The following is a 56761-nucleotide window of genomic DNA, read 5'->3' on the forward strand; positions in this document are numbered from 1 at the left end:
CCGTTGGCCCCCCCGGTTACTGCTCCCCCGTTACTTGCTTCCCCCCAACCTTCAGGCGACGAGCTCCCCGAAGGCGCTTTCCTCGTCACGGCCGAAGCTGAGGACCTCGTCCTCACGCAGGCGGCGGAGTGACCGCCAGATGCTGGACTTCACCGTGCCGACACTGATGTCGAGGATCTCGGCGATCTCCGGGTCCGTGCGGCCCTCGTAGTAGCGCAGGACCAGCATGGTGCGCTGGAGTTCCGGCAGCCGGGCGAGCGCCTGCCACAGGACCGCGCGCAGCTCCGTGCCGCGCATCGCGTCCGTGTCGCCGGGCGTCTCCGGCAGTTCCTCGGTCGGGTACTCGTTCAGCTTGCGGCGGCGCCACGCGCTGATGTGCAGGTTGGTCATGGTGCGGCGGAGGTAGCCCCCGACCGCGGCCTTGTCACTGATCCGGTCCCACGCCCGGTACGTCGAGAACAGCGCGCTCTGCAGCAGGTCCTCGGCCTCGAAGCGGTCGCCGGTGAGGTGGTAGGCGGTTGCGTACAGGGAGGCGCGGCGCTCCTGGACGTAGGCGGTGAACTCCGCCTCCGACAGCGAACGACGCTCCCCCGTGTCCTCCCTGTACGCGCTTCCCCCGTGTGCTTCCCCCGTGAAACCGTCAACCACCGTCATGTAGGCGGTGTGCTGACGCCCGGTGCCGCGAGCGCACCCCCGCCCTCCCCCACGCTCGACTACGCTCGCGCGGGAGGGACCCCCATCGGCACCGGACTTCTCGGAACCCCGGCCCCCGTTCACGTCGTGCAGACGCGTGATCACTGCGCTCGTGCCGTTGCCGTGCAGCGTGTTCATCTCGCGCCCCCCGTCGTGGACTTCCGGTGTTTCGCCTTGCTTCCTTGCCTGTGCCGAGAAGCTTGCCCGGGCCACTTCATGGCCGTGTCCGCCGACTGTCACAGACCTGTCACAGGGCCCCCCTCGGATGCCGCTCCCAGGCGTGGCACAGTCCCCACACAGACAAGAGAGTTACCGGCGCGTAGAAATACAGGTTGGGCCCGGAGAAATACAGGTGTCGCAGCCCCACCCCGCCATGGGCCAGAATGACCCCCGTGCCTTCCCTGTTGCTGATCGAGGACGACGACGCCATCCGTACGGCCCTGGAGCTGTCTCTGACGCGCCAGGGTCACCGGGTTGCCACTGCTGCCACCGGCGAGGACGGCCTGAAACTGCTGCGTGAGCAGCGGCCGGATCTGATCGTGCTGGACGTGATGCTGCCCGGCATCGACGGGTTCGAGGTGTGCCGGCGCATCCGGCGCACCGACCAGCTGCCGATCATTCTGCTGACCGCGCGCAGTGACGACATCGACGTGGTCGTCGGGCTGGAGTCCGGTGCCGACGACTATGTCGTCAAGCCGGTTCAGGGGCGGGTCCTGGACGCCCGGATCCGGGCCGTGCTGCGGCGCGGCGAGCGGGAGTCCAACGACTCGGCCGCGTTCGGTTCGCTGGTCATCGACCGGGCGGCCATGACCGTGACCAAGAACGGCGAGGACCTCCAGCTCACGCCGACCGAGCTCAGGCTGCTGCTCGAACTGAGCCGGCGGCCCGGACAGGCCCTGTCGCGGCAGCAGTTGCTGCGGCTGGTGTGGGAGCACGACTACCTCGGCGACTCCCGACTGGTGGACGCCTGTGTGCAGCGGCTGCGCGCCAAGGTCGAGGACGTGCCGTCCTCCCCGACCCTGATCCGTACCGTGCGGGGCGTGGGTTACCGGCTGGACACTCCTCAGTGACCGAAGCGCAAGGGGGCGTTCGCGGCTGGGCCGCGGCTCGTAAGGGAACCTGGTCACGGCTGCGGTTCACCAGCCTGCGCCTCAGGCTGGTCGTCGTGTTCGCTCTGGTGGCGCTGACCGCCGCCGTGTCCGCGTCCGGCATCGCCTACTGGCTCAACCGTGAGGCGGTGCTCACCCGCACCCAGGACGCGGTGCTGCGCGACTTCGAGCAGGAGATGCAGAACCGGGCGGGCGCGCTGCCCGAGAACCCCACTCAGGACGAACTGCAGCACACGGCGGGCCAGATGGCGAACAGCAGCCAGCGCTTCAGCGTGCTGCTGGTCGCCGCCGACGAGAGCGGCACGACGGTGTACGGCAACTCCGGCGCCCTGAACGGCTTCTCGCTCCAGGACGTGCCCGCCTCCCTGCGCAAGGCGGTGAACAAGGAGCAGCAGGTCAACTCGACCAACAAGTACGCGTACCACCTGTACTGGCAGCGGATAGTCAGCGACGGCACGCCGTATCTGGTGGCCGGCACGAAGGTGATCGGCGGCGGGCCGACCGGCTACATGCTCAAGTCGCTGGAGCCGGAGGCCAAGGACCTCAACTCGCTTGCCTGGTCGCTCGGTATCGCCACCGGCCTGGCGCTGATCGGCTCGGCGCTGCTCGCGCAGGCCGCCGCCACGACCGTACTGAAGCCGGTGCACCGGCTGGGTGTCGCCGCCCGGCGGCTCGGGGAGGGGAAGCTGGACACGCGCCTGCGGGTGTCCGGGACGGACGAACTCGCCGATCTGTCGCGGACGTTCAACAACGCGGCCGAGGCGCTCGAGAAACGGGTGGACGACATGGCCGCGCGGGAGGACGCGTCCCGGCGGTTCGTGGCGGACATGTCGCACGAGCTGCGTACGCCGCTGACCGCCATCACCGCCGTCACGGAGGTGCTGGAGGAGGAGCTGGAGTCGGGCGGCATCGATCCCATGGTCGATCCGGCGGTACGGCTCGTGGTCAGCGAGACACGGCGGCTCAACGACCTCGTCGAGAACCTCATGGAGGTCACCCGTTTCGATGCGGGTACGGCGCGGCTGGTCGTCGACGACGTGGACGTCGTCGACCAGATCACCGCCTGCATCGACGCGCGGGCCTGGCTGGACGCGGTGGAGCTGGACGCCGAGCGCGGCATCCACGCCCGTCTCGACCCGCGCCGCCTGGACGTCATTCTGGCGAACCTGGTCGGCAACGCGCTCAAGCACGGGGGGTCGCCGGTGCGGGTCGCCGTGCGGGCGGCCGACGAGGAGGTCGTCATCGAGGTGCGGGACCACGGGCCGGGCATCCCCGAGGACGTCCTGCCGCACGTCTTCGACCGGTTCTACAAGGCCAGCGCCTCCCGGCCGCGTTCCGAGGGCAGCGGCCTGGGCCTGTCCATCGCCCTGGAGAACGCCCACATCCACGGCGGCGAGATCACGGCCGCCAACTCCGCCGAGGGCGGCGCGGTGTTCACCCTGCGGCTGCCGCGGGACTCGTACCCGCTCACGGAGGAAGCCGACGAAGGTGAGAAGGGCAAGGGGGACGCCTGATGAACGTACGACGTCTGCTGGTGCTCCCCGTGTTCGCGCTGCTCCTCGCCGGATGCGGCATCCGGGCCACCGAAGTGCCGACCGACTTCGGTCCCGCACCCTCCCGGGTGCGCTGCTCCCTCTCCGAGCCGGACATCTCGACGCAGGCCTCGCGCGGGCTGCCCGTGCAGGTGTTCCTGCTGTGCGGTTCGTCGCTGGTTGCCGTCGACCGGACCGTGCGCGTGCCGGACGGTACGGCGGACTCCGCGCGGCGCGTGCTGGTCGCGCAGGGGCTGCTGGACGAGCTCGCCGCGACGCCGTCGGCCGCCGAGAAGGAGGCCGGCTACACGACCGACGTGCGCGGCGGCATGACGGTGACCGGACCGCGCCCCAAGGACCCCGGGGACGCCCTGCGCCTGAGCACCCCGCCCGACGACCTCACCTCGTACTCCCTCGCCCAGCTCGTCTGCACCTTCTCCGACTCGGCGGCGGCGGAGGGCGACGGCTCCGTCATCCTCGGCGGCCCCGGCAGCGAGACCGTGCGCCGCTACGAGTGCACGGACGAGGTCCGCTCCCGCCCCGGCAGCAAGGAGCCGCCGCGGAGCGAGGTCGCGGGCGGGTGACGCCGGCGAGCGAGACGCGCCGCGGAGGCGAACCGAGCCCCGGAAGAGGGGCGTGTGGCGCAAGCCTCATGCACGTACCTCTGGGTACCCCGGAACCGATCGTGCCGGAGGCCGCGTCTAGGGGGGCGTGCAGCGTCAAGGCTCCATCGGCGGCAGTGCCGCGATTCGCATCCGTGTGACGGGAGGTGTCCTCCTCGTCGCACACCTCGTGTTCGTCGCCTGGTTCACGCTGCGTCCGCTGGACGTCCCCTGGGTGATGCCTCCCAACCTGCATCCGCTGGCCGGTATCCGGGCGGATGCCGCGCTCGGCTGGCAGGAGGGCGCCCGGCGCATCGCGGAGGGGCTGGCGCTGCTGGCCCCGCTGGGCGTGCTGCTCCCGATGGCGCACGGCAGGCTCACCGTCTCTCCGCTCGCCTCCCTGCTCCGTACGATGGCCGCCGGCGCCCTGATCTCGCTGGGCATCGAACTGCTCCAGACCGGCGTGCCCGGACAGGTCGTCGACATCGACTCACTGCTCCTGAACACGGCGGGCGTCGCCCTCGCGCACGCGGCGCTCGTGCCCGCGGCCCGCGCCTGGCTCCGTCGCAGGACCGAGCGCGTACGCGGTCGCTTGGTCCGCCAGGAGGACGCTCCTCAGGGTCGGACCCCGACGATTCCCAGGGTCGGGGTCGCACCGTAGAGCGACGCTTTGTCCTCTTCCTGTCCGTACCGTGGTTGTCAGATGAGGCAGCCGACAGGGCCGCCTCCGCCAGACGCTCACGAAGGAGCAGCCATGTCCCGCCTTGCCCGCCCCACCGACGGCCGCATGATCGGCGGAGTGTGTGCCGCGCTGGCACGGCGCTTCGGCACCTCCGCCACGACGATGCGAGTGATCTTCCTCGTGTCCTGCCTGCTGCCGGGCCCGCAGTTCCTGCTCTACATCGCGCTGTGGATCCTGTTCCCCTCCGAGGACAAGGCCTCGCGCACGGCCTGGTAGGCGCACGTACGCCGGTGGGGCGCACCCCGTGTCCGAGGGGTGCGCCCCACCGGCGCGTACGGAGGCGGTGCGGGTCAGCCGAGCGGGGTCCCGTTCACCGGCAGGCCCTGGGTGGGCAGCCCGGCGCCACCGGCCGGCAGGCCGCCGAGCAGACCGGCGACCGGCGCGGTCGGGCGCTCGGCGAGCACCTTCTGTGCGACCGGGTGCGCTTCGGCCAGGCTCGTGGTGAGCGCCGGCCGCGCCTGGGACAGCGCCTCACCGGCCCCCGGCAGCGACTCGGTGATCTTCTCCGCCGGCAGCGTCTGGGTGACGCCGCCCAGCGCCTCGGTGGGGTCCTGAACGTCCGGGGCGGCGTTCGCGGCGCCCGCACCGGCGGCGGCGAAGGCGGCACCGAGAGCGGCGACACCGAGGGTCTTGGCAGCAGACTGCTTCATGAAAATGCGTCCTTGAATGGAATGAGGATGTGAGCGGTCCACGACCGTAAACACGCCGAGCCACCCGCCGCAAACATCGAAATGCGGACGGATTGTGAATGTCCGCCCGCATTCCCGTTCCCCGGATTCCGCCGGATCAGCCCTCCGTGTCCACAGAACCGCTGGTGGAGGCGGTCTGCTGGAACAGCCATTCGGACTTCAGCTCGGCATATCCGGGCTTGACGACGTCATTGATCATCGCGAGTCGTTCGTCGAAAGGAATGAACGCTGATTTCATCGCATTGACAGAGAACCACTGCATGTCGTCGAGCGTGTAACCGAACGCCTCGACAAGGTGCTCGAATTCTCGGCTCATGCTGGTGCCGGACATCAGGCGGTTGTCCGTGTTCACGGTCGCCCGGAAGTGCAGCCGGCGCAGCAGCCCGATCGGGTGCTCGGCATAGGAGGCCGCGGCTCCGGTCTGAAGGTTGGAGCTGGGGCACAGCTCGAGCGGGATGCGCTTGTCCCGTACGTAGGAGGCGAGCCGGCCGAGCTTCACCGAACCGTCCTGGTGGACCTGGATGTCGTCGATGATGCGCACGCCGTGGCCGAGCCGGTCGGCCCCGCACCACTGGAGGGCCTGCCAGATGGACGGCAGTCCGAAGGCCTCGCCGGCGTGGATGGTGAAGTGGTTGTTCTCCCGCTTGAGGTACTCGAAGGCGTCGAGGTGCCTGGTGGGCGGGAACCCGGCCTCGGCGCCCGCGATGTCGAAGCCGACGACGCCCAGGTCCCGGTACCGGTTGGCGAGTTCGGCGATCTCCAGGGAGCGGGCCGCGTGCCGCATGGCGGTGAGCAGGGCGCCGACGCGGATGCGGTGACCGCTCGCCCTGGCGCGCCGTTCCCCTTCCCGGAAGCCCTCGTTGACGGCCTCGACGACCTCTTCGAGACTCAGGCCGTCGGCCAGGTGCTGTTCGGGGGCGTACCGCACCTCCGCGTACACGACCCCGTCCTCGGCGAGGTCCTCGGCGCACTCGGCGGCGACCCGGACGAGCGCGTCCCGGGTCTGCATCACGCCGACGGTGTGCGAGAAGGTCTCCAAGTACCGTTCCAGGGAACCGGAGTCGGCGGCCTCGCGGAACCAGACGCCGAGCTTGTCGGGGTCGGTCTCCGGGAGTTGGGAGTACCCGGTCTCCCGGGCGAGGTCGACGATCGTGCCGGGGCGCAGCCCGCCGTCGAGGTGGTCGTGCAGCAGGACCTTGGGCGCCCGGCGGATCTGGTCCGAGCTCGGGGTGGTCCCCTTCGGGGCAGTCTGGCTCGTCATTTCCGCACTCTAACGCCTACGCGCGTAGATCGCTCGTTGTACGAAATCGTCGATACGTAATGGTGACCGCACGTACTGGTGGCGTACACCCACGCTTCTGACACTGTTCTGTCATGGCACAGCAAGCGACGCCGGTTCGCACGGCCCGGCTGGGACGGGCACTGGGGACGGAGCCGACGGCGGTGAGCGGGGTGGTACTGCTGCTCCCCGGCGGCGACGAGGTCTCCAGCCGCAGGCCCTCACCGATGATGGCGACCGCGTCCGTACGGGCGCTGGGACGGCGCCTGGCCCGCGCCGGCCGCGAGGAGGGCCTGACCGCCCACGTCGTCCACTACCGCTATCGCGGCTGGAACGGCAGCGAGGCCCATCTGGCCCACGACGCCTCCTGGGCGGTCGACGAGACCGTACGGCGCTACGGCGACGTCCCCGTCTGCCTCACCGGCATCGACATGGGCGGCCGCGCGGCGCTGCGCGCGAGCGGGCACGAGGCGGTCAACTCCGTGGTGGCGCTCGCCCCTTGGCTGCCCGAGGAGGACGTGGCCGCGCCGCCCGAACCGGTGAAGCAGCTCGTCGGACGCAGGGTGCTGATCGTGCACGGCACGAATGACGCACGTACGGATCCGGAGCTGTCGTTCCGGCTGGCGGCGCGGGCGAAGAAGGCCAACCGGGACGTGTGCCGGTTCGAAGTGCACTCCGACGGACACGGGTTGCACCAGCACCGGGACGAAGTCCACGCGCTGGCCGAGGACTTCGTGATGGGCACGCTGTTCGGGCGGGCGTTGTCCCGGCCGGTGCGGGATGCGCTGGCGGCGCCGCCGCCGTTGGGGTTGCGGATGCCGCTTGCCTCCGGCTTCGGGCGGTCCAGGCGGTAGAGCTCGGGACTTGATGCCGTGTTCGGGGTGCGGGTTGTCCGTGGCCGGCCGCACCCCGTGGCCGAGCCGCTGTGTCACAGCCTCGCGCCCCTCAGGTGGGCAGCAGGTTGCCCCGTTTCGAGAGCAGGAACCGTTTGAAGGCTGCTACCGGGGGTGTGTCCGGGTGGCCGTCGAGCCACGCCACGCCGATTTCCCTTGCCGCCCTGGGGGCGGTCACCGTCAGTTCCACAACTCCCGGGCGGGGGAAGACGGGCGGGGGCAGCAGGGCCACCCCGAGGCCTGCCGCGACCAGGCCTCGCAGCGTTTCCGCCTCCTCGCCCTCGAAGGCCACCCGGGGTTTGAAGCCGGCCTCCTGGCAGAGGTCGTCGGTGATGCGGCGCAGGCCGTAGCCGGGTTCGAGGGTGACGAAGGTTTCGTCGGCGGCCTCGGCGAGGCGGATGCGGCGGCGGGCGGCGAGGCGGTGGTCGGCCGGGACGACCAGGCGGAGTTTCTGTTCGTCGAGGCGGCGGGACACGAGGTCGGGGGCGTCCGGCACGGGCGAGGTGAGGCACAGGTCCAGCTCGCCCGCGCGCAGCCGCTCGATCATCGCCTCGCCGTAGTTCTGGACGAGGCTGAAGCGGACCCGGGGATGGTCGGCGCGGAAGGCCTGCAGCAGGCCCGGCACGGTCTCGGCGCCCATGGTGTGCAGGAAGCCGAACGCGACCTTGCCGGTGGCGGGGTCGGCGTCGGCGCGGACCTCCTCGGCGGCGCGCTCGACCTCGGCGAGGGCGCGTTCGACGGAGCCGAGGAAGGTGCGGCCGGCGGGAGTGAGGGAGACCGTGCGGCCGCGGCGGGCGAACAGGTCGACGCCCAGATCCTGTTCGAGCCGGACCATGGCCCGCGACAGGGTGGACTGCGGGACCTGCATCTCCTGGGCGGCGCGGGTGACGTGCTCGGTGCGGGCGACGCCGGCGAAGTAGGCCAGGCGCGGGGCCAGCAACATCACCATGTCTTCTGTGTCACCGGATGGTGACAGGCGCGTCTGTGACCTCTGCTGATGCTCCATGGGAACGATTATGACGATTCCATGCATTGGACGGATGACCGGGAGCGTACGTAACTTCGAAGCATGTCTCCCGCCAGTACCGGGGCGTCCACCATCGTGGGCGCCGCAGCCTCTGCCCCAGTCGTCGACTCCCGCATGACCCCGGGCGGTCCCGGTTACCGCCGGATGAGCTTCGCCCTCTTCCTCGCCGGTGTCGCGACCTTCGCCCTCCTCTACTCCACACAGGCCCTGCTGCCGCTGATCTCCGGCGACTTCGGCGTGGCGGCGAGCGAGGCGAGCTGGACGGTGGCGGCCGCGACCGGCGGACTGGCGGTGTTCGTCCTGCCGATGAGCGCCCTGTCGGAACGCTTCGGGCGCCGTACGGTGATGACGGCCTCGCTGGCGGTCGCGGTGACCGTCGGGCTGCTGGTCCCCTTCGCGCCCTCGCTGACCGCGCTGGTAGCGCTGCGGGCGGTACAGGGTGCCGCGCTGGCCGGGCTGCCCGCCTCGGCGACGGCCTACCTCGCGGAGGAGGTCACCCCGAAGGCGCTGGTCACCGCGATCGGCCTGTTCGTCGCGGGCAACAGCGTCGGCGGGATGAGCGGCCGGGTCATCACCGGCTGGGTCGCGCAGGAGTGGGGCTGGCGGGTCGCCCTCGGCGTGATCGGTGCGATCGCGGTGGGCTGCGCGGTGGCCTTCCGGCTGCTGCTGCCCGCCCCGAAGCACTTCGCGCCGGGCTCGCTGCGGCCGCGGGTGCTGGCCCACACGGTTCGCGACCACCTCTCCGACCCGCTGCTGCGCCGGCTGTACGCGATCGGCGCGCTGTTCATGACGGTGTTCGGCGGCGTCTACACGGTGATCGGGTACCGGCTGACCGAGGCCCCCTTCGGGCTGCCCCAGGGCGTCATCGGCTCGGTCTTCCTGGTCTACCTGGTGGGTACGGTGTCGGCGTCGACGGCCGGACGGCTGGTGGGCCGCCTGGGCCGCCGGGGTGCGCTGTACGCGGCGGGCGGTACGACGGCCGCGGGTCTGCTGCTGTCCCTGGCCGACTCCCTCCCCCTGGTCCTCCTCGGCCTGGTCCTGATCACCGCGGGCTTCTTCGCGGGGCACGCGGTCGCCTCGTCGGCGGTCAGCAAGACGGCGACGAAGGGACGGGCGCAGGCGTCGGCCCTCTACCAGTCGGCCTACTACGTCGGCTCCAGCGCGGGCAGCACGGTCGGTGCGGTCGCGTTCCACGCGGGCGGCTGGGCCGGGACGGTGGGCGTCGGGGTCCTTGCGGTGCTCGGCGTCGTGACCATCACGGTGTTCGGGTCGCGGGCGGCGCGGGTCACCGCGCGGCGGAGCCCTGTGCCGGTCCACTGACGTTTCCCGTCCCTGGGGCTGCGCCCCCAGACCCCCGCTTCGGCCTGAACGGCCTCGTCCTCAAACGCCGGACAGGCTGATTTCAGCCCCTCCGGCGTTTGAGGAGCGGGGTCCGGGGCGGAGCCCCGGATGGACGGGAAAGGGTAGGGGCGGCGGGGGCGAGACCTATTGACCTGCACGTTCACCCACTCGGCACGCCATTGTCAGTGCCCTGCGATAGCTTCAAACGTGCTGGGCGCAAAGACGCGTGCGGACAGGGACGGCCACAGGGGCGGGTGGACGATGAGCGACACGGCGACGACGGATCTCGACGTCAGGCTGGAGAAACACCGGACGGAGCTGACGGGGTACTGCTACCGCATGCTCGGCTCGTCCTTCGAGGCCGAGGACGCGGTGCAGGACACGATGGTCCGGGCCTGGCGGAGCTACGAGAAGTTCGAGGGCCGCTCCAGCCTCCGCTCCTGGCTGTACCGCATCGCGACGAACGTCTGCCTGGACATGCTGACGGCCGGCAACAAGCGGGCGCGGCCGATGGACCTCACGGATTCCACCCCCCTCGCCCAGGCCGCCCTCTCCCCCCGCCCGGACAACACCTGGCTGGAGCCGATGCCGGACTCGCGCGTGCTGCCCACGACCGACGACCCGGCGGAGGCGGCCGTGGCCAAGGAGTCCGTACGGCTCGCCTTCATGGCCGCACTGCAGCAGCTCCCGGCCAAGCAGCGCGCGGTGCTGATCCTGCGCGAGGTGCTGGCATGGAAGGCGAGCGAGGTAGCCGAACTGCTCGACACCTCGGTCGCGTCGGTCAACAGTGCGCTGCAGCGGGCCCGGGCGACGCTCGCCGAGCGGGAACAGCGCGGCGCCGACGCGGCCGTATCTGACCCGTTGGACGAAGAGCAGCAGAAGCTGCTCGACCGATATGTGGCGGCGTTCGAGGGCTATGACATGACGGCTCTGACGGCGCTGCTGCACGAGGACGCCGCCATGACGATGCCGCCGTTCGACCTGTGGCTGACCGGCCCGTCGGACATCACCGGCTTCATGACGACGCTCGGCGCCCCCTGCGCGGGCTCACGTCTGGTGCCCGTCCAGGTCAATGGTCTGCCCGGGTTCGCCCAGTACAAGCCGGACCCGGAAAAGGGCGGCTTCACTCCGTGGGCGGTGCAGGTCCTGGAGATCTCAGACGGCCGGATCACCGGGTTCCACTGCTTCCTCGACACACAGCGCTGGTTCCCGCTGTTCGGGCTGCCCCTCCATCTCGAAGCGGAGACCGACCAGGTCGAGGAGGGCGTGTAGGCCCGGGTCGGCATCCCGCAGCCGGATCCGGCCTCCGGCCCGCCGGGCGGCGAGCTCGAGCCGCGCCAGCAGGTCGACGGTGCCGAGCCCCGGCGGCCCGAGCCCTCCTGCATCGCACACCACGACCCCGGCACCCCCGGCCTCCAGCAGCGCCCGCACGTCGTCGCACAGGCCGGTCACCTCGTCCCTGGTGACGGGGCCGTTCAGCACGAGTACAGCGGGTGTCATGGCGTCCACGAGCGGTAGACCGGCGGGGCGGGCGTAACTCATCGCGGCCGGCGTCCTCCCCTGCGGTCCGCCGACCGGGATCCACATTGACCCGCCGTCCCCCTTCCCCGAAGGGTTGCCTGCATGCCCCACGTATCGACACCGCCCTGGATACCGCACGCCCTCCCCATCTCTGAGGAGGCTCCGTGCAGGGAGTGCTGACGGGCTTCGCGGTGATCGCCGTCGTCATCGGTGTCGGCTATGCGATCGGGCGGGGCCGGATTGCAGCCCTTGCAGGCGCATCCGGACCGAGCCGGCGCCGGGACCCTGGAATCATCGCGGTACTCGGTGCGTTCGTCCTCAACGGCGCGCTGCTTGGCTCGTGGGCGCCTCGGGTGCCCGCGCTGGCCGCGCAGATCGGTGCGGACGAGGGTGCGCTGGGGCTGTCCCTGCTCGGTGCCAGCGTAGGTATGATCGCCGCTTCGATTCTCGCCGGTCGGCTGTGCGCGGCGTTCGGCGCGCGCGTCGTGATGACGGTGTCCGGCGTTGCCGGGTCCGCAATGCTTCCGGCTCTGGGACTGGCGAGGTCGCCCGCGACGCTCGGCCTGCTGCTGATCGCACTCGGCGCAATGGTCGGCGTGATGGACGTGGCGATGAACGTGTCCGGCGTGACAGCGACCCGGCGGACCGGCCGGGCGATCATGCCGCTGTTCCACGCGGCCTTCAGTTTCGGCACTCTGGCCGGTTCGGTCGGCGCTGCGGTCGCGGCCGGACAAGGGTTGGCACCGAGCCGTCATTTTGTCATCGTCGCGGTGATCTGCGGCGGTGTCACCGTCGGCATCGCCCGCTGGATTCCCGTCGAGGAACTACTGAGGGCGCCCGCAGAGAGCGGGCGCGCCGGGCGGGCACCGTTCAGGCGACCGGCGCTGTGGCTGCTCGGCGGCGTGGCACTGTGTGCCTCGATAGCCGAAGGAGCGGCCGCGGACTGGTCAGCGCTGTTCGGTGTGCAGGAGCGTGGTCTCAGCGAGGCCACCGGCGCCCTGATCTACTCGTGCTTCTCGATCACCATGGCGTGCACCCGCTTGTGCGGTGAGGCGATCCAGCGTCGTTGGGGCGCACCACGGATGCTCATCGGGGGCGCGGCGATCGGTGGGCTGGGGCTGGCCACCGCGGTCATGGCGCCGTCGCCGGCGCTCACCTTCGCCGGCTTCGCCGTCGCTGGTGTCGGTTTGGCGTACGCGTCTCCCGTCGTCATGGAGTTGAGTGGCGCGGCCGGGCGACGGGCCGATGGGGGCGGTGGTGAGCGCGAGGTTGCGTTTGCGACAACCATTGCCTACAGCGGGTTCTTGCTCGGCCCTCCGATGGTGGGCGGGGTCGCCGAGCTGACCAGCCTGCCGGTCGCGCTCGGCGCTGTCGCGGTGCTCGTGTGGTTGATCGGCCCGCTGACTCTGGCCGCGGGTGCTTTCCGGCGCAGGGAGTTGTCGTCGGCCGAGGAGTCAGCGGCGAACCCCGCCCGGGGCACAGCGATCCGGCGCAAAAGGGGCTGATCCCGCCGCCACGGTCGTGGGTGCGGGGGTTCGTCAGGGCTGCGGGGTGCCCGGATCTCGGACAACCCGACCTTTGAAGGAGCCGTCCTGAACGGGCATGTCCTGGAACACCGGCCAGTCCGGATGCCGCTTGCGTCCCGGATGCCGGGCCCGACGCTCGACCTTGGGCAGCAGTGGCTCGATCACCACCCACAGCTCGCCATCGACTTCCCATGGCTTCGGCGGCCACTTGGATGCACCGAGGTAACGATCACTCCGCTGATCTGGGGTTTTTGCGCTGGTTGGCATTGAAGCGCGCTTTCTTCTGACGATTCCCACACGTGTTCATGTCACACCATTTGCGGGTGCGACTTTGGCTGGTGTCGAAGAAGGCGGCTTGGCAGGTTGGTGATGCGCACAAGGCCAATTTTCCGTCTCGTTCGCCCGCGATGATGCTGATCGCGTCGGCGGCGATCACGCTGAGGGCATCTTCCACGCAGGAAGCCGAGTTGAGCCGCCATCGCCGCTTACCCTCGGGCGTCAGGATCGCCGCGGCCCGCCCCTGAGCGCTGCAGTCATTGATGACTTGGACAGCAGACGCGGGGAGAGCGTCCTGGATCGCGGCCGCTGTCGCGGCGGCATGAATCGACTCCCTCAGTTCCCGAGCGAGGTCGAGCTGGGCAGTGGTGCAGGAGTCCACGGCGAGGCCGTTCACTGCCAGCCAGTCGATGAGTCGGTGCGGCGTGGGAATGCGCTCCACAGCGTTGCCATGACGCTCCGACAGAGTCCCCGTGAAGCTGGTCGCCAGCACGGTACCGAGGCGGAAGTCAGGGAACCCAGCACGCATGGAACCACCTTAGCTGGTTGCACGTCGACAGGAAGGCACGGTAGAACCGTCTTAGCCGGTTCGCGATGGTTCGCAGCCGGTTCCACGACGGTCAGGAGGTCTCATGCCCCGTCCAACCAGCGAGGTGCAAGCATTCGAAGCCCACGCAACCGACGCCGACCTCGACGATCTGCGCGCGCGACTGGCCGCGGCGCGACTACCGGAGGCTGAGACGGTCTATCGCGCCGCGCCCGACCCTCGCCGATGGGAACAGGGCGTTCCTCTCGCCGACCTCGTCGATGTCGTGAACTACTGGCGCACCGGGTACAACTGGCGGTCGTTCGAAGAGCGCCTCAACGGGATCGGCCAGTTCCGCACGACCATTGATGATCTGGGAATCCACTTCCTGCACCGTCGATCCGCGCGCGCAGACGCCACTCCTCTGATCTTGACGCACGGCTGGCCAGGCAGCATTGCCGAGTTCATCGATGTGGTGGACGAGCTGGCAGATCCGAAGGATGCAGACGCGCCGGCGTTCCACGTCGTGGTCCCGTCGCTACCGGGCTTTGGTTACAGCGACAAGCCGGCCACCACCGGGTGGGGCACCGAAAAGATCGCGGCCGCGTGGGTGGAACTGATGGGAAGGCTCGGCTACAGCAAGTTCGCAGCCCACGGCGGCGACTGGGGAGGGAATATCACCACGGTTCTCGGCGGCAGGTTCCCGGCGCACGTTCTCGGCATCCACACCTTGTTCGCGGAGGCGCCGCCCGGGTTGACAACGGACGGGCTGACGGCGGCCGAGCGCAAGTGGACCGAGGAAACCCGCGATTTCTGGCGCCACCGCGCGGCGTACGCGAAGCAGCAGGCGACCCGACCGCAGACCATCGGCTACTCGCTCGTCGACTCACCCGTCGGGCTTCTTGCCTGGATCCTTGACAAGTTCGCCGAGTGGTCGGACACCGAAGACAGCCCGTTCGAGATGATTTCCATAGACAGGGTTCTTGACGACGTCACCCTGTATTGGCTGACGCGGACCGGCGCATCGTCGGCCCGCATCTACTACGAAAGCCACAACTCGCTGGACCCCGAACTTCGGGTCGACGTCCCGTCAGCAATCAGTATGTATCCCCGCGACATCGAGAAGTGTCCGCGCCCCTGGGCACGGGAGCGGTACCGACAGATCGTCCGATGGAGGTCGCCCGAAATCGGGGGACATTTCCCGTCGCTGGAGGTTCCCGAGTATTTCGTCAAAGATCTGCAAGAGGGCCTCGCGGCAGTGCTGGCCGCTGATCGGTGAACGCGGCTCGGCGATGAGTGCAGGCAAAGGCGGCTCAGTGGGCTTCTGAGCCTCCCTGAGAGCTTCCGTGGGCACACCGAGTGCTACAAGCGAGGGACGTCAGCCATTCACGGGGCGTGCGCTTGCCTGTCTCCCATCGGCTGCTCGACCTGGTCGTGACGTCGGCGCTCCCGGCGGCGCAGAACCTGTACACGTACGCGTCCAGTCATGGCGTGGGTGAGCGGCTGGCGCGGGACTCGATCATGGTGTCGACGGTGCTGTCGGTGCCGGTGCTCGTGGTCGTCGCTGCTCTGCTCGGCTGAACCGGAACAGGGCCGAGAGGGCCGGGGCCTTCGACAGCCCCGGGTCGCAGCGACTCGGGCCACCCTCCCGGCCACCCGGCCCCGGCCCCCTCCCTCGCGTCAGGCAATCCGCTCCAGCACCACCGGCGACGCAGTGAAGGCCGTCCCCGCCGCCGCGATGTCGTACGAACCCTCCACCGACTCGAGGGCGTACTCGAAGCGCTCGGGCGTGTCCGTGTAGAGGGTCAGCAGGGGCTGGCCCTCCGTCACCGTGTCGCCGGGCTTGGCATGCATCTCCACGCCCGCGCCCGCCTGCACGGGGTCCTCCTTGCGGGCGCGGCCGGCGCCCAGGCGCCAGGCGGCGACGCCGATGTCGTAGGCGTCGAGGCGGGTCAGGACACCCGAGGACGGGGCCTTGATCACGTGCTGCTCGCGCGCCACCGGCAGCTCCGCGTCCGGGTCGCCGCCCTGGGCCGCGATCATGCGGCGCCAGACATCCATGGCGGAGCCGTCGGCCAACGCCTTGGCCGGGTCGGCGTCCTTCACGCCGGCCGCGTCGAGCATCTCGCGGGCCAGGGCCAGCGTCAGCTCCACCACGTCCGCGGGGCCGCCGCCCGCCAGGACCTCCACCGACTCGCGGACCTCCAGGGCGTTGCCCGCCGTCAGGCCCAGGGGCGTGGACATGTCGGTGAGCAGCGCGACCGTCTTCACGCCGTGGTCCGTGCCCAGGCCCACCATCGTGGAGGCCAGCTCCCGGGCGTCCTCGATCGTCTTCATGAAGGCGCCGGTGCCGACCTTCACGTCCAGGACCAGGGAACCCGTGCCCTCGGCGATCTTCTTCGACATGATCGAGGAGGCGATCAGCGGGATCGCCTCGACCGTGCCGGTCACGTCACGCAGGGCGTACAGCTTCTTGTCCGCCGGGGCCAGGCCGTCGCCCGCCGCGCAGATCACCGCGCCCGTCCCGTCGAGTACGGACAGCATCTCCTCGTTCGAGAGCAGCGCCCGCCAGCCCGGGATCGACTCCAGTTTGTCCAGCGTGCCGCCGGTGTGGCCGAGGCCGCGGCCCGACAGCTGGGGTACGGCTGCGCCGCAGGCCGCCACGAGCGGGGCCAGGGGCAGCGTGATCTTGTCGCCGACGCCGCCCGTCGAGTGCTTGTCCGCCGTGGGGCGGGACAGGGACGAGAAGTCCATGCGCTCGCCCGAGGCGATCATCGCGGCCGTCCAGCGGGCGATCTCCCGGCGGTTCATGCCGTTGAGCAGGATGGCCATCGCGAGCGCGGACATCTGCTCGTCGGCGACCTCCCCGCGGGTGTACGCGTCGATGACCCAGTCGATCTGCGCGTCGCTGAGCTCACCGCGGTCCCGCTTGGTGCGGATGACGGAGATGACGTCCATGGCCATGGCTTGGCCTTCCTTCCGAAAAGCATTCAGAAACGGCGCGGCCCCCCGAGTGGCCCGAAGCGAGCAACTCAAAGGGGCCGCACGGGAGTTACTTGGCGAGATGCCCCGGCCCGAAGGCCTGCGGCAGCATCTGGGACAGCGGCACGATGCCCGCCGGGGTCTCCAGGATCAGGTCGGGGCCGCCGAACTCGTACAGCAGTTGGCGACAGCGGCCGCACGGGACGAGGATCTCGCCCCTGCCGTCCACGCAGGTGAAGTGCGTGAGACGACCGCCGCCCGTGTTCTGCAGCTCCGACACCAGTCCGCACTCGGCGCACAGGCCGAGGCCGTAGGAGGCGTTCTCGACGTTGCAGCCGGAGACCGTACGCCCGTCGTCGACCAGGGCCGCCACGCCGACCGGGTAGCCCGAGTACGGGGCGTACGCCCGCGACATGGCGTCCCGCGCCACCGCACGCAGCTTCTCCCAGTCGACGTCGGTCACGTGCCCTGTCCCTTCCGGTACGGCATGCCGTCCGCCTTCGGCATCCTGAGGCGCTGGGCCGACAGGGCGAGAACGACGAGCGTGATGACGTACGGCGTGGCCGAGACGACCTGGTTCGGGACCTCGTTGGTGCCCAGATACCAGGCGAGCACCAGGCCGCCGACGACGAGGGTGATCGCCGCCTGGATCCACTTCTTGCGGACCGCCGCCCAGATCGCGCCGATGATCAGCAGCATCGCGCCGAGCAGCAGCAGGGCGTGCACGTTCTCGGAACCGCCGCGCAGGTTGAGGCTGTCGGTGTAGCCGAACAGGCCCGCGCCGATGGCGAGTCCGCCCGGCATCCAGTTGCCGAAGATCATCGCGGCGAGACCGATGTAGCCGCGGCCGCTGGTCTGGCCCTCCAGGTAGAAGGGGTTGGCGACGATGGAGAGGAAGGCACCGCCGAGCCCGGCCAGACCGCCGGAGATGATCACGGCGAGGTACTTGTACTTGTAGACGTTCACGCCGAGCGACTCGGCCGCGACCGGGTTCTCGCCGCAGGACCGCAGCCGCAGGCCGAACGCGGTGCGCCACAGGATCCACCAGGTGCCGGGGATCAGCGCGACGGCGACCAGGGTCAGCCAGGACACGTTGGTGATCAGACCGCCGAGCAGGCCGGCGACGTCGGAGATGAAGAACCAGCCCTTGGCGTTGAGGTCGGTCAGCGCGTCCGACAGTCCCGGCACCGTGAAGTTGCCGAGGGAGTCCACCGGCGGGGACTGCTTTGCCGAGCCGCCCGTGTGGCCCTCGAAGGCGAGCGGGGCGAGGTAGCGGGTGGCGCCCAGGGCGAGGATGTTGATGGCCACACCGGAGACGATGTGGTTGACGTTGAAGGAGACGGTGACGATCGCGTGCAGCAGACCGCCGATCGCGCCGCCGAGGATGCCGACCAGGACGCCCGTCCACGGGCCCCACTGGAAGCCGGCCCAGGCACCGAACCAGGTGCCGAGGATCATCATGCCCTCGAGGCCGATGTTGACGACGCCCGCGCGTTCGGCCCACAGACCACCGAGGCCGGCGAGGCCGATGGGGACGGCGAGTTGGAGCGCGGTGGACATCTGGCTGACGTTGGTGATGCCGTCGGCGCCGGTGATGATGCGGACGATCGAGGTCAGCGCCAGGGCGCCGGCGATGACCAGCAGCAGGACGGGCCACGACATCCGGCGCCCTGTCGGCGCCGCGGGCTGCAGCGTGGGCTGGTTGAGGTCGGTCACGGTGGTCATCGGCCCGCCACCTCCTTCTTGACGTTGTTGTCGGCGGCGCCGAGGACGTTTCCGGCGGCCAGCTCCGCGCCGACCTGGCGCTGCTGGCGGCGCAGGCCCCACTCGCGTACGGCCTCGTAGGAGACGACGACCGAGAGCACGATCAGGCCCTGCATGATGACCGCGATCTCCTTGTCGTAGTCGTGGAAGTCCAGCTCGGGCGAGGCCTTGTCGAGCCAGGCCCACAGCAGGGCCGCGAAGGCGATACCGGTGGGGTTGTTACGGCCGAGCAGGGCGATGCCGATGCCGAGGAAGCCGATGCCGGTGGGGAAGTTGAGGTTGTAGGTGTGCGAGTCGCCGAGCAGGATCGGCAGGCCCGCGAGACCCGCGAGACCGCCGGAGATCAGCATCGCGGTCAGCACCATGCGCTTGGGGTCGACACCGCTGGCCGCCGCCGCGGACTCCGAGGCGCCGGAGGCACGCAGGTCGAAGCCGAACCGGGTGCGGTTGAGGACGACCCAGTAGCCGATGCCGAGCAGCGCGGCGAGGACCACCAGGCCGTAGATCTCGCCGGCCGCGCCCATGTCGATGCCGGGCACCCAGCCCGACTCGTGCATCTCGCCGGTGGTGTTGTTGTTGCCGACCTTGACGCCGAAGACGTTCGGAAGCCACAGGTAGGCGATCACGGAGACCGCGATCGCGTTGAGCATGATCGTCGCGACGACCTCGCTGACTCCGCGGGTGACCTTGAGGACACCGGCGATGCCGGACCAGAAGGCGCCGGTGAGGATCGCGGTGAGGAGCAGCAGCGGGATCTGCAGGACGGCCGGCAGGTTCGCGTGGGCGCCGACGATCGCGGCCATCATGGCGGCGAGCTGGTACTGGCCGTCGACGCCGATGTTGAACAGGTTCATCCGGAAGCCGATGGCCACCGCGAGGGCCGCGATGTAGTACATCGACGCCTGGTTGATGATGCGGACCTGGACGTCGGAGAACGAGGCCTGCTCGAACATGATCGAGAAGGGCTCTACCGGGTTCTTGCCGGAGGCGATCAGCACGATCGCGCTCAGCACGAAGGCCACGGCGAGCGCGATGACCGGTCCGGCCACCGCGAGGAGCACGCGCTCCTTGTCGAACTTCTTCATCAGCGGGCCTCGTCTTCCGGAGACTCGGGAGACTTACGGAGGTCGGGAGTCTCGGGGGTGTCTGCCGGGTCCTCGGGGGTCTCTGCCGGGGTCTCGGGGGTCTCTGCCGGGGTCTCGGGGGTCTCTTCGTGTTCGAGGTGACCGGTGACGGCACCGGTCATGGCCGAGCCGAGCTCCTCCGGGGTGATGGTGGCCGGGTCGGCGTCGGCGACCAGCTTGCCGTTGTAGATCACGCGGAGGGTGTCGGACAGGCCGATCAGCTCGTCGAGGTCGGCGGAGATCAGCAGTACGGCCAGGCCCTCGCGGCGGGCCTCGCGGATGTGGTCCCAGATCGCGGCCTGCGCGCCGACGTCCACACCGCGGGTGGGATGGGCGGCGATCAGGAAGCGCGGCTTGTGGCTCATCTCGCGGCCGACGATCAGCTTCTGCTGGTTGCCGCCGGACAGGGAGGCGGCGGTCACGTCGATGCCGGGGGTGCGGACGTCGTAGTCCGCGACGATCCGGCGGGTGTCCTGCTGGGCGGCCTTCGGGTCCAGCCAGACGCCCTTGGCGTTGGGCTTCTCGGTGACATGGCCGAGGATGCGGTTCTCCCAGAGGGGGGCCTCCAGGAGCAGGCCGTGGCGGTGGCGGTCCTCGGGGATGTAGCCGATGCCGTGCTCGCGGCGCTTGCGGGTGGGCCAGGCGGTCATCTCCTCGTCGATCAGCGTGATCGTGCCGGAGTCGGCGCCCTTGAGGCCGATGAGCGCGTCGACCAGTTCGGTCTGGCCGTTGCCCTCGACGCCGGCGATGCCCAGGATCTCGCCCGCGTGGATGGTGAAGCTGATGTCGTCGAGGAGGGCCTTGCCGCCGAACGCCTCCAGGCGCAGCTTGTCGACGGTGATGACCGGGCGGTCGGTGACCGTGGACTCGGCGGTCTCCGGGGTGGGCAGCTCGCTGCCGACCATCATCTCGGCGAGCTGGCGCGGGCTGGTCTCGGAGGGGATCGCGGTGCCGACGGTCGTGCCGCGGCGGATGACGGTGATCTCGTCGGCGACGGAGAGGACCTCGCCCAGCTTGTGGGAGATGAAGATGACCGCCAGGCCCTCGGACTTGAGCTCGCGGAGGTTGTCGAAGAGCGCGTCCACCTCCTGCGGCACGAGTACGGCAGTCGGCTCGTCCAGGATCAGCGTGCGGGCGCCGCGGTAGAGGACCTTGAGGATCTCCACGCGCTGGCGGGCGGCGACACCGAGTTCCTCGACCAGGACGTCGGGGCGCACGCCCAGGCCGTAGCGCTCGGAGAGCTCCTTGATCTTGCGGCGGGCCTTGCCGCCGATGCCGTACAGCTTCTCGCTGCCCAGCACCACGTTCTCGAGCACCGTGAGATTGTCGGCCAGCATGAAGTGCTGGTGGACCATGCCGATGCCGCGGGCGATGGCGTCGGCCGGCGACGAGAAGGCGACCTGCCGGCCCTCGATCGCGATGGTGCCCTCGTCCGGCTTCTGCATGCCGTAGAGGATCTTCATCAGCGTCGACTTGCCGGCGCCGTTCTCACCGACGAGTCCGTGGACGGTGCCCTTGCGGACGGTGAGATGGATGTCGTGGTTGGCCACGACGCCCGGGAAACGCTTGGTGATCCCGGCGAGTTCGACGGCGGTCACTTGACCGTTGACCGCCGCGTCGGCCGGAGGGCTGCTGGACGCGTTGATGGCGCACTCTCCTGGGGACGGGGGTCGTCTACGCGCGTAGCGCCCCTACGGCATCGAAAGGGGCCCGACGTCCGTGACAACGGGGTACGGGGAGACAGCCTCCCCGTACCCCGTTGAGCGGACGTAACCCCGCGGTTACACGCTGCTCAGGGTGTTGCTGTTCAGCTGCTCTTGACCTTGATCTCGCCGCTGATGATCTTCTCCTTGGCCGTCTTGATGGCGTCCTGCAGCTCGGTGTTGTCCGCGAACTTCGGGTTGGAGTTCGACAGGCCGACCTCGCCGGTCTTCAGATCGCCCCTGACGATACCGGTCCCGGGCTTGCCGTCCTCGACCGACTTCGCCAGGTTGTACACCGCCTTGGCTACGTCCTTCATCGCCGAGGTCAGGATGGAGTCCTTGTACTTCGCGAGGGCTTCCTGCTTGTACTGGTCGGAGTCGACGCCGATCGCCCAGATCTTGTTGGCTGCGGCGGCCTCGATCACGCCCTGGCCGGACAGACCGGCGGCCGCGTAGACGACGTCGGCCTTCTTCTCTATCTGGCCCTCGGCGGCCGTCTTGCCCTTGTCGGGGCTGGAGAAGCCGCCCTCGTCCGCGGTCTGCGTCAGGTACTGCGAGATGACCTTGACCTTGGAGTCGGTGTCCTTGACGCCCTGCGCGAAGCCCGCCTGGAACTTGTGGATCAGCGGGATGTCCACACCGCCCACGAAGCCCACGACGTTCGTCTTGGTGCTCTTGGCCGCGGCGACACCGGCGAGGTACGAGGCCTCCTCCTCGGAGAAGACCAGGTCCGCCACGTTGTTCGCCTCGACCGTGGAGTCGTCCACGATGCCGAAGGTGGTGTCCGGGAACTTGGCCGCGGCCTCCTTGACGGCCGGCGCGTACGCGTAGCCGATGCCTATGACCGGGTCGTACCCCTGCTTGGCCAGCGACTCGAGACGCTGCTGCTTGTCGGCGTCGGTCTCGCCCTCGGTGGGCTCGAGGTCCGCGGTCTGATAGGAGAACTCCTTCTTCGCCTCCTCCAGGCCCGCGTACGCCGCGTCGTTGAAGGACTGGTCGCCCTTGCCGCCGACGTCGTACGCGATGGCCAGACCCTTGTCGCCCTTCGACTCCGAGGACGAGCTCGAGCTCGAGGTCGAGGTGCCGCCACAGGCGGAGAGGGCGAGGGCCAGAGAGGCGGTCGCTGCGCCTGCGACCGTGATCCGGGAAATCCGGCGCATGTGTGGTGCTCCTGTCGTATAGCGGGTCCGGGGAAGTGCGGGTGCGTTCCCGCGTCGTTCGGTGCGTGCTCTCGGCGTCCGCTTCCCCGGGGTCGCCCAGCGTCGGACGGTTCGGCTTCGGCGCTGGCTTCGCCGCAGATTAACGCGCGTAGACCTGCCTGAAAACCCCTTCTGTCCACCTTGTTATCCGGCCGTGCCCAACGCACCCGGCCCCTGACTCACAGGATTGCCGCCCGCAAACGGAGGGTGGCGGTGGGTGACCTGTACGCGACACGCCGAAGCGGGCGGGGACTCAGGAGTCCACGCCCGCTTCACACCGATCCGACCGCGTTCGCCCGTTCGGGCGGAACTACGCGGAACTACTCGGTCTTGACCTTGATGGTGCCGTTGTTGATCTCTTCCTTGGCCTTGGCCACCGCGTCGGAGAGGCCCGCGATCTTCGCGAACTCCGGGTTGCTCTCGGACAGGCCGACGCCGTTCACCTTCAGGTCGAAGGTCTGGGTGCCGGTCAGCGGCTTGCCGTCCTTGACGGACTTGGCCAGGGCGTACACCGCGCCGCCGACGTCCTTGAGGGCGGAGGTGAGGATGGAGCCCTTGTACGACGCCAGGGCCGCCTGCTTGTACTGGTCGGAGTCGACACCGATCGCCCAGACCTTCGCCTTGGCGGCGGCCTCGATCACGCCCTGCCCGGACAGACCGGCAGCCGCGTAGAGAACGTCGGCCTTCTTCTCGATCTGGCCCTCGGCGGCGGCCTTGCCCTTGTCGGGGCTGGAGAAGCCGCCCTCCTCCGCGGTCTGCGTCAGGTACTGCGAGATGACCTTGACCTTGGAGTTGGTGTCCGTGACGCCCTGCTTGTAGCCGGCCTCGAACTTGTGGATCAGCGGGATGTCCACGCCGCCCACGAAACCGACGGTGTTGGTCTTGGTGGCCTTGGCCGCGGCGACACCGGCGAGGTAGGAGGCCTGCTCCTCGGCGAAGACGAGGGACGCGACGTTCTTGGCCTCGACCACGGAGTCGACGATGCCGAAGGTGGTCTTCGGGTACTTCGCGGCCGCGGCCTCCATGGCGGGGCCGTAGACGAATCCGATGCCGATGACCGGGTTGTACCCCTGCTTGGCCAGCGACTCCAGACGCTGCTGCTTGTCGGCGTCGGTCTCGCCCTCGGTGGGCTCGACGTCGGCGGTCTTGTAGCCGAACTCCTTCTGCGCCTTCTCCAGACCGGAGAACGCGGCGTCGTTGAAGGACTGGTCGCCCTTGCCGCCGATGTCGTACGCGATGGCGAGACCGAGGTCGCTCGTGGTCTCGCTGTCGCTGCCGCCCTCGTCAGTGCTGGTGCCGCCACAGGCGGATGCGGCGAGCGCGAGCGACGCGACCCCCACCGCGACACGGGTCAGTTTGGATATCCGACGCATCTCGAAGTTCCCCATTCTCCAAAGCCCCGCAGTGGGTGCTGAGTTCGGCGCAGAGTAACGCGCGTAGACACTCCTGGGAACGGGGTTTCGTGTGGCCGTTATCCATTCGTGCCGATGGCCGGTTACGTCCCTGTGAACCACCGGATCGAATGGGGTGCCTTGGGACACCGCACCCTCAAGTCCCGTGACTCTCTGTGTCTCCGGGGTGCCTTCAGCGTGATGACGCACCTGTTTGAGCGCCACGCGCCCAGATTCCCTCCGCCCCGCCCGGGCCGCAACCTGAACGGGGCTTCCGGGGAGAGGGGCTAGATGGCGCCGTCCATCAGTGCGGCGGCGGTGAACAGTTCCACGCCCACCGTGATCGCCGACTCGTCGGCGTCGAAGTCGCCCTGGTGGAGGTCGCGCACCGTGCGCTCGCCGGGGGTGCGGACGCCGAGGCGGGCCATGGCGCCGGGGACGTGCTGGAGGTACCAGGAGAAGTCCTCGCCGCCCAGGCTCTGCTCGGTGCTCTCGACCGAGTCGACGCCCCGGCGGGCGATCATGGCGTCCCGGACCAGCTCGGTGACGTCGGGGTCGTTGACGACCGGCGGGACTCCGCGCACGTAGTTGATCTCCGACTTGGCGCGGTGCAGGTTGGCGACCTCGTCGATCGCGGCGACCACGATGTCGGGCGCCTGCCGCCACGCGTCGATGTCCAGGCACCGCACGGTCCCGGAGAGCTCGGCGTGCTGCGGGATCACGTTCGGGGCGTGGCCCGACTCGATCCGGCCCCAGGTCACGGCGAGCCCGGCACGGGTGTCGACGCGGCGGGCGACGAGTGCGGGCACGTCGGTGACGACGCGGGCGGCGGCCGTCACGAGGTCGGTCGTCAGATGGGGCCGTGCGGTGTGGCCACCGGGCCCGTCGAGGGAGATCTCCAGCCGGTCGCAGGCGGAGGTGATGGCGCCCTGCCGCAGCCCGATCCGTCCGGCGTCGACGCGCGGGTCGCAGTGCACGGCGATCATCCGCCCGACACCTTCGAGCACCCCGCAGTCGATGGCGTCGGCGGCGCCGCCGGGCAGCACCTCCTCGGCGGGCTGGAAGATCAGCCGCACGGGCCGGGGCAGCCGCCCCTGCCGGTGCAGGTCGGCGAGGACGAGCCCGGCGCCCAGCACCACGGTGGTGTGCACGTCGTGACCGCAGGCGTGCGCGCGGTCGGGCACGGTGGAGCGGTACGGGCACTCGGCCTTCGTGTCCGGGATGGGCAGCCCGTCGATGTCGGCGCGCAGGGCGAGCATGGGCCGCCCCTCGTCCCACTCGCCGATGTCACAGACAAGCCCGGTGCCGACGGCGAGCACACGCGGCTTCAGGCCGGCCCTCTCGAGCCGCTCCTTGATCGCCGCGGTGGTGCGGAACTCCTGGTTGCCGAGCTCGGGGTGCATGTGCAGGTCGCGGCGGAAGGCGACGAGTTCGGCACGGAGCGCCTCGGGCAGCACACCGGGAAGCAGGGCTTCCCCGGCAGGATCGGCCTCGGACTCTAGGGACGTCAATTGCTTCACCCTCTGAAGGGTAGGACGCCCGGACGGTCAACTGACCCTCGATCAACAAAAGATCAACCCGTGAGAGGGAAGAAAATCTGATCGCCGGACGCATATGTACCGTTCGGGGTGGGTACACTCGGCCGAATTTTCGGCCGGGTGGGCTTCCGTAGAGCACCACCCCTCTCTCCACGGATACCACGCCGGGCGAAGAAGAGGCCGATCTGTTCATCTTTCGGGACCGTGTCGGCAGGGAAGCGGGCCGAAATCCCGGAATCATCACCATCGGACGACGGTTGCGCGACGCTGCGTACACGCAACGCACCGCGCGGGCACCCTGCACCCATGACGACCACCCTGGCGACGGCTCCCGGGCAGGCCTGCGGCTGCGGCGAGGACCAGATCCCCTGGCTGCTGGCGAAACTCGGCCTGCTCGGCACGGTGGGCCTGGCCCTGGCCCTGCTCGCCCTGATGATCCTGCTGGGCTGGCTGCTGTCGACGACGGTGTGGCTGTTCCGCCGAAGGAGGGAACGGGCGCGGGACGCGGCCGCGGACTCCACGCCCGCCGAGCCCCCGCCGGGTCCGTTGGGCGGCTTCACCTGGAGGGCCGGGGACTCCTGACCCGGCGTGCCGAGGGCGGCCCGGAAACTCCTAGTGCAGCCCCGGTGAACTGCCCGGCACCGGTACGGGAGGACGGCTATCGTGCGGCAGCGTGAGTGCACAGGATCCGGGGTTCATAGAGGCCACCCGCACCTCGTACGACAAGATCGCCGACGCCTTCGCCGAGCGCTTCCCCGGCGACGGGCTCGCCGACAGACCGCTGGACCGCGCCCAGGTCACCGCCTTCGCCGAGCTGGTGCGCGGCAACGGGACGGCCCCCGTCGCCGACCTCGGCAGCGGCACCGGGTACGTCACCGCCCGGCTGCACGCCATGGGCCTGCCCGCGTTCGGGGTCGACCTCTCGCCGCGGATGGTGGAGCTGGCCCGCCGGGCCCACCCCGACCTGCGCTTCCACGTGGGCTCTCTCACATCCCTGGACCTGCCGGACGGGACGCTGGGCGGGATCATCGCCCTGTACTCGATCATCCACGTGCCCGACGAGCACCTGCCGACGGCGTTCGCCGAGTTCCACCGCGTCCTGGTGCCCGGCGGACACGTCCTGCTCGTCTTCCAGTCCGGGGACGAGGAGGAGCGGCTGCACCTGGCGGAGCGGTTCGGCCGGGAGATCTCGCTCGACTACTACTGGCGTACGCCCGGGACGGTGGCCGACCACCTCACCAAGGCGGGCCTGCGTCTCCAGGCCCGGATGCTGCGTGAGCCGTACGAGGAGGAGCAGCGCCCGCGGGCCTTCCTGCTGGCGAGGAAGCCGGCGTAAGGACCGTCACACCGCCGTGACCGCCGACAGCCGGGTCACGTCCCGGGCCGACCCCGTCACCCCCGACAGGAAGCCCTGTGCGCGCGGCGAGGCGTGCTGGGTGAGCCACTCGGGGTCGATGTCGCAGACCGCGACGCGTACGTCCGTGCCGACGAGGGCGAGCGGGAGGGTGTGGACGACGGTCGACGGGAAGCTGAGGATCGTACGGCCGACCGGGCCCCGGCGCGCGATGAGCTCGAGGGGCAGGTCGGGACGGACGATCTCCAGTCCCGTCTCCACGGCCAGCCGGTGGAGTTTCTCCGTGGCTTCCCGGCGGTGGGCGAAGTAACGGGTCGCCCCGTGGGTCTTGGCCAGGGAGCGGACGGCCTCCAGGTAGCGGTCGGCGTCGACGACTCCGGTCTCCACCAGCGAGGTGCCGACCATGTCGGCACCCTTGGTGATGCGGGGCGGGCCGAAACGGGAGCGGGTCCAGGCGAAGGTGTTGGCGGTCACCGTGACACCGGCCGGGGGCTCCTGCATCGGCATGGAGGAGAAGATCTCCACCCTGCGCTTCTCGCTCGGCGTCAGCCGGCGCCGGGCCACGGAGGACACCGGCGCGAAGACCAGGTCACGGGGGCCGGGCCGGCCGCCCTTGCGGTGCCAGCGCACCAGGCGCTCGCCCTGGGCCAGTTGGGCGACGAACTCCATGGTCGCCGTGCCGTCGTCGACGACGACCAGGTCGTGGGCGCCGGTGATCGTCAGCAGCAGCTGTACGTAGCGGGAGAAGGGGTCGCCCAGGACCACCCGGTCGGCCCGCCGGAGCATGCCGGTCAGGCCGCCGATGGTGTGGAACGGGGCCATGGGGCCGCCCCGCGCCTCCTCCCAGCGGACCGTGTGGCCCTCCTCGCGGGCCAGCTCGGACATGCGGCGCAGCTGTCCGCGGGTCATGGGGTCGATCGGGGACAGGACGACGAGGGTGAACCCCGCGCCGGGCGCGTGCTCGTGCGCCCACTCCAGCACGTTCAGCAGCTGTACCGGACTCTCCACGAAGGCGAGAGTGCGGGGGCCGGCGGACCCGGCGCGGCGGCTCATCTACGTACGACCGTCCCGTCGTAACCGATTCTGTGGGGGTGTGTGTGGGCTCAGACCGAGACGGGCTCGCCCGCCGCCGCCGCGATCTCCGCCTCGGCGACGACACCGCTGACGCGGCGCAGCTTCTTCATCGGGCCGAGCTCGGACTCGTAGACCTTCTTGACGCCGTCACCGAGAGAGGCCTCGATGGTGCGGATGTCGCGGACCAGGCGCGTGAGGCCCTGGGGCTCGACGGAGGCGGCCTGGTCGGAGCCCCACATCGCGCGGTCGAGGGTGATGTGGCGCTCGACGAAGGTGGCGCCGAGGGCGACCGCGGCGAGGGTGGTCTGCAGGCCCGTCTCGTGGCCGGAGTAGCCGATCGGGACGTTCGGGTACTCGCCCTGGAGGGTGTTGATGACCCGCAGGTTGAGCTCCTCGGCCTTCGCCGGGTAGGTCGACGTGGCGTGGCAGAGCAGGATGTTGTCGCTGCCCAGGACCTCGACCGCGTGGCGGATCTGCTTCGGGGTCGACATGCCGGTGGAGAGGATGACCGTACGGCCCGTCGCGCGGAGCTCGCGCAGCAGCTCGTCGTCGGTCAGGGAGGCGGAGGCCACCTTGTGGGCGGGGACGTCGAACTTCTCCAGGAAGGCGACGGCCTCGGTGTCCCACGGGGAGGCGAACCAGGCGATGTTCTTGCTCTTGCAGTACTCGTCGATCTGGCGGTACTCGTCCTCGCCGAACTCCACGCGGTGGCGGTAGTCGATGTACGTCATCCGGCCCCAGGGGGTGTCGCGCTCGATGTCCCACTGGTCGCGGGGGGTGCAGATCTCGGGGGTGCGCTTCTGGAACTTGACGGCGTCGCAGCCGGCCTCGGCGGCGGCGTCGATCAGCTTGAAGGCGTTCTCCAGCTCACCGTTGTGGTTGATGCCGATCTCGCCGGTGATGTAGACGGGGTGACCGGGGCCGGCGGTCTTCGAACCGAACTGACGCAGACGGGAGTTGGTGCTCATGGCAGGAACTGTCCTTACTTGTTGAGGGAGTCGAGAGAGGGGCCGAGGATCCAGCTGGCGATCTCTCGGATCGCGCCGTCGCCACCGGGGACGGTGGTGACCGCGCGTGCGGCGCCGCGCACGACGTCGTGGGCGCTGGCGACCGCCACGGGCCAGCCCACGAGGGCGAAGCACGGGAGGTCGTTGACGTCGTTGCCGACGTAGAGCACGCGCTCAGGCGCGATGCCCTGCTCCTCGCACCACTGCTTCAGCGCGAGGTCCTTGCGGTCGATGCCGTGCAGGACCGGGAGCTTGAGCTTCCGGGCCCGGGCGGCGACGACCGCGTTCTGCTCCGTGGAGAGGATCAGCATGCTCAGGCCGCTGTTGCGCAGGGCCGCGATGCCGAGGCCGTCTCCGCGGTGCACGGAGACGAACTCCTTTCCATCGGCGTCGATCAGCACCCTGTCGTCGGTCTGGGTGCCGTCGAAGTCCAGGACGACCGCGTCGATGTCGTCGGCGGTCGGGAGGGCGCCGGGGCGGTCCGCGTCGAAGAGCGGGGCCAGGGCCCGGGCGCGGGCCAGGTCGTGCGGGTCGTCGATCTCCAGCACCCGGGCCGGGTCGGTGCGGACCAGCTCCGTGTGGCCGAAGAAGCGGTGCCGGTGCTTGCGGAAGCCCTGGGCCTCCATCGCGTAGGCGGCGCCGGTCTCCAGCAGGTCCTGGGGGCGGTCCTGACGGCGGGGGCGGAAGGACTTGTCGTGGTTGACGCCGTAACCGCCGCTCTCCTCACCGGAGTTGACCTCGTCGTCGGCGTCCCGCCAGATGAACCCGTGGAACGGCGCCACGGTCACCGCGGTGTCCGCGCCGTTCTCGGCGACGGCGGCCGCGACGCCCTCGACGTCCTCGCGGGCGATGAAGGGGCTGGTGCACTGCACGAGCAGCACCACGTCGACGGCCGCACCGTGCAGGGCCTCGTGGGCGTCCATGGCGTGCAGGACCGCGGCCTCCGAGGTCGCCAGGTCGCCGGCGATGGCGGCGGGCCGCAGCACCACCTCCGCGCCGGCCTGGCGGGCCGCGGCCGCGATGGCCTGGTCGTCCGTGGAGACGACCACGTCCGTCACCAGCCGGGTCGCACGGCACTCGCGCACCGCCCGCGCCACCAGCGGGACACCGCCGACGGGGGCGAGGTTCTTCGCGGGCACGCCCTTGGAGCCGCCGCGCGCGGGGATCACCGCGAGCACCCGGCGCACCGAAGCGCCTTGGCCCGCTTCCGGGTTGGACATGGGTTCTGCTCCTTGACGTGGGGTCGGGCGGCTCACAGCTCACCCATCCGCCGGATGACGGGGGCGACCCGCTGCACCCCGTGCCGGTAGGCGCCGCGCGCCGCCCGGCGCACGATCTGCCGGACCGGGCCCGGCTCCCTGTCGGCGGCGGGGGCGCCGGGCAGCGGGCTGCCGTCCGGGCCGAGGTGGTGGCGGGCGAGGATGCCGGGCAGGTAGCCGGGCGCGGTCGCGGGTGTGTAGTACGGGGTGAGCGGGGGGAGCTCGGACGCGGCCAGCAGCTTGGCGATCCGCTCCCTCGCCGCGTCGAAGGCGTGGGCGTACGAGCCTCCCCCGGAGGGAGAACCCCCGGCCGCGACGCCCTGCCGGGCCACCCACTCCTCGTCGGGCGCCGGCCGGTGACCGGCGTCGAGCTGGTCCCAGGAGGCGAGGCACCCGGAGCCGACGAAGTGGTGGTTGCCGAGGACCTCGCGGATGCCGAGGTCGGTGAGCACGACGGTGGGGATACGGCGGTGCAGCGATTCCAGGGCGGCCGTCGAACTGACCGTCACCAGCAGGTCGGTGCGGTCCAGAACCTCGCCCATATGGCCGTACACGAGACGGAAGTTGGGCGGCAGGTCGGACCGCTGCGCCAGCTTCTGGTAGGGCAACTCCTCGATGTGCGTGGTGTGTTCGCCCGGCTTGGAGCGCAGCTTCAGCAGCACCTCGCGGTCGGGATACATCCGCGCGTGCCGAACGAGCCGCTCCAGCAGGTAGGTACGGTCCTTGCGGCTGTCCGGGACGGACGGCTGGGCCGCGAAGACCACCGTGTACGGGTCGTGCTCCCCCGTGTAGGGGTCTCCGCCGAGGAACGGGAGCGCCACCTCGGTCACCGACGAGGCGTCGGCGCCCACCCCCTCGTACACCGCGCGGAAACGGTCCGCGTCCTGGCGGGAGTTGGCGAGGACGAGGTCGGCTCCGTGCCGCAGCAGGAGGCCGTCGGCGAGCTTCTCGTAGACGACACCGACATAGCCGGTGACGACGACGGGACGCTTCTCCCTGCCCTCCCACACGCGCCCCAGCCCGTGCAGCATCGCCTGGACGCCGCCGCCGACGAGGGCGATGACGACGACGTCGTACTCCTCCTCGGCCATCGCCCGCAGGAACTCGACGGCCGTGACCTCGCGCAGCGAGTCGGCCCGCACCCCCACCTCCTCCAGCTGGCGGGGCGTGGGCGTGGCCCGGCCGCGCAGCAGGAATCCGCTCAGGGCGGGGCCTGCTTGCGCGTCGTCGCGCGATGCGGTTTCCATGGACGGGCCCGGCGTGATGCGGTCCGCGGTCAGCGCACCCCATTTCCAGCGGGTGTCCGAGTCCGCGAGGACGGCGATTCGCGGGGTGTTCCTTGTACTTGGTGGCACAACGAAGACGCTAGGAAGCAATTCCTAGGTACGGCCCAACCAGGAATCAACGAAAAGTTAACAACAGCCCACCGAGAGCCGAACTGGCCCGCGGAAAGGCGGAAAGTACACGGGATGCACCGTTCCGACACATGGAGTTCACCCCTCGTATGTTCACCGGACGGTTTTGCATCCGGACCGGCTCCTAGGGTTTTGCGGGTGCCAAAGCTTTCCGTGATCGTGCCGTTCTACAACGTGCAGCAATACGCCCCGGACACCCTCAGAAGCCTTCGAATGAACGCTCGGCGCGACTTCGAGTTCGTGCTGGTCGACGACAAATCGACGGACGAAACCCCGGCCATTCTCGAACGCGCCGCCAAGGAGCTTTCGGACGTCGCCCAGGTGCGTCATATCCGCCATGAGGTGAACGGCGGGCTCGCCACCGCGCGCAACACCGGCCTGGACGCCGCGCAGGGCGAGTACCTGACCTTCCTGGACGGCGACGACTGGCTGGCCCGCGGCTACCTCGCCGAACTGGTCTCCGCCATGGAGGACCTGGGCTGCGACTTCGTCCGCACCGACCATGTGCAGGCCACCGCCCGCGCCCGCACCGTGCACAGAGCCCCGGTCGGGCGCCGCCACGAGGTGCTGAACCCGCGCGAGGCGATCCTGCCCGCGGACCGGACGACCTCGGTGGACTACGCCTACGCCTGGGCCGGCGCCTACCACCGCCGCCTCCTCGACAAGGGCCTGCTGCACTTCACCGACGGACTGCGGACGGCCGAGGACCGGCCGTGGATCTGGAAGCTGCACCGCGAGGCGGAGTCGTTCGCCGTGGTGAGCCTGCTGGGCGTCTTCTACCGGCGCGGGATCGCCTCCTCACTGACCCAGATCGGCGACGCCCGCCAGCTCGACTTCATCCGCGCCTTCGACCAGGTGATCGAGGAGACGGCGGCGGATCCGGACGCCGACAAGCTGCTCCCCAAGGCGGTGCGCACATACTGCGCGATCATCGCCCACCACCTCTCGGACGAGTCCAAGTGGGAGCCCGCCGTGGCCAAGCAGCTGCGGGCGATGAGCGCGGCGGCGATACAGCGCATGCCGCAGGACGCGCTCGGTGACGTACTCGAGACCATGGACATGCGCCGCTCCGCCAGACTGCGGCGGCTGCGGCGCCGGGCCACCACAGCGAAGGCGGCCGCCTGATGCCCCGCACCAGCCCTCGGACCACCCAGATCTTCTGCGCCTCGACGCTGTACGGCGCGGCCACCCTGGCGGCCGCGATCGACTCCGACCTGTTCGCCGAGCCTGACCGCCGGGTGCTGCTGGTCTTCAACAACTCCACCAACCCGGAGACCACCCCGGCGCTCGACGAGATGCCGGGGTTCGAGCCGCTGCGCAGCCACTTCGACGAGGTGCTGTCCTGGAACGAGGCCATCCGCCCCTTCCACCCCGGCGCCTGGACCCCACGCCCGGACGACATCCCCCTTTTCGAGCGCCACCTGCGCCTGCTGTGGGGCCTCGGCGACGACCGGGTCGAGCTGGTCCTGGAGTCCATCCAGGTCACCCCGGCCCTCACGGTGGCCCAGCTGTTCACCGGCGCGCCTGTCGACGTCTACGCCGACGGGCTGATGAGTTACGGCCCCACGCGCAACAAGATCGACCCGCTGGTCGGCACGCGGGTGCGCCGGCTGTTGCACCTGGACCTGGTGCCGGGGCTGACGCCGATGCTGCTGACCGAGTTCGACGTGCCGGCGCATGTGGTGCCGACGGCCGCCTTCCTGAAGGTGATGGGCGAACTCGCCACAGCCGTTCCGGAGTTGCCGGTCCTGCCGGACAACGCGGCGCTGCTGCTCGGCCAGTACCTGTCCGCGCTGGACATCCTCTCCCCCGCCGAGGAGGAGGACCTGCACGTGCGGATGATGCGGGGCGCCGTCGAGCGCGGGCACCGCACGGTCGTCTTCAAGCCGCACCCCACCGCGCCGGCCCGCTACAGCCGCGCTCTGGAGACCGAGGCACAGAAGCTGGGCGTCGACCTCACGGTCCTCGACACCCCCGTGCTCGCCGAGCTGCTCTTCGAGCAGACGCGGCCGGGACTGGTGGTCGGGTGCTTCTCCACCGCCCTGTTCACGGCATCCGCGTTCTACGACCTTCCCGTCGCCCGCATCGGCACCGAGCCGCTGCTGGACCGGCTGACGCCGTACCAGAACAGCAACCGGGTCCCGGCGGTGCTGGCGGATGCGGTACTGGCGGATCTGGAGTCCCGCAAGGGCGAGGACGGGATACCCGCCGAGGACCTGAACGGCCTGGTCACCGCGGTCGGCTTCACCATGCAGCCGCAGATCCACCCGGACCTGCGCCCGGCGGCGGAACGCTATCTCTCGAAGCACTTCGGACCGCGCACCCAGCGCTACTTCAAGCGCAGGCGGCTCACCGCGCTCGGGCTGCCCGGCGGCATCCCGGAGCGGCTGGCGTTCCTGCCGCGCAACGCGACGGCACGCCGGGTGGTGCGGCGGGCACGGGCGCTGAAGAAGGCCGTGAAGCGCTGAGCCAATCAGGGGTGAACCTGGGGCCAAGAGTAAGGAAACAACGGCACACCATCGGGTTACTCCGTTGATTCCATGGTTAGGCGGTGGTCGTGACTCTAGGATCACGGTCACCGCCTAACCGAACCCCGTGAGGCACTCATGACGAAGCTCGGCCGGCTCTACTCGATGTTCGACAGCGTCCAGCTGCCCGACAACCTGCCCTACACCCAGTGCAGCACCTGGGAGCTGCAGTTCCTGTACCTCGTCGGGCGCCACACCTTGTCGGGCGAGGGCCACATCGTCGAACTGGGTTCCGGTGGCGGCGGATCGACGTACGCCCTGGCCATGGGCCTCAAGGAGAGCCCGGTGTTCGACGAGAAGACCGGGCGGCTGCACGCGTACGACTTCTTCCGCGTCGGCAAGGGCACCTTCGCCACGGAGAAGTTCTTCACCTCCGGCCACAAGCCCGAGGACGACAACTCCTTCCTGAACGACTTCCGCGGCCGCCTGGAGCCGTTCCTGCCTTTCCTCGAGATCCACGCGGGCGACCTCTGGCAGACCTCCGACCCCAACGACACCACCCCGGTCGAGTTCCTGCACATCGACATCGCCAAGACGGCCCGCGTCTTCCGCTGCGTCTGCGAGCGCTTCCTGACCCGCCTGCGCCCCGGCTCGGTCGTCCTCCACCAGGACTTCGCGGGGCCGCGTCTGCCGTGGCTGCACTGGAGCACGGGAGCCCTGCTGCCCTACATCGAGATCGCGGGCCCGCCGATCCGCTCCACGCTCGCCTTCGAGGTGACGAAGCCGATCCCGGAGGACGTCCTGAAGTCGATCTCCGAGGACGCTTACACGCTGGACGAGAAGCTCGCCCTCATCTCCGCCGTCCAGGACCGCGTCGACCGCGACCACACCGGCGGCATCCCCTTCAAGTCCGTCCTGGAACTGGCCAAGGCGTACGTCGCCCACTACGACGGCCGGCACAAGCGCGCCTGGTCCATCGCCAAGCCGCTGCAGTCGGACGAGTACCTCGCCAGGACGCGTGCGGACCACTTCGAGCAGCTGCGGAAGGCGTACGAGGCCGAGCGCGGGGCGGCGTCCCAGGTGTCGCCGGTGACCCGGCTCAAGCGGCTGGTCCGCAAGCGGTGAGGCGACACGGGTAGGACAGCCGGCCGCCCTGACGCGACCGTGCCTCCGGAGAGGCGTGGTCGCGCCAGGGCGGCGCTTTTGTTCGTCAGGCGCCCAGGATGGCCCGGAGGTCGGCCGCGTTCGCCTCGGTGACCTTCCAGAGCTCCTGCTGCCTGCCGTGCACGTCGGCGACCGTCCTGGCGTGGTCGGCGAGGAGGTCCTTGGAGCGCTCCACCAGCCGGGCGGCGAGGTGGCGGTCGTGCACGGAGACGCCCCACTCGGGACGCTCGATGTCGCGCAGGAAGTACGCCATCTTCGGGTGCGAGATCAGGCTGATGATGGGCGTGCCGACGCCGAACGGGATCATGCCGGCGTGGCCGCGCATGCCGATCACCAGCTTGGTGCGGGCGTACAGGTCGCGGATCTCGTCGTTCTCGAAGTCGTACATCGGGATGACGGGCATCGAGATGCCGTGTTCGCGGCGCAGGTCGAAGGCGATCTTCTCGTCGTCGAGCGAGTGCGCCACGCACTTCACCTCGGCAAGATCGCCCAAGTCCCGCACCGCCTGGGCCATTTGGGCCAGGAAGTAGCCGTAGTCGTGGCCGAAGCGCAGGCCCGCGCGGTCGTAGGCGGCGTTGATCAGGATGGTGTCGTCGCGCGTCAGCGGGTCCCGCCAGTCCTCGACGAGCTGGCGCGAGACCGTGGTGGGACAGGGCTGGAAGCGCACCTTGTCGTGCAGATGGGCCGGGAGCATGGCCCGTACCTTTTCGATCGAGCCGTGGTTGCGCAGCCCGAAGAAGGAGGAGCGCTCGACGAGTTGGCGCAGTGAGGAGCGGAAGCGTCCCGCCCGGTAGGACTGGCCGTCGAAGGCGTTGAAGCCCACGGCGTAGACGGCGATCGGCACGTCGATACGGTTCAGCAGCTCGTCGGGGACGTTCCACTGCCAGGCGCTGTTGCCGTTCGGCATGGTGTCCGGGATGAACAGGCCGCCGCCGCCGATGACCAGGCCGCGCCGGGAGTTCACGCGCTCCAGGGCCGCCTCGTCGAACAGGCGGTGGGCGTGCACCGAGTGCCAGCGGCGGGAGGTGGTGTCGGGGTTGAAGGCCAGGCGGACGGTCTCCGGGAGCAGCTTGTCGCCCGCGTTGCCCTGCCGGTCCATGTAGAAGGCGACGTGTGCGAGCTGCTCCTCGGCGGCGCCCTGCTCCTGGGAGGGCAGGCCACAGGCGCGCTGCGCCCACAGCCGGCTGGAGCGGTGGGTGATGTCGACGGACAGGCCGGCCGTGGCGTGCCGCAGGGCCTGGGTGTTGTCGCCGTGCACCCAGGCCATCTGGGCGAGGCGGGCGTAGGCGGTGGCGGCCCGGTTGGGGGCGGCGGTGGCAAGGAGCAGCTGGGCCTTGGCCTCGTCGTAGCGCGAGACGCTCATCAGGGCGTGGCCGAGCACCTCGTGCGGCCAGGCCGCGTCCAGCGGGATGCGCACGCTGCTCAGGAGGTCCACGGCGTCCTGGTAGTCGCCGGTCGAGATGTGCGCGGCGGCGACCTTGCGGGCGGCCTCGACGTCACCGGTGCGCCGGACGTGCGGGGTGCCGTAGTGCACGAGCAGGTCGTGGTGCAGGCCGCCCTGCTTCGCAAGGTACTCGGCGTGGAAGTCGGCGTCGGACAGCTCGAACTCGCGCCAGCGGTCCTCGGCCTGGCTGTAGCCGGCCTCGCCGCCCTGCCACGGCTTGTGGCGGCCGGTGAAGTGCAGGATCGCGGTGTCGTCGGGCACCGGGAGGTCGCCGGAGAGCCGCCGCTTGACGAAGTTGTAGCGGGGGTCGAGGCGGACGAAGTCGCCGTCGAGGACCGCGTTGAGGATGCCCTGGTCGTGCTTGTCGAGCTCGTAGTCGCCGGTGCGGCCGCAGCGGTCGAGCCTGGCGCAGAACTCGTCGCTCAGATACTCGCGCTGGATGACCAGCAGACCGGAGTTGAGCTTGTGCTGCCCGTAGAAGAACTGCGGTACGGCCGCCAACCCCTCGCGCAGTCTGAGCAGTTCGCCCAGATCACCGAGGACGACCATGTCGGTGTCGAGGGTGATGACCGTGTCGTACTCGCGCAGCCGGAAGACGTCGAGGATGAAGTACGCCTTGCGGACCAGGTAGTTGTCCTGGTCGCCCTTCTTGTACGAGTCGTACTGTTCGGCGTTCACCCGGCGCAGCACGATTCGCGGGTGCAGGTCGCGTATCCGGGCGATCGAGCCGGGGCGCAGGTCGTCGTGGAGGACGACGAAGTCCTCGCACACGCCCGGGTTGGACAGGGCGAGGCTGCGCAGCAGGACGAGGAAGCCGGGGAGGTAGTTCTCGTCGACGTAGCTCGCGAAGGCGATACGGCGCTTGCCGGTGAGGGCGTGCGCGTCGGTCGCCGGGGCCAGGGGGGCGGCGGCCGAGGTCAGGGAGGTCGTGGTCATCGCAGGGAGATCCTCATGTCGGTCACGCTCTGGGCCCGCTGCATGACCCATGCCTTCTCGCTGGTGTATTCGTGCACGGAGGTGATGGCGAGCTTCATCGCTTCCTGGACGCGATAGGCGCCGCTCTCGTAGAAGTCGAAGCCGATCAGGTCGAGGGTCGGGCTGACGTCGAGGAAGTCCAGCAGGAACAGCATGTTGAAGCCGGTGGTCGGGATGCCCGACCAGACGTCGGTGCCGAGCTTGCCGATGTTGCGCACGGGCCAGCGCAGGGACTCGTCGCCCAGATACGTCTGGGCGCCGGGGACCAGGCGGTTGCGCAGCGAGTGCTTCCAGTCGCCCAAGACGCCGCCGAAGACGAGCCGGGTGTCGACCTGCTTGTCCCAGTTGAAGCCGTGCTTGTGGATCGTGGCGTGGAGGTCGGTGCGGCTGCCGGTGTGCTTCGGGTCGATCCGGTACGAGTTGAAGCGCACCACGATGTCGTACGCGTCGATCTCCGCGCCCATCGAACTGGCGCCCACCCGCCCGGAGTTGGCGATCAGGCAGACGGACTTGCCGGCGATCCGGTTACGGAACTCACCGAGGCTGATCCACTGCACCCCGCCGACGGTGGGGTCGGCGACCGGGCCGCGCATCCGGGCGCGGCGCTGCTCGGCGTAGAGGGCGATCGCCTCGGTGAGCGCGGGCAGGTCCGCGCTCTCGGTGGACTCGGTGGTGCGCAGGTCGAGGTACTGGCTGAGGAGTTCCTGCCGGTCGGTGACCGGGGCGTCCTCGGCGGCCAGGATCAGGAGCGCTCCCACGAGCCGCGGCTCGGCGGCCTGCCAGTCACCGACGGCGTGTGCGGCAAGACCCTCGGCCCATATGTCGGTGGCGAAGCCGCGCGTGAACTCCTCGGCGCGCGGGCACTGGCGCCGGAGCAGGCTCAGCAGCTCCCGCTCCTTCTCCCCCGCGGCGCGCATGCCGTCGATCCGGGCGCTGACACCGAAGCCGTCGTCGTCGGTGAGGGCGAGATACCGCTCGTACGCCTCCACCGCCTCCTTCTCCTCGCCGAGGGCTTCCAGGAGGCGGGCGCGCAGTCGCCAGCCGGCGCGGGAGTTCTTGCGCTGGGCGAGCACGGTGTCGCTGATGACCAGCGCGAGGTCCAACTCGTCGTCGTAGCCGCACTCCAGCGCCTTGTTGGCGACGGCGAGCAGGGCGTCGAGAAGTTCGCCGCCCATACCGGTGGAGGGTGCCGCGGTGCCCTTGACCGCCCGCTTCAGCAGGGCGGTGGCGCCGGCCGGGGCGGGCGCGGGGGCGCTGGTCGACGTGGTGCCCCACACGACGAGCAACTTCCTCAGCTGCTCGGCGAGTTCGACGCGGCGCCGGTCGATGCTGCCGACGAGTTTGCCGCTGTGCACCGCACAGGCGCGCAGACAGTCCGCCGGCTCCCCTCCGCGCACACGTGCCCGTCTGTTCTGGACCCTCGTCATGGCACTCCTGTTATTCCGCGGCTGTGTAGCGCGATTCGCTCTTTATTGGCAAGTGGGGGGAGGTTGAGAGAAAGTTAGGAAACGAAGGCGAAGTCCAGGTGAATTCGCAGAGACCACCCGGACAACCGTCACCCCGTGGACCACGACATCCCTGTGATTCGGACTAATGTGCTGTGCGTACCGCAGGAGCGCCCGCGCGTCGACCAAGGGGAATTTCGTGACCAGCATGACCGTCCGGCCGGTGCCCGACGCGTCCCGGCCCCCTCGGTCGGACCGGCCCCTCCGCCGGGAATCCCGGCTGCGCGCCCTGGACGGACTACGACTGATCGCGGCACTGATGGTGGCCGCCTATCACTACGGCGGCCGGGGCGGCGAAGTCACGCGGGCCTGGGGAAGTTCCGCCGAGGACCAGTTCCCCACGCTGCACAACTATTTCGCGTACGGCTGCCTCGGCGTCCAGGTCTTTTTCGTGATCAGCGGATTCGTGATCTGCATGAGCGGCTGGGGCCGGCCCCTGAAATCGTTCTTCGCCTCCCGCGCGTCCCGGCTGCTGCCCGCCTACTGGGCGGCGGTCCTGCTCGTCACGGCGGTGTTCGCCCTGCCGATGGTCACCTACAAGGCGCTGTCGCCGAGCGACACCCTGGTCAACCTGACCATGCTTCAGTACCCGTTGGGCGTCGACCGGGTGCTGGGCGTGTGCTGGACGCTGTGGGCGGAGGTCCGCTTCTACGCGCTGTTCGCGCTGTGTGTCGTGCTGCCCGGGGCTTCGCGGCGGCGCGTGATCCTGTTCTGCGCGGGCTGGACGCTGGCGGCGGCGATCACACAGGGCGCCCACCAGCCGCTGCTCGACATCGTGTTCATGCCGGAGTACGCCCCCTTCTTCATCGGCGGTGTCGGGCTCTACCTCGTCCACCGCGACCGACGGGACGTCCTCGCCTGGGGCATCGTGGCCGTCAGCTTCCTGATCGGGCAGCACTACGCCGTGCGCAGCCTGTGGAACGCGTCGGACCCGAACGCCTTCGCCCACCGCACCTCGCTCGGCATCGTCCTCGTCGTCGCCTTCGGGTTCGTGGCGGTCGCGGCGATCGCGCTCGGCTGGTTCAACTGGGCGAACCGGCGCTGGCTGACCGTCGCCGGGGCGCTGACGTACCCCTTCTACCTCGTCCACGAGCACCTCGGCTGGGTGGTGATCCACGCCCTGCACATCTCCCTCGGCCTGCCCTCGGCGGAGACCTTCGCGCTGACGATCGCGTCGATGCTGGTGCTGGCGTGGCTGCTGAACCGGTATGTGGAGAAGCCGTTGACGCCGAGGTTGCGGGCGGCGCTGTCGAGGGTGCGCTGAGGCCGGTGCGTCAGAGGCTCAGCTGACCCCGTACCGCGTCCCGATCCCCGCGATCAGCAGCGCCAGCCCCTCCTCGAAGTGCTCGTCGTAGTCCTGGAACATCTCCGCGCCCGCCCGGGCCGACAGCGGGAAGTCGGCCATCAGGCGGGCGCGTTCGTCGAGGTCGTAGCCCTCGCGCCGCTCGCCGGGCAGGGGCTGGACGCCCTGTTCCTCGGTGACGAAGCCGAGGGTGTAGAGGTACGACGTCGCGGTCGCACGGGCCGCCTGGGCGAGGGTGAGGCCGGCGGCCGTGAACAGGCGCAGGTTGTCCTCCATCTGCTCCGCGTGCTCGATGCCGGTGAAGCGTGAGCCGCTGAAGACCTTGGCGCCGTCGCGGTAGCCGAGCAGGGCCGTGCGCAGTCCGCGGTTGGACTTCATCAGCCGCTCCTGCCAGGTGTCGCCGGGATCGAGGGACGTGCCGGCGACCATCCGGCGGTACATCTCCGTCGCCATCTCGTCGAGCAACGCCTGCTTGTCCTTGAAGTGCCAGTACAGGGCGGGCGCCTTGACGTCCAGCTCCTTGGCGATGGCCCGCAGGGTCAGGCCGTCCAGGCCCACCTCGTTCAGGAGCCTCAGGGCGGTGTCCGCGACCCGCTTGCGGTCGAGTGGCGCTCGGCGTTCCGTGTTCACGCTTGACAGCTTAACGGCGTTAAGTGCATGGTCGTGACCGACAGCACTTAACAGCGTTAAGGAGAATGGCTGTGCATACGGACGTACTGATCGTGGGCGCGGGACCGACCGGTCTCGCCCTCGGCGTCGACCTCGCCCGCCGGGGCGTGGACGCGCTGGTGGTGGAGCGGGCGGACGGCCTGTTCCCCGGTTCGCGCGGCAAGGGCATCCAGCCGCGCACGATGGAGGTGTTCGAGGATCTCGGCGTGCTCGACGCCATCCGCGCGGCCGGGGGCGACTACCCGGTGGGGGTGATCTGGCAGGACGGACAGCGGGCCGGCGAACACCGGATGTTCGACCCGGCCGAGACGACGGACGACTCCCCGTACACCGGGCCGTGGATGGTGCCGCAGTGGCGCACGCAGCAGATCCTGTTCGCGCGCCTGGAGGAACTGGGCGGCCGGGTGGCGTTCGGCCGGGAGGTGACCGGGCTGGACCAGGACGAGGACGGCGTGACCGTGGGGCTGGGCGACGGCGGCAGCCTCCGCGCCCGCTACGTCGTCGCCGCCGACGGCGGTCGCTCGGTCGTACGCCGGGCGCTCGGCATCGGCATGACCGGCGAGACCGTCGACCCCTCCCCCACGCTCGTGGCGGACCTCCGCATCACCGGCCTCGACCGCGACAACTGGCACATCTTCCCGCCGAGCGGGGAGGGCGAGGGCTTCCTCGCGATCTGCCCGCTCGCCGGTACGGAGGACTTCCAGGCCGTCGCCCGGTTCCCCGAGGGCAGCACGGTGGACCTCTCCCTCGACGGCATCCGGGGGGTCGTCGCCACCCGCTCGCACCTCGCCCCCGAGGACGTCACCGAGGTGCGCTGGGCCTCGGACTTCCGCCCGCGCGCGGCCCTCGCGGACCGCTTCCGCTCCGGCCGCGTCTTCCTCGCCGGGGACGCGGCACACATCCACTCGCCCGCCGGGGGCCAGGGCCTCAACACCAGCGTCCAGGACGCCTACAACCTGGGCTGGAAACTGGGCGCGGTGCTCGGGGGCGGGGCGCCGGCCGCGCTCCTCGACACCTACGAGGAGGAACGGCGCCCCATCGCCGCCGACATGCTGGGCCTGTCGACGAGCGTGCACCGGGGGGAGGTACGCCGGGGCGACGCGACCCGCCAACTCGGCCTGGGCTACCGGGAGTCGTCGCTCACGGAGGAGACGCGTACATCGGCGGGCCCACTTCACGCGGGCGACCGCGCACCGGACGGCACACTGGGTGAGGCACGGCTCTTCGACGTGTTCCGAGGGCCGCACTGGACGCTGGTGGCGGTGGGGGTGGAGGCGCCCGAGACCCCGGACTCGGTGCGCGTCGTCCGGGGAGAGACCCAACAAGCGTACGGAACCGGCCTGTTCCTCGTACGACCGGACGGCTACGTCGGCTGGGCAGGGGACGGCACGGAGGCGGGGCCCGCGGCGTATCTGGCTCGGTTCGGTCCCCGCTAGCCGCCAACCGCCAACCGCCGAGGAGGCTGTCCACGGAGAGCTCGACGGGAACGCCCACGAAGTCGTCGAGCGCCCGGCACGCCTTCGTCAACGACAACCGATGCGAGCCGTCCGGCGGCGGTGTCCCGGCCGGAGGCACGCGGATTCAGCTCGCGATCACTCGGACGGAGTGATCGCCCGGCTCAGAAGGCATCGCTCGGTACGTAGGTCCCCCAGACCCCTCGCAACGCATTGCACACCTCGCCCACCGTCGCCCGGGCCCGCAGCGCGTCCTTCATGGGGTAGAGGACGTTGTCCTCGCCCTCGGCGGCCTTCTTGAGGGCCTCCAGAGCGGCGTCCACCGCCGCCTGGTCCCGCTCGGCCCGGAGTTTCGCCAGGCGCTCCGCCTGCTGGGCCTCGATCGCCGGGTCCACCCGCAGCGGCTCGTACGGCTCCTCCTCGTCGAGCTGGTAGCGGTTGACGCCGACGACGACCCGCTCACCGGAGTCGGTCTCCTGGGCGATCCGGTACGCGGAACGCTCGATCTCGCCCTTCTGGAAGCCGTGCTCGATCGCGTTGACCGCGCCGCCCAGCTCCTCGACCTTGGCCATCAGCTCGATCGCCGCCGCCTCGACCTCGTCGGTCATCTTCTCGATGACGTAGGACCCGGCGAAGGGGTCGACCGTCGCCGTCACGTCCGTCTCGTAGGCGAGGACCTGCTGCGTCCGCAGCGCCAGCCGCGCGCTCTTGTCCGTCGGCAGCGCGATCGCCTCGTCGAAGGAGTTCGTGTGCAGCGACTGCGTGCCGCCCAGCACCGCGGCCAGTCCCTGGACCGCCACCCGGACCAGGTTCACCTCCGGCTGCTGAGCCGTCAGCTGGACACCGGCCGTCTGCGTGTGGAAGCGCAGCATCAGCGACTTGGGGTTCTTCGCACCGAACTCGTCCTTCATCACCCGCGCCCAGATCCGGCGGGCGGCACGGAACTTCGCCACCTCTTCCAGGATCGTCGTACGGGCCACGAAGAAGAACGACAGACGGGGCGCGAAGTCGTCGACGTCCATACCGGCCGCGACCGCCGTACGGACGTACTCGATGCCGTCCGCGAGCGTGAACGCGATCTCCTGCGCGGGCGAGGCACCCGCCTCCGCCATGTGGTAGCCCGAGATCGAGATGGTGTTCCACTTCGGGATCTCGGCCTTGCAGTACTTGAAGATGTCCGCGATCAGACGGAGGGAGGGCTTCGGGGGGAAGATGTACGTCCCGCGCGCGATGTACTCCTTCAGCACGTCGTTCTGGATCGTGCCCGTGAGCTGGGAGGCCGCGACGCCCTGTTCCTCGCCGACCAGCTGGTACATGAGCAGCAGCAGAGCCGCCGGGGCGTTGATCGTCATCGACGTCGACACCTTGTCCAGCGGAATCCCGCCGAACAGCACCCGCATGTCCTCGACCGAGTCGATCGCCACACCCACCTTGCCGACCTCGCCGCTCGAGATCGGCGCGTCGGAGTCGTGGCCCATCTGGGTGGGCAGGTCGAAGGCGACCGACAGACCCATCGTGCCGTTGGCGATCAGCTGCTTGTAGCGGGCGTTGGACTCCGTCGCCGTACCGAAGCCGGCGTACTGGCGCATGGTCCAGGGACGGCCCGTGTACATCGACGGGTAGACACCGCGGGTGAAGGGGTACGAGCCCGGCTCCCCCAGCTTCTCTGCCGGGTCCCAGCCCGCGAGAGCATCCGGCCCGTACACCGGCTCGATGGGCAGTCCGGACTCCGACTCGCGCGTCATGGTGTGTTTGCCTCCGCTGAGTTACTCGCCAGTTACCAGCTAGTACGGTCCGACCCTTCGACGGACTGTAGCGGCGAGCGTGCACCCGGTGGAGGGGAGCACGCTGGGACCTTCCTCACAGCCATGTTGCGGCCTCGGTCACAACGATGCCGCGCCGTTCGCAACCAGTCATCCGGGGGCAACCATCTCAGGTGACATCGGTGAATTTTCGGTGAGACGACGGGGGTCCGTGATGCGTACTACGGGCATGGGGAGATCGTTCGCCACGCTGCTGGCGCTGCTGACGGCCTGCAGCTGCACGGTGCAGGCCGCCGACGGGGACGGGAAGCAGCGCTCGCCGGTGCGCATAGAGCTCCCCGGCCAGTCTCCCTCGGCCACGCCGAAGGACGACAAACCGAGCTCGACGCCCGCCGAGAAGGACACCGAACCCGCGCCCGAGGTCCTCTGGTCCCGCGGCGACACCGGCCGAGACGTCCGTGAACTCCAGGCCAGGCTGCGGCAGGTCGCCTGGCTCTTCGACGGGCCGACGGGGTCGTACGACGACCTCACCGAGCAGGCGGTCAAGGGCTTCCAGGGCAAGCGCGGGCTGCCGAAGACCGGCGAGATGGACACCGTCACCTGGCAGCGGCTGCTGAAGATGACGCACGAGCCGGGCAAGTGGGACCTCTACCTGATGGGCGGGCAGCCGGCCGACACACCGGATCCGCGCTGCATGACCGGACGGGTGCTGTGCATCAGCAAGACGAGCCGGACCCTGCGCTGGATGATCGACGGGCGGACGGTCACCACCGTGCCGGTCCGCTTCGGCTCGGAGTACACGCCCACGCGCGAGGGCGTCTTCAGCGTCTACTGGAAGTCCCGTCACCACGTGTCGACGCTGTACGACTCGCCGATGCCGTACGCGATGTTCTTCAGCGGCGGCCAGGCGGTGCACTACTCGTCCGACTTCGCGGCCCGCGGCTACGCCGGTGCCTCGCACGGCTGCGTCAACGTACGGGACGAGCCGGCCATCGCGGATCTGTTCGCGCAGGTGAGGAACGGTGACAAGGTCGTCGTCCACTGGTGAGGCGCGAGCCGGAGAGACGTTCGGGGCGCGGGCGGGACCGGGGGAACGTGTCCCGCCCGCGCCTAGGTGCACGAGCCGTGAGTACGGGGGGAACCCCGGCTCTGTGCGACGGCCGATGACCAGTCGGCTCACTCATTACTGCGCCACGACGGCCGAAAACGTCACACCCGCCGCGGAAGAATTTCAACAGGCCCCGCCTGCCCCACAAAACCTCAGGTCAGCGGGGCCTTCTGATCAGATCGCGCGGTACGTCGGGCTTTGATCAGGGCGCGGTACGTCGGGCTTTGAACAGGCGCGCGGCACTTCGGCTTTGATCAGAGCGCGCTGTACGTCGGGCCGGGCGTCGGGCCGTACGAGGTCATCGCCCGCTGCGGCGTGGGGGACACCGCGGCCGACGGCGTGGCGAAGCCGCCGTCCGTGTCGTGGTCGTTGCCGGCGGAGGACTGACTGCCGGTGTCGGCCTCGCCCGCGTCCCTGCCGTCTCTGTCGCCCCGGTCGTCCTTGACTTCGTTGTCTTCCTGGGCGTTCTGGTCGCCCTTTCCGCCCTGGCCGTTGCTGTCGGCGCCCTCGCCGGAAGAACCGGAGGAGTCCGACGAGCCGGACGAGCCGGAGGCCAGCACGCCGTTGCAGTACTTCCACACCTTCGCGGAGCCGCCGGCCGCGCCCTCCAGGCTGCGCCGGCGGTCGGCGGCGAGCTCCTCGCCGTCGCGCACGGCACGGCAGGCCGCGGCTGCCCCGCTCCATTCCTCGCCGGAGCGGCCTTCCTGGCCGTCGGCACCACTACCGGTACCCGGCCCGTCGTCCGGTGTGGCCGAGCCGCCGCGTGCGGTGTCGCGCGAGGAGCCCTGCCCGGTGTCACCGTCGGGGGCGGGCTCGCTCTCCGGGACCTTCGGCGAGGGCGTCGCCAGCGGGCGGTCCGGTGTCACCGCGGCCGAGACGGAGGCGGCGGGGTCCGGTTCGGCGTCGCCGAACGGCAGCGCTCCGGTTACGGCCGCGACGGCGACCCCGCCGACCATGCCGACGGCCAGCGCTGCGGCCAGCCCGAGGCGCACGGGGCGGGTGCGGCGGCGGTGCCGGGCGGCCGGGTCGGGGCGGCCGATGCGGACCAGCCCGGCGTCGGAGGAACGGGTGCGGAAGCGGTGGCCCAGCCAGGCCCGTGCGTCGGTGCCCGCATCGGCCGGGTCACCGACCCAGTCGTCCACGCGGTCCGTGCGCGCTTTGCGGAAGGCGGCCAACGCGGCGGCCTCACCTGGGAGTTCGGCACTGGCGGGCGGATCCACGGAGAGCGCACCGAGGGTCTTGGCAAGCCGTTCGGCCTGGTCGCGGTCGGCCGCGTCGACAGCTTCGAGGGACTCTCCGCGCAGCAAACGCTCCGCCGTTTCGCGGTCCAGCCACCTGTACTGCTCGTCGGCCATCACATGTCCTTCTGCGTCCGCGCGCGCATATGCGTCACACTCGCGGACGTCACCGCACGTCCCTGCGGTTCTCGCTGGGGAGGCAGGGCATCGAGCCCGCCCGCCGATTCCGGATCGCCGTCGAGGAGTTCGGCGAGCCGTTTCAGACCGCGGTGCGCGGCCGTGCGTACGGCACCCGGTCGCTTGCCGAGCGTCTCGGCGGCGGTCTTCGCGTCCAGGCCCACGACCACCCGCAGCACGACCGCCTCGGCCTGGTCCTGCGGCAGCCGGGCGATGAGGGAAAGGGTGCTGTCGGTGGCCAGAGACTCCATGGCCTCGCCCGCGGTGTCGGAGTCGGCGGCTCTGCCGGTCAGCTCGGTCTCGTCGCCGCCGATCGCGGGGCGGCGGCCGCGCATGCGTATGTGGTCCAGCGCGCGGTTCCTGGCTATCCGGGCGGCCCAGCCGCGGAAACGGTCCGCGTCGCCGCTGAACCGCTCCAGGTCGCGGGCTATCTGCAGCCATGCCTCGGACGCCACGTCCTCGGCATCGGGATCGCCGACCAGTGTCCGCACGTACCCGAGCAGCCGCGGATGCACCGTGCGGTACACAGTCCGGAACGCGGTCTCGTCCCCGTCCTGTGCAGCAAGCACGGCGGCCGTCAGCTCCGCGTCGTCCCCCAGCACCAGTGGTTCCTCAGTCGATGGTCGCGGCTTCGAGCCGCCGATGGTTGCAGCGTTCGTGCAACTTCCGCGCCCGGCGCGAAAGGCACGTTACGACCTGAAACCGCTGCTCGTCCATGTCCGTACAAGATGCAACCACCTCATGGTGCCGCGAGCGACACCATGAGGTGTGACAGAAAACGCACTCGTGGCGCTGTAGGAAGTACGGGCCGCCGCGCGGCCCGTGCCGCGCGACGGCCGGGGCCTCTCCTGTGGGGGGTGGCGGCCCCGGCCGTTGCCGCGGCAGTTGGCCGGCGGTCGCCGTGGCGGCCATCCGGCGGTTGCCGTGGCGGCTAGTTCTTCCCCGGGGCCTTGTCGGCGTTTTCCTGATCGTTACCGGCATTGCCGCCTGCGCCGGCGCCACCACTGCTGCCGTCGTCGTTGTTACCGGCAGACCCGGAGTTCGCGCCGGCGCCGACGGAGTTGCCCGGTTCGGCCGTCTTGTCCGGCTTGCTCTCGGCCGTCGCCCGCGCCAGCTGCTCGGCGCAGTAGGCAGGCACGTTCGCCTCACCGCCCGCGGCCGCCACCAGCCGCTTCCACACCGTCGAGTCGAGCGCCTTGCCGCGGCCCTTGACCTGCTCGTACGCCCGGCAGTGGGCCTCGGCGTCCTTCGCGGTGACCGGGCGGTCCGTGGTGCCGGAACCCGAGGCGGCGGACGAATCGCTCGGCCGGGTCTCCGCGCTCGCGGAGGCATCGGCACGGCCGCGGTCGTCCCCTGCACCGCCCGAGGAGGGGCCCACCGAGCCGATCGCGGCATACGCGACCCCGCCCAGCGCGAGGCTGGCGAGGAACACGGACAGCGTCGCCCTCAGCGAACGCGACGCGCGCCGCTGCTCCCGGGGCCGCCAGTCGTCCCGGCGCCGAGTGCGCGCCCCGTGCGCACCCGCGTCCCGGGCGACCCGGAACGCGGCCACGGCCCGCTGCTCGGCCTCGGCATCGATCGCGCCGCCACGGATGGCGGCGGCCAGCAGGGTCTCCAGCGCGACGGGGCCGACCGCCGGACCGCCCGGACGACCGTCAGGGCGTACGCGTCGGCGGTCGGGGGCCCCGCTGCCGTTCTGCCGCTCACCCATACCGTGTCCGTTCCCGTCCGGCCCGTACGAGCCGTCCCGCCCTGTCGGGCCGTGCGGCCCGTCCGACGGCCACTTGTCACCGTCGCCCGTCATGTCGACTCCCCCAGCGTCCGGGAGCCGTCTTCCGTCACACCTTTGCCCTCGGCCTCGACGCCCAACTGGCGGGCCAGCCGCTTCAGCCCCCGGTAGGCGGCGGTACGCACCGCACCCGGCCGCTTGCCGAGGACGCGGGCGGCGGCGGGGCCGTCGAGACCGACGACGACGCGCAGCAGTACGGCCTCGGCCTGGTCGCGCGGCAGCCCCCGGACCAGATCCAGGGCGTACTCCGTGGAGATGGACTCCAGCGCCTGGTCGTGGGTGCTCTGCGGACCGGGCAGATCCAGTACGTCCTGTTCGAGCGCCGTCGGCCGGGGCCGTACCTTCTGGCGGCGCAGATGGTCCAGTGCCCGGTGCCGCGCGATGGTCGCGCTCCAGCCACGGAACCCGGCCCCGTCGCCCTTGAACCGGCCGAGGTCCCGGGAGATCTCCAGCCAGGCGTCGGACGCCACGTCCTCGGCGTCGTCGCCGACAAGGCCGCGCACATACCCGAGCAGGCCGGGCTGCACCAGCCGGTAGGCGACCGCGAAGGCGGCCTCGTCACCCTGCTGGGCCCGCGCGACGGCCGCGCCCAGTTCGCCGTCGTACGCCTGCACCCGGCGGGGTCCCCCTCCTTGGCCCAAGAACCGTCCTCGTCCGTACCCGGTCGGCGGCGGATCCGCACGGTGGCGATCCGACCGCCCTTGCACATACCCCCCACGATGATCAGCGTCTGACTTCACAAAAGTGTCACAGGCGCTCGCGTGCTCCACGGTTCTCAACTGCCCGTATTCTGCGGACATATCACGCCACGACCCGCCGTGCCCGTCCGTGCAGCGTGAGGTAGAAGGTCCGCAGCGACTCCTCGGGGCCGCCGGTGTCGAAGCGGTTGTGGACCTTGCCGAGCGGGTTCCAGACGCGGCCGTCGGGCATGCGTACGCCGACCGGCTGGGCGAAGTAGGCGCGCTGGTGGACATCGAGGTCCACCCACACCGCCCCCGCGCGGCGCACGAGCACCTCACCGACGTACGCCCCGAGCCCGAGCAGCGTCTCGCCCGCCCGTTCCCGGTCGGCGCCGCCCTTGCGCAGGCCGTCGATCAGGAAGTCGACGACGCGCAGGCTGGTCACGGAGTAGTCCAGCGGCAGTCGGTTGCGTGCGGTGACGCGGGCCACGAAGGCCGTCGCGTACGACCGCATCTCTCTCGCGCACGGCCCACGTTCGTCCCTCTTGCCCATGTCGGCCCCCTTTGCTCGGTCGGTCTCGGGAGCTTCCGCCTCCGGCCACTCCCCCCGCTTGACCAAGCGGCTGTCACCTCACAAACATCACTGGTCACTTTCACCTCCCTGGTCAGGTGACATCCGATCGGATCTGTGCGCTGTGTAAGTGCCACCTGTGCGACAGGTGGCGTTTTCGTGACCGATTCACAGGGGTGGGGTAGTTGAGTCCTCGTAAGAGCCATGCGTACAGACCGCTGAGTCTGCGGCGAAGAGCCTGGCTGACGCTCGGAGCCGTCGTCCTGAGCGGTGCGGGCGTCGTCACGTACGCGATGGCCGATCAGTCGGCGCAGTCCGACGCCAAGGGCCAGGGCCGCGAGCCGGCCGTCCACACCCTGAAGCTCAGGAACGAGGGCGGGGGCCGCAAGGGACTGGCCAAGCAGGAGACGGACCGGTTCAGCGCGGTGCTGGTGACCTGGGACGACCCCGAGGCGAACGCCAAGGGCACGCCCGAGGTGCGCACCCGGGACCTGACGACCGGCAAGTGGTCCGGCTGGCAGAAACTGGAGAACGAGCCGAACCAGGCCGACGGCGCGGAGGGCGAGCGGGCCGCGGCGCGCGGCGGTACCGCCTCGGTGTGGACCGGCGACTCCGACGGCGTCGAGGTGCGCGTCGTGCAGGCGGACGGCACGGAGGCGGGCGGCCAGCCGGCCGGCATGGACGTCAGGCTGCTGGACCCGGGGACCGACCCGAAGCGCACCGCGGCTGCCGAGCCGGAGCCGGCCGCGTTCGTGGAGGAGACCACGACGCCGGCACCGACCGACTTCACCACGGCGACGGTGACGCCCACCGACTCGCCCACCGCGACGGTGACGCCCACCGACTCGGCGTCCGCCTCCGACTCCCCGTCGGCCTCGGCGTCCGCCTCCGGCTCCCCGTCGGTGACGGCCTCCCCGACCCCCACCTCGACCGTCCCGGCCCCGCGCCCCTCGACCGTCGTCGAACCGCCGATCATCACCCAGGCCCAGTGGGGCGCCTCGACGGACTACGACGGCACGCCGAGCTACGGCACCGAGATCAAGGCCGCCGTCGTCCACCACACCGGCGTGGACAGCGACAACACCGTGTCCTGCGCCCAGTCCGCCGCCCGGCTGCGGTCCATCCAGCAGGAACACTTCGCCCGCGGCTACTACGACATCGGCTACAACTTCGTCGTCGACAGGTGCGGCCAGATCTTCGAGGGCCGCAGCGGCGGCATGGACCTGCCGGTGGTCGGCGCGCACGACGTCGGCTTCAACACCAACACCGTCGGCATCTCGTACATCGGAAACTTCGAGACGGCCCAGCCGAGCCGGGCCGCGCTGGACGCGATCTCCCGGATCGTGGCGTGGAAGTTCGGGATGTACGGCATCGACCCGACCGGCAAGGTGACGCTGACCTCGGGTTCGGATCTGAACGTCGACGGCAACAAGGTCCCGAAGGGGCAGTCGATCACGCTGCCGCGTGTCTTCGGCCACCGGGACACCAACGCCACGGCCTGCCCCGGCAAGAACCTGTACTCCAAGCTCACCCGGATCGCCCAGGTCGCCAAGACCCCGGGCATCTCGCACGCCCTGGCCACCTCCGACTACAACCGGGACGGCGTCACCGACCTGGCCGCGGGGGTCCCGAAGGCGAACACGGTGAAGGTGATCCCCGGCAGCGTCGACGGCCCGGTCCCCGCCGCGAAGATCACCCTCACCCAGAACAGCCCCGGTGTCCCCGGCTCCTCCGAGACGGGTGACGCCTTCGGCACCTCCACCGCCTGGGGCGACGTCAACGGCGACGGCTACGCCGACCTCGCCATCGGCACCCCCGGCGAGGACGACACCGTCGGCACCGACCGCGGCCAGGTCACCGTCATGTACGGCCCGGCCCTCGACACCGGCTTCTCGTACGGCACTTCAGGGGTCACGGCGGCCGGCGCCAGGCTCGGCTCCACCGTCACCGTCGGCGACTTCAACGGCGACGGCAAGGCGGACGTCTTCGCGGCCGGCACCGGCAAGGGCGGCAACTGGAACGTCCGGCTGGGCAGCGGCAAGTACCTGTACGGCACGCTGACCTCCGCCACCGGCTCGGTGGCCTACCTGGACGCCGCGACCGGCGACTTCAACCAGGACGGCTACGCGGACGTCGCCCTCAACTACCGCGACACCGGCGGCATCGGCCGTGTGGTCCGCTTCGCGGGCTCGGCGACGGGCCTGACCAAGGCCGGCGTCATCTCCGTCAAGGGCGGCCGCTCCATCGCCGCGGGCGACGTCAACGGCAACGGCTACGACGACATCGTCATCGGCCAGCCGGTCGCCTCCGAGTCCGGCGGCATCTCGGGCGGCCAGATCACCATGGTCCCCGGCACGTCGACCGGCTTCACCACCACCGGCATGACCACCATCCACCAGGACACGACGGGCGTCCCGGGCGGCAACGAGTCCGGCGACGCCTTCGGCACCTCGGTCTCGGTCGGCGACTACAACGCCGACGGATACGCGGACGCCCTCGCCGGGGCCCCCGGCGAGGACCTCACCCGCGACGGCGTGAACCGCGGTGACGCGGGCAACGCGATCCTGGTCAAGGGCAGCGCCTCGGGCCTCACCGGCTCCGGCTCGATCGGCGTCTCGCAGGACACGTCCGGCATCCCCGGCGCCACGGAGACCGGCGACCGCCTCGGCTCGTCCGTGGCCCTCGCGGATCTGTCCGGGTACGGCCGCGCGGACCTGACGTTCGGGGCCGACGGCGAGGACGGCACCGACGGCATCCTCCTGCACCTGCCCAGCAACAGCACGGGCCTCGGCTACACCGACACCGTCATCTACAGCAAGACCACGCTGGGGACCCCGACGGACGGCCGCCTGGGGCAGACGCTGACGCCGTAGCCCGCTCGGCTCACGGATCGGAAAGGCGCTTTCACCGCTCTTGCCGGGGCTCGCCAGGGCCACCGGCCGGGGAAAGCGCCTTTCCGAGGTCAGGAGCCCCGTACGGCCGCCGTCGCGTCCCGGCACAGCAGTCGCAGCGACCCGTCCCCGGCGAAGCACCGGCGGGCCTCGTCGACCGGGTCCCACAGGCGGCCGTCGGGGGTGCGGATCCAGTGGTCGCCACCCGACGCCCACCACTCGGCACCGGTCTGGCGGACGACCACCTCACCGGCGTACGCGCCGAGCCCGCGCAGCACCGTCTCCACGGCGGCGTACGGCGCCCCGTCCCGCCGGATCTCCTCGATCATCCGGTCGACGCTCCACAGACTCTGCGCCGAGTAGTCGAGCCGCAGCCGCGCCCCCTCACGAAGGGTGGCCACCACGTCCGACGCCCAGCGCACGGGCTTGGTCGCGGCGGAGGGCCGGGTTTCCTGATGAGTCGTCACAGTCGTCACATCGGGAAAAGCGTGGTCGGGCGGCATTTCGTCACCCGTATCCGGGGCGTTTCCGCAACCGGTGCAGGACCGCCCCACCGCCGCCCCACGACGGTCACAGGACTCTCTCAGGATCGAGGTTTACGCGGGTGTGACAATCCGCGGCTCCCGTGCGCTCCTCTCTCTGATGAGCCTGTACTTCCATTTCCGCGCGGTGCCTCCCTCGGCCCTGCGCAACAGCGCGACCTGGCTGCGACGGCTGTTCGAGGACGACTGGGACACCGTGCGGCAACGAATCGGCCGGTGCCGTGAGGAGGTGCTCGACAAGGGCTACCTCGGCCACGAGCTCCTCTACACCGGCGCTCCCCCGCACCACGCCCAGAACGGCCCGCGGACCCACGTCGTCCTCGGCGGCGGCCCGGTGTTCCCCACCGAGCCGGACGAGCCGCCGTTCCTGCTGCTGACGGCCGCTCAGACGGCCCGGGTCGCCGACTTCCTCACGTCGGCCGACTTCGAGGCACTGTGGCGGGACGCCCGCAACGAGCTGCTGCCGAGATACGGCGGGGCGGGCGCGGAACCGGGTGCGCGGGGCATGTTCGAGTCCGCGCACCGGGACCTGACCGCGTTCTACACGCAGACGGCCTTCTACGGGGACGCGGTGGTGAAGCGGCTCGTGCGGTGAGCCGGTGGCGCTCAGCTCCGCTGCCGGGAGCGCCGCGACACCACCGCACGCAGCACGCGCCGCCCTTCCGTCGACACCTCCAGCGCCCGGCGCACCCCGCCCGCGCCGTGCCCGGCGAGCAGTTCCAGGACGGTGATCTGGCGGCGCAGTTCGGCGGCGACAAGGGGCGACATCCCCTCCGTACGGCCCTCGCGGCGGGCGTCGACCGAGGACGCCCGGCCGGCCAGCGGGTCGAGGAGGCGGTGGATGTGCAGGGCCGCGACGGAGCAGGCGTCGGCCCACACCCGTACCTCGGCGGCGGACCGTTCGGCCGGGGCGGCGGCGAGCATCCGGCGGGCCAGCAGCGCGGCCTCGTCCCCGGCGGACTCCACGGCGCCGACCTCGCCGAGCTTGTCGCGCACCTGGGCGATGTGCACGCCCCAGTCGCCGACGTCACTGCCGTCCGCAAGACCTGCCCACAGCGGTCTCAGTACCTCGTCGTCACCGCCCAGCAGGGGCAGACACCGATCCAAACAAGCCAACCCACTGGCGGCCAGTCCGCGCTCGTCGGCCTGAGCGATCAGTTCCACCAGGCTCATTCCACGCTCCCTCGCCAGGCGGTCATCCCTTACGGAGCCCGCACTTCCCCTTACTGCGCGCAACGGCCCGGGAGTGTCACAGGGGCACCACGCCGAGCCGGTCGAGCAGCCGGAAGAACAGGTTTTCGGCCAGCAGACCCTCCTCGGGTCGGGAGTCGGCGACCAGCACGTCGAACACCGGCTCGGCGGCCACCTCGCGCCCCGCCTCCGCCGCCCACGCGACCGCCCGCCCCGCGGCATCCCGGGGCTCCAGGAAGTAGTCCTCCAGGGTCAGCCCCTCCCGGTCGGCACCGAGATACGTGGCCATGGCCGCCCGGGCCAGACAGGTCGTCCACGCCCCGCTCTGAGGCCCCGCCGCCTCCACGACCACGGTCGCGCTGTCCATGACGTACCCGAAGAGCGCGGGAGCCCCCGTCTCCACGGCGAGCCCGTTCATGCTCCCGACGTCGCCGTCACCGCTCGGGTACTCCCACACCTGCCATCCACCCGGCGCCGACGCCCGCCGCGACATGCCCTGGGCGCCGGACAACGCCTCCAGTTCCGCGAGCGGCCGCTCTCCGCGACCGACGACGAAGTACCCCCAGTAGCCCATTTCGGTACCCCCCGGCTGCTCTCCGTACGGCTCGGCCCGAATACACCACATTCGTACGGCCGTTCGCAGCCGGACGGGACAATCCGCCCGATCCTGAGCCGTGTATCAGCCGAGCCGGTCGGCGAGCGACCTGAACTGGGTCCACGACAGCTCCGGCTTCCCCGAGTCCCACAGCTTCTGGACCGTCGCCCTGAGCGGCATCCGGATCCCGGCCGCGACCTGCGCCTCGGTCTGCGAGTTCGCCAGGTCGCACCACACCGCGAAGGACCCGCCGAGGATCTGGTCGTCGTACTTCGTCGGCACCGCCTGCGTACCGCGCACGACGAGCGGCGTCCACTGCTCGTAGATCCGCTGCCCGGTCGGATAGACGAAGGTCAGCGGCTGCCCGAGGACGTAGTACAGGAACTCGTCGTTGTAGTTGACGACCTTCCGCCCCGCGCTCAGATACGCGACCGGCAGCCGCGCCCCGATCTCCTTGCCCGTCCAGTAGGCGACCTGGATGTCCTTGTCGGCCTGGACGGACGTACCGGCGAAGAACCCGTCGTTCCAGGCGCGGGGGCTCTTGTCGTGGGCGCGGACGGTGTCGGCGCGGTCGTTGAGCCAGCCCGTGGTGAGGTCCTCGACGCTCGCGCCGGAGCCGTAGGCCTCCCTGGCGGCGGTGGCGAGCTGCGGGTAGGACGCCTCGGGGTCGGACACCACCAGCGCCTGGTACTCGTCACCGCCGAGATGCCACTGGCCGCCGGGGAACAGGTCTGCGTACTCGTTCAGCAGGTCGTCGACGATCTCGGCGGAATCCGGATCGGAGATGTCGACCGCCCCGCGGGTGGGCACGCCCTGCGCATTGCGCAGCTGAAGGTCCGGGTGCGCGGCGATCACGGCGCCCAGGTGCCCCGGCGAGTCGATCTCGGGCACCACGGTGATGTGCCGACTGGCCGCGAGCTCGACGATCTGCTTGACCTGCGCCTTCGTCAGATGCTCCGTCGACACGACCTCCGGATGGGAGTCGGACTCGATCCGGAACCCCTGGTCGTCGGAGAAGTGCAGCCCCAGCTGGTTGAACTTCAGGTCGCCGAGCTCCCGGACCCGGTCCTCGATCCAGTCGGCCGTGAAGTGCTTGCGCGCGATGTCCAGCATGAGCCCGCGCACCGGTTTGGCCGGCTCGTCCCGCACGACGCCCTCCGGCGCCGTGCCGCCACCGTGCACCTCCTGCTTGAGGGTGCGGGTGCCGTAGAACACGCCCGCGTCCGCTGCCCCGCTGATGGTCACCCGCCCGCCGCGCACGGTCATCGTGTACGACTCCGGATCCGCGCCTTCGTCGTCATTGAGCGCCAGCCGTACGTCCCCGGCGCGCACGTCGCCCTTCTCCCCCGCGTACGTCAGCCCCAGCTCACCGGCGAGCAGCCGCCCCTCGTCGGCGAGGTCCCGGTCACTGACCACGACCCGCTCGCCCTTGTCCGGCGTCCAGCCTGGACCGCGCGCCGGGGTGTGGGCGCGGACGGCGGGGATGGTGCGGGGCGTCTTCGACAGCGGGTAGGAGCGGGTGGGTGTAGGACTCGGGGTCTTCGAGCCGGCGGGCGACTCGCCCGCGGCAGATCCCTGGGACGGCTGCCCCTGCGCCGACCCCGCGGGCTCACTGCCGTCGCCGGCGGCCAACAGCCCGAGGCTCACGCCGGCCACGACCGTCACGAC

General features: G+C 70.4%; 51 protein-coding genes and 1 pseudogene (1 of these 52 cut by a window edge). 21 read left to right on the top strand and 31 right to left on the bottom strand.

What is annotated here, in order from left to right; genetic code table 11:
* Positions 1-51 precede the first annotated feature (51 nt).
* Positions 52-831 carry a SigE family RNA polymerase sigma factor gene (locus tag ADK57_RS23500; RefSeq protein ID WP_053751508.1) on the bottom strand — a complete coding sequence of 260 codons (780 nt, stop codon included), beginning with the start codon at positions 829-831 and terminating at the stop codon, positions 52-54.
* Positions 832-1085: 254 nt separating this feature from the next.
* On the opposite strand from ADK57_RS23500, the gene afsQ1 reads away from it, so the two are divergent.
* From afsQ1 to ADK57_RS23525, 5 genes are all read left to right on the top strand, one after another.
* The gene (gene afsQ1, locus ADK57_RS23505; protein WP_053751586.1) at positions 1086-1763 is read left to right on the top strand and encodes a two-component system response regulator AfsQ1; all 678 of its coding nucleotides are present in this window, start codon (positions 1086-1088) and stop codon (positions 1761-1763) included.
* Positions 1760-3316, top strand: coding sequence for a sensor histidine kinase (locus tag ADK57_RS23510; protein ID WP_053751509.1), 1557 nt, complete (start codon positions 1760-1762; stop codon positions 3314-3316). The genes afsQ1 and ADK57_RS23510 overlap by 4 nt, the downstream gene beginning before the upstream one ends.
* Entirely contained in the window at positions 3316-3918 is a 603-nt protein-coding gene (locus ADK57_RS23515; protein WP_053751510.1) for a hypothetical protein, read from the top strand. The genes ADK57_RS23510 and ADK57_RS23515 overlap by 1 nt, the downstream gene beginning before the upstream one ends.
* A 127-nt stretch (positions 3919-4045) precedes the next feature.
* Positions 4046-4597 (top strand): VanZ family protein, encoded by a 552-nt coding sequence (locus tag ADK57_RS23520; protein WP_053751511.1) that lies wholly within the window; start codon positions 4046-4048, stop codon positions 4595-4597.
* Between the two features lie 93 nt (positions 4598-4690).
* The gene (locus ADK57_RS23525) at positions 4691-4894 is read left to right on the top strand and encodes a PspC domain-containing protein (protein ID WP_053751512.1); all 204 of its coding nucleotides are present in this window, start codon (positions 4691-4693) and stop codon (positions 4892-4894) included.
* A 74-nt stretch (positions 4895-4968) separates the two neighbouring features.
* Here ADK57_RS23525 and ADK57_RS23530 read toward each other — a convergent pair whose 3' ends face one another.
* Positions 4969-5328 carry a hypothetical protein gene (locus ADK57_RS23530; protein WP_053751513.1) on the bottom strand — a complete coding sequence of 120 codons (360 nt, stop codon included), beginning with the start codon at positions 5326-5328 and terminating at the stop codon, positions 4969-4971.
* Positions 5329-5464: 136 nt separating this feature from the next.
* Positions 5465-6628, bottom strand: coding sequence for an adenosine deaminase (locus ADK57_RS23535; RefSeq protein ID WP_053751514.1), 1164 nt, complete (start codon positions 6626-6628; stop codon positions 5465-5467).
* A gap of 113 nt (positions 6629-6741) precedes the next feature.
* Here ADK57_RS23535 and ADK57_RS23540 point away from each other — a divergent pair, with 113 nt between their 5' ends.
* Positions 6742-7500 carry a prolyl oligopeptidase family serine peptidase gene (locus ADK57_RS23540; RefSeq protein WP_053751515.1) on the top strand — a complete coding sequence of 253 codons (759 nt, stop codon included), beginning with the start codon at positions 6742-6744 and terminating at the stop codon, positions 7498-7500.
* Between the two features lie 91 nt (positions 7501-7591).
* Here ADK57_RS23540 and ADK57_RS23545 read toward each other — a convergent pair whose 3' ends face one another.
* A complete protein-coding gene (locus ADK57_RS23545) occupies positions 7592-8545 on the bottom strand; it encodes a LysR family transcriptional regulator (protein ID WP_053751516.1) in 954 nt (317 codons plus the stop codon).
* A gap of 63 nt (positions 8546-8608) precedes the next feature.
* Here ADK57_RS23545 and ADK57_RS23550 point away from each other — a divergent pair, with 63 nt between their 5' ends.
* Positions 8609-9886, top strand: a complete 1278-nt coding sequence (locus tag ADK57_RS23550; protein WP_053751517.1) for an MFS transporter — start codon at positions 8609-8611, stop codon at positions 9884-9886.
* A gap of 282 nt (positions 9887-10168) precedes the next feature.
* Complete coding sequence (locus ADK57_RS23555) at positions 10169-11179, top strand: sigma-70 family RNA polymerase sigma factor (protein ID WP_053751518.1); 1011 nt, start codon at positions 10169-10171, stop codon at positions 11177-11179.
* Here ADK57_RS23555 and ADK57_RS47785 read toward each other — a convergent pair.
* The gene (locus ADK57_RS47785; protein WP_159050131.1) at positions 11063-11449 is read right to left on the bottom strand and encodes an STAS domain-containing protein; all 387 of its coding nucleotides are present in this window, start codon (positions 11447-11449) and stop codon (positions 11063-11065) included. The two genes, ADK57_RS23555 and ADK57_RS47785, sit on opposite strands and share 117 nt — an antisense overlap.
* A gap of 143 nt (positions 11450-11592) precedes the next feature.
* Here ADK57_RS47785 and ADK57_RS23560 point away from each other — a divergent pair, with 143 nt between their 5' ends.
* Positions 11593-12933 carry an MFS transporter gene (locus ADK57_RS23560; RefSeq protein WP_199830666.1) on the top strand — a complete coding sequence of 447 codons (1341 nt, stop codon included), beginning with the start codon at positions 11593-11595 and terminating at the stop codon, positions 12931-12933.
* A gap of 250 nt (positions 12934-13183) precedes the next feature.
* Here ADK57_RS23560 and ADK57_RS23565 read toward each other — a convergent pair whose 3' ends face one another.
* The gene (locus tag ADK57_RS23565) at positions 13184-13759 is read right to left on the bottom strand and encodes a CGNR zinc finger domain-containing protein (RefSeq protein WP_053751519.1); all 576 of its coding nucleotides are present in this window, start codon (positions 13757-13759) and stop codon (positions 13184-13186) included.
* 103 nt (positions 13760-13862) lie between these two features.
* Here ADK57_RS23565 and ADK57_RS23570 point away from each other — a divergent pair, with 103 nt between their 5' ends.
* Entirely contained in the window at positions 13863-15035 is a 1173-nt protein-coding gene (locus ADK57_RS23570) for an epoxide hydrolase family protein (RefSeq protein WP_053751520.1), read from the top strand.
* A gap of 137 nt (positions 15036-15172) precedes the next feature.
* Positions 15173-15337, top strand: a pseudogene (locus ADK57_RS23575) (AEC family transporter); the annotation flags it as partial.
* Between the two features lie 99 nt (positions 15338-15436).
* Here ADK57_RS23575 and ADK57_RS23580 read toward each other — a convergent pair.
* From ADK57_RS23580 to ADK57_RS23615, 8 genes are all read right to left on the bottom strand, one after another.
* Complete coding sequence (locus tag ADK57_RS23580) at positions 15437-16714, bottom strand: thymidine phosphorylase (RefSeq protein ID WP_199830668.1); 1278 nt, start codon at positions 16712-16714, stop codon at positions 15437-15439.
* A 94-nt stretch (positions 16715-16808) separates the two neighbouring features.
* Positions 16809-17201: a cytidine deaminase gene (locus ADK57_RS23585; protein WP_053751523.1), complete on the bottom strand. Its 393-nt coding sequence runs from the start codon at positions 17199-17201 to the stop codon at positions 16809-16811.
* Positions 17198-18463 (bottom strand): ABC transporter permease, encoded by a 1266-nt coding sequence (locus tag ADK57_RS23590; protein WP_053751524.1) that lies wholly within the window; start codon positions 18461-18463, stop codon positions 17198-17200. The genes ADK57_RS23585 and ADK57_RS23590 overlap by 4 nt, the downstream gene beginning before the upstream one ends.
* Complete coding sequence (locus ADK57_RS23595; RefSeq protein ID WP_053751525.1) at positions 18460-19587, bottom strand: ABC transporter permease; 1128 nt, start codon at positions 19585-19587, stop codon at positions 18460-18462. The genes ADK57_RS23590 and ADK57_RS23595 overlap by 4 nt, the downstream gene beginning before the upstream one ends.
* The gene (locus ADK57_RS23600; RefSeq protein WP_053751526.1) at positions 19587-21224 is read right to left on the bottom strand and encodes an ABC transporter ATP-binding protein; all 1638 of its coding nucleotides are present in this window, start codon (positions 21222-21224) and stop codon (positions 19587-19589) included. Before ADK57_RS23600 ends, ADK57_RS23595 begins: the two co-directional genes overlap by 1 nt.
* Positions 21225-21433: 209 nt before the next feature.
* On the bottom strand, positions 21434-22489 hold the full coding sequence (locus ADK57_RS23605; protein WP_053751527.1) for a BMP family lipoprotein: 1056 nt from the start codon (positions 22487-22489) through the stop codon (positions 21434-21436).
* Between the two features lie 359 nt (positions 22490-22848).
* Positions 22849-23901, bottom strand: coding sequence for a BMP family lipoprotein (locus tag ADK57_RS23610; RefSeq protein ID WP_159050132.1), 1053 nt, complete (start codon positions 23899-23901; stop codon positions 22849-22851).
* Positions 23902-24206: 305 nt separating this feature from the next.
* Positions 24207-25439: a M20 family metallopeptidase gene (locus tag ADK57_RS23615; protein ID WP_053751529.1), complete on the bottom strand. Its 1233-nt coding sequence runs from the start codon at positions 25437-25439 to the stop codon at positions 24207-24209.
* Positions 25440-25763: 324 nt separating this feature from the next.
* Here ADK57_RS23615 and ADK57_RS23620 point away from each other — a divergent pair, with 324 nt between their 5' ends.
* Together ADK57_RS23620 and ADK57_RS23625 are read left to right on the top strand one after the other, a co-directional pair.
* Positions 25764-26039 carry a hypothetical protein gene (locus ADK57_RS23620; protein WP_053751530.1) on the top strand — a complete coding sequence of 92 codons (276 nt, stop codon included), beginning with the start codon at positions 25764-25766 and terminating at the stop codon, positions 26037-26039.
* A gap of 91 nt (positions 26040-26130) precedes the next feature.
* Positions 26131-26793, top strand: a complete 663-nt coding sequence (locus tag ADK57_RS23625; protein ID WP_053751531.1) for a class I SAM-dependent DNA methyltransferase — start codon at positions 26131-26133, stop codon at positions 26791-26793.
* A gap of 6 nt (positions 26794-26799) precedes the next feature.
* Here ADK57_RS23625 and ADK57_RS23630 read toward each other — a convergent pair whose 3' ends face one another.
* Genes ADK57_RS23630 through ADK57_RS23645 form a run of 4 tightly spaced genes read right to left on the bottom strand, consistent with a single transcriptional unit; the run spans position 26800 to position 31506 of the window.
* The gene (locus ADK57_RS23630) at positions 26800-27864 is read right to left on the bottom strand and encodes a hypothetical protein (protein WP_053751532.1); all 1065 of its coding nucleotides are present in this window, start codon (positions 27862-27864) and stop codon (positions 26800-26802) included.
* A gap of 50 nt (positions 27865-27914) precedes the next feature.
* On the bottom strand, positions 27915-28853 hold the full coding sequence (locus tag ADK57_RS23635) for an N-acetylneuraminate synthase family protein (RefSeq protein ID WP_053751533.1): 939 nt from the start codon (positions 28851-28853) through the stop codon (positions 27915-27917).
* Between the two features lie 14 nt (positions 28854-28867).
* Positions 28868-30112 carry an acylneuraminate cytidylyltransferase gene (locus tag ADK57_RS23640; protein WP_053751534.1) on the bottom strand — a complete coding sequence of 415 codons (1245 nt, stop codon included), beginning with the start codon at positions 30110-30112 and terminating at the stop codon, positions 28868-28870.
* 32 nt (positions 30113-30144) lie between these two features.
* On the bottom strand, positions 30145-31506 hold the full coding sequence (locus ADK57_RS23645; RefSeq protein ID WP_053751535.1) for a DUF6716 putative glycosyltransferase: 1362 nt from the start codon (positions 31504-31506) through the stop codon (positions 30145-30147).
* Positions 31507-31704: 198 nt separating this feature from the next.
* On the opposite strand from ADK57_RS23645, the gene ADK57_RS23650 reads away from it, so the two are divergent.
* From ADK57_RS23650 to ADK57_RS23660, 3 genes are all read left to right on the top strand, one after another.
* On the top strand, positions 31705-32691 hold the full coding sequence (locus ADK57_RS23650) for a glycosyltransferase family 2 protein (protein ID WP_053751536.1): 987 nt from the start codon (positions 31705-31707) through the stop codon (positions 32689-32691).
* Positions 32691-34034, top strand: coding sequence for an alpha-2,8-polysialyltransferase family protein (locus tag ADK57_RS23655; protein ID WP_053751537.1), 1344 nt, complete (start codon positions 32691-32693; stop codon positions 34032-34034). Before ADK57_RS23650 ends, ADK57_RS23655 begins: the two co-directional genes overlap by 1 nt.
* A 138-nt stretch (positions 34035-34172) precedes the next feature.
* Entirely contained in the window at positions 34173-35159 is a 987-nt protein-coding gene (locus ADK57_RS23660; protein WP_053751538.1) for a class I SAM-dependent methyltransferase, read from the top strand.
* An 85-nt stretch (positions 35160-35244) separates the two neighbouring features.
* On the opposite strand, the gene ADK57_RS23665 is transcribed toward ADK57_RS23660, so the two are convergent.
* Together ADK57_RS23665 and ADK57_RS23670 are read right to left on the bottom strand one after the other, a co-directional pair.
* Positions 35245-37578, bottom strand: coding sequence for a glycosyltransferase (locus ADK57_RS23665; RefSeq protein ID WP_053751539.1), 2334 nt, complete (start codon positions 37576-37578; stop codon positions 35245-35247).
* Positions 37575-39044: a glycosyltransferase family 29 protein gene (locus tag ADK57_RS23670; protein WP_053751540.1), complete on the bottom strand. Its 1470-nt coding sequence runs from the start codon at positions 39042-39044 to the stop codon at positions 37575-37577. Before ADK57_RS23670 ends, ADK57_RS23665 begins: the two co-directional genes overlap by 4 nt.
* Before the next feature lie 226 nt (positions 39045-39270).
* Here ADK57_RS23670 and ADK57_RS23675 point away from each other — a divergent pair, with 226 nt between their 5' ends.
* Positions 39271-40386, top strand: a complete 1116-nt coding sequence (locus ADK57_RS23675) for an acyltransferase family protein (RefSeq protein ID WP_053751588.1) — start codon at positions 39271-39273, stop codon at positions 40384-40386.
* A gap of 18 nt (positions 40387-40404) precedes the next feature.
* On the opposite strand, the gene ADK57_RS23680 is transcribed toward ADK57_RS23675, so the two are convergent.
* Entirely contained in the window at positions 40405-41055 is a 651-nt protein-coding gene (locus tag ADK57_RS23680) for a TetR/AcrR family transcriptional regulator C-terminal domain-containing protein (protein ID WP_053751541.1), read from the bottom strand.
* Positions 41056-41126: 71 nt separating this feature from the next.
* Here ADK57_RS23680 and ADK57_RS23685 point away from each other — a divergent pair, with 71 nt between their 5' ends.
* Entirely contained in the window at positions 41127-42530 is a 1404-nt protein-coding gene (locus ADK57_RS23685; protein WP_053751542.1) for an FAD-dependent oxidoreductase, read from the top strand.
* Positions 42531-42712: 182 nt separating this feature from the next.
* Here the strand turns inward: ADK57_RS23685 and ADK57_RS23690 are convergent, their stop codons facing one another.
* On the bottom strand, positions 42713-44293 hold the full coding sequence (locus ADK57_RS23690; RefSeq protein ID WP_053751543.1) for an acyl-CoA mutase large subunit family protein: 1581 nt from the start codon (positions 44291-44293) through the stop codon (positions 42713-42715).
* Between the two features lie 247 nt (positions 44294-44540).
* Here ADK57_RS23690 and ADK57_RS23695 point away from each other — a divergent pair, with 247 nt between their 5' ends.
* A complete protein-coding gene (locus ADK57_RS23695) occupies positions 44541-45359 on the top strand; it encodes a L,D-transpeptidase family protein (protein ID WP_053751544.1) in 819 nt (272 codons plus the stop codon).
* 314 nt (positions 45360-45673) lie between these two features.
* Here ADK57_RS23695 and ADK57_RS23700 read toward each other — a convergent pair whose 3' ends face one another.
* The 5 genes from ADK57_RS23700 to ADK57_RS23720 all read right to left on the bottom strand — a co-directional run bounded on the left by ADK57_RS23700 (position 45674) and on the right by ADK57_RS23720 (position 49856).
* Complete coding sequence (locus ADK57_RS23700; RefSeq protein WP_107091630.1) at positions 45674-46774, bottom strand: hypothetical protein; 1101 nt, start codon at positions 46772-46774, stop codon at positions 45674-45676.
* Positions 46774-47436, bottom strand: coding sequence for an RNA polymerase sigma factor (locus ADK57_RS23705; protein WP_053751546.1), 663 nt, complete (start codon positions 47434-47436; stop codon positions 46774-46776). The genes ADK57_RS23700 and ADK57_RS23705 overlap by 1 nt, the downstream gene beginning before the upstream one ends.
* Positions 47437-47765: 329 nt before the next feature.
* A complete protein-coding gene (locus tag ADK57_RS23710) occupies positions 47766-48638 on the bottom strand; it encodes a hypothetical protein (protein WP_063785994.1) in 873 nt (290 codons plus the stop codon).
* Positions 48635-49264 carry an RNA polymerase sigma factor gene (locus ADK57_RS23715; RefSeq protein WP_053751547.1) on the bottom strand — a complete coding sequence of 210 codons (630 nt, stop codon included), beginning with the start codon at positions 49262-49264 and terminating at the stop codon, positions 48635-48637. The genes ADK57_RS23710 and ADK57_RS23715 overlap by 4 nt, the downstream gene beginning before the upstream one ends.
* Before the next feature lie 160 nt (positions 49265-49424).
* Positions 49425-49856: a hypothetical protein gene (locus ADK57_RS23720; RefSeq protein ID WP_053751548.1), complete on the bottom strand. Its 432-nt coding sequence runs from the start codon at positions 49854-49856 to the stop codon at positions 49425-49427.
* Positions 49857-50059: 203 nt separating this feature from the next.
* Between ADK57_RS23720 and ADK57_RS23725 the strand changes: the two genes are divergently transcribed.
* On the top strand, positions 50060-52747 hold the full coding sequence (locus ADK57_RS23725) for an FG-GAP-like repeat-containing protein (RefSeq protein WP_053751549.1): 2688 nt from the start codon (positions 50060-50062) through the stop codon (positions 52745-52747).
* A gap of 89 nt (positions 52748-52836) precedes the next feature.
* On the opposite strand, the gene ADK57_RS23730 is transcribed toward ADK57_RS23725, so the two are convergent.
* Positions 52837-53268, bottom strand: a complete 432-nt coding sequence (locus tag ADK57_RS23730) for a hypothetical protein (protein ID WP_078973298.1) — start codon at positions 53266-53268, stop codon at positions 52837-52839.
* A 139-nt stretch (positions 53269-53407) separates the two neighbouring features.
* Here ADK57_RS23730 and ADK57_RS23735 point away from each other — a divergent pair, with 139 nt between their 5' ends.
* A complete protein-coding gene (locus tag ADK57_RS23735; protein WP_053751590.1) occupies positions 53408-53902 on the top strand; it encodes a DUF1877 family protein in 495 nt (164 codons plus the stop codon).
* An 11-nt stretch (positions 53903-53913) separates the two neighbouring features.
* Here the strand turns inward: ADK57_RS23735 and ADK57_RS23740 are convergent, their stop codons facing one another.
* The 3 genes from ADK57_RS23740 to ADK57_RS23750 form a co-directional block, all read right to left on the bottom strand.
* Positions 53914-54480: a hypothetical protein gene (locus ADK57_RS23740; RefSeq protein WP_053751551.1), complete on the bottom strand. Its 567-nt coding sequence runs from the start codon at positions 54478-54480 to the stop codon at positions 53914-53916.
* Positions 54481-54556: 76 nt separating this feature from the next.
* Positions 54557-55072 carry a hypothetical protein gene (locus tag ADK57_RS23745; protein ID WP_053751552.1) on the bottom strand — a complete coding sequence of 172 codons (516 nt, stop codon included), beginning with the start codon at positions 55070-55072 and terminating at the stop codon, positions 54557-54559.
* Between the two features lie 105 nt (positions 55073-55177).
* Positions 55178-56761, bottom strand: the 3' portion of a protein-coding gene (locus ADK57_RS23750; RefSeq protein WP_107091631.1) for a beta-N-acetylhexosaminidase. It continues 21 nt past the right edge of the window; only the last 1584 of its 1605 coding nucleotides appear in the window; its start codon lies off the right edge, out of view — the gene reads right to left on this strand; its stop codon occupies positions 55178-55180.

The organism is Streptomyces sp. MMG1533, from assembly GCF_001279775.1.
Classification (GTDB): domain Bacteria; phylum Actinomycetota; class Actinomycetes; order Streptomycetales; family Streptomycetaceae; genus Streptomyces.

Bases quoted from the DNA above. Each gene is read 5' to 3' on its own strand.
- ADK57_RS23695 (WP_053751544.1), top strand. From the start codon at position 44,541: ATGGGGAGATCGTTCGCCACGCTGCTGGCGCTGCTGACGGCCTGCAGC.
- ADK57_RS23555 (WP_053751518.1), top strand. From the start codon at position 10,169: ATGAGCGACACGGCGACGACGGATCTCGACGTCAGGCTGGAGAAACAC.
- ADK57_RS23580 (WP_199830668.1), bottom strand. From the start codon at position 16,714: ATGGACGTCATCTCCGTCATCCGCACCAAGCGGGACCGCGGTGAGCTC.
- ADK57_RS23730 (WP_078973298.1), bottom strand. From the start codon at position 53,268: ATGCCGCCCGACCACGCTTTTCCCGATGTGACGACTGTGACGACTCAT.
- ADK57_RS23700 (WP_107091630.1), bottom strand. From the start codon at position 46,774: ATGGCCGACGAGCAGTACAGGTGGCTGGACCGCGAAACGGCGGAGCGT.
- ADK57_RS23565 (WP_053751519.1), bottom strand. From the start codon at position 13,759: ATGCGTGCTGGGTTCCCTGACTTCCGCCTCGGTACCGTGCTGGCGACC.
- ADK57_RS23620 (WP_053751530.1), top strand. From the start codon at position 25,764: ATGACGACCACCCTGGCGACGGCTCCCGGGCAGGCCTGCGGCTGCGGC.
- ADK57_RS47785 (WP_159050131.1), bottom strand. From the start codon at position 11,449: ATGAGTTACGCCCGCCCCGCCGGTCTACCGCTCGTGGACGCCATGACA.
- ADK57_RS23665 (WP_053751539.1), bottom strand. From the start codon at position 37,578: ATGACCACGACCTCCCTGACCTCGGCCGCCGCCCCCCTGGCCCCGGCG.
- ADK57_RS23590 (WP_053751524.1), bottom strand. From the start codon at position 18,463: ATGACCACCGTGACCGACCTCAACCAGCCCACGCTGCAGCCCGCGGCG.
- ADK57_RS23735 (WP_053751590.1), top strand. From the start codon at position 53,408: ATGAGCCTGTACTTCCATTTCCGCGCGGTGCCTCCCTCGGCCCTGCGC.
- ADK57_RS23745 (WP_053751552.1), bottom strand. From the start codon at position 55,072: ATGGGCTACTGGGGGTACTTCGTCGTCGGTCGCGGAGAGCGGCCGCTC.
- ADK57_RS23720 (WP_053751548.1), bottom strand. From the start codon at position 49,856: ATGGGCAAGAGGGACGAACGTGGGCCGTGCGCGAGAGAGATGCGGTCG.
- ADK57_RS23630 (WP_053751532.1), bottom strand. From the start codon at position 27,864: ATGAGCCGCCGCGCCGGGTCCGCCGGCCCCCGCACTCTCGCCTTCGTG.
- ADK57_RS23690 (WP_053751543.1), bottom strand. From the start codon at position 44,293: ATGACGCGCGAGTCGGAGTCCGGACTGCCCATCGAGCCGGTGTACGGG.
- ADK57_RS23530 (WP_053751513.1), bottom strand. From the start codon at position 5,328: ATGAAGCAGTCTGCTGCCAAGACCCTCGGTGTCGCCGCTCTCGGTGCC.
- ADK57_RS23545 (WP_053751516.1), bottom strand. From the start codon at position 8,545: ATGGAGCATCAGCAGAGGTCACAGACGCGCCTGTCACCATCCGGTGAC.
- ADK57_RS23660 (WP_053751538.1), top strand. From the start codon at position 34,173: ATGACGAAGCTCGGCCGGCTCTACTCGATGTTCGACAGCGTCCAGCTG.
- ADK57_RS23500 (WP_053751508.1), bottom strand. From the start codon at position 831: ATGAACACGCTGCACGGCAACGGCACGAGCGCAGTGATCACGCGTCTG.
- ADK57_RS23605 (WP_053751527.1), bottom strand. From the start codon at position 22,489: ATGCGCCGGATTTCCCGGATCACGGTCGCAGGCGCAGCGACCGCCTCT.
- ADK57_RS23595 (WP_053751525.1), bottom strand. From the start codon at position 19,587: ATGAAGAAGTTCGACAAGGAGCGCGTGCTCCTCGCGGTGGCCGGACCG.
- ADK57_RS23710 (WP_063785994.1), bottom strand. From the start codon at position 48,638: ATGACGGGCGACGGTGACAAGTGGCCGTCGGACGGGCCGCACGGCCCG.
- ADK57_RS23550 (WP_053751517.1), top strand. From the start codon at position 8,609: ATGTCTCCCGCCAGTACCGGGGCGTCCACCATCGTGGGCGCCGCAGCC.
- ADK57_RS23635 (WP_053751533.1), bottom strand. From the start codon at position 28,853: ATGAGCACCAACTCCCGTCTGCGTCAGTTCGGTTCGAAGACCGCCGGC.
- ADK57_RS23675 (WP_053751588.1), top strand. From the start codon at position 39,271: ATGACCGTCCGGCCGGTGCCCGACGCGTCCCGGCCCCCTCGGTCGGAC.
- ADK57_RS23655 (WP_053751537.1), top strand. From the start codon at position 32,691: ATGCCCCGCACCAGCCCTCGGACCACCCAGATCTTCTGCGCCTCGACG.
- ADK57_RS23610 (WP_159050132.1), bottom strand. From the start codon at position 23,901: ATGCGTCGGATATCCAAACTGACCCGTGTCGCGGTGGGGGTCGCGTCG.
- ADK57_RS23525 (WP_053751512.1), top strand. From the start codon at position 4,691: ATGTCCCGCCTTGCCCGCCCCACCGACGGCCGCATGATCGGCGGAGTG.
- ADK57_RS23515 (WP_053751510.1), top strand. From the start codon at position 3,316: ATGAACGTACGACGTCTGCTGGTGCTCCCCGTGTTCGCGCTGCTCCTC.
- ADK57_RS23570 (WP_053751520.1), top strand. From the start codon at position 13,863: ATGCCCCGTCCAACCAGCGAGGTGCAAGCATTCGAAGCCCACGCAACC.
- ADK57_RS23540 (WP_053751515.1), top strand. From the start codon at position 6,742: ATGGCACAGCAAGCGACGCCGGTTCGCACGGCCCGGCTGGGACGGGCA.
- ADK57_RS23640 (WP_053751534.1), bottom strand. From the start codon at position 30,112: ATGTCCAACCCGGAAGCGGGCCAAGGCGCTTCGGTGCGCCGGGTGCTC.
- ADK57_RS23535 (WP_053751514.1), bottom strand. From the start codon at position 6,628: ATGACGAGCCAGACTGCCCCGAAGGGGACCACCCCGAGCTCGGACCAG.
- ADK57_RS23740 (WP_053751551.1), bottom strand. From the start codon at position 54,480: ATGAGCCTGGTGGAACTGATCGCTCAGGCCGACGAGCGCGGACTGGCC.
- ADK57_RS23670 (WP_053751540.1), bottom strand. From the start codon at position 39,044: ATGACGAGGGTCCAGAACAGACGGGCACGTGTGCGCGGAGGGGAGCCG.